Annotated in this window: 41 protein-coding genes (1 of these 41 cut by a window edge); 8 read left to right on the plus strand and 33 right to left on the minus strand. The window is 39.4% G+C overall.

Going from position 1 to position 46020, the window contains the following annotated elements; all coding sequences use genetic code 11:
- Positions 1-890 carry the 5' portion of a branched-chain amino acid transport system II carrier protein gene (gene brnQ, locus H7U01_RS03705; RefSeq protein WP_201041141.1) on the minus strand. The gene continues 439 nt to the left of window position 1, outside the view, so 890 of the gene's 1329 nt are visible here — the first part of the coding sequence; its start codon is at positions 888-890; the stop codon falls past the left edge of the window.
- A 216-nt stretch (positions 891-1106) separates the two neighbouring features.
- Positions 1107-2048 (minus strand): mannose-6-phosphate isomerase, class I, encoded by a 942-nt coding sequence (gene manA / locus H7U01_RS03710; RefSeq protein WP_201041142.1) that lies wholly within the window; start codon positions 2046-2048, stop codon positions 1107-1109.
- Positions 2049-2422: 374 nt separating this feature from the next.
- Here manA and H7U01_RS03715 point away from each other — a divergent pair, with 374 nt between their 5' ends.
- From H7U01_RS03715 to H7U01_RS03725, 3 genes are all read left to right on the plus strand, one after another.
- A complete protein-coding gene (locus tag H7U01_RS03715; RefSeq protein WP_201041143.1) occupies positions 2423-2875 on the plus strand; it encodes a DUF3290 family protein in 453 nt (150 codons plus the stop codon).
- The gene (locus H7U01_RS03720; protein ID WP_049546137.1) at positions 2872-3504 is read left to right on the plus strand and encodes a DUF421 domain-containing protein; all 633 of its coding nucleotides are present in this window, start codon (positions 2872-2874) and stop codon (positions 3502-3504) included. The genes H7U01_RS03715 and H7U01_RS03720 overlap by 4 nt, the downstream gene beginning before the upstream one ends.
- Positions 3505-3570: 66 nt before the next feature.
- Positions 3571-3765, plus strand: a complete 195-nt coding sequence (locus H7U01_RS03725) for a CsbD family protein (protein WP_201041144.1) — start codon at positions 3571-3573, stop codon at positions 3763-3765.
- Positions 3766-3836: 71 nt separating this feature from the next.
- Here the strand turns inward: H7U01_RS03725 and H7U01_RS03730 are convergent, their stop codons facing one another.
- The 3 genes from H7U01_RS03730 to H7U01_RS03740 all read right to left on the minus strand — a co-directional run bounded on the left by H7U01_RS03730 (position 3837) and on the right by H7U01_RS03740 (position 8470).
- On the minus strand, positions 3837-6446 hold the full coding sequence (locus H7U01_RS03730; RefSeq protein ID WP_201041145.1) for a carbohydrate-binding domain-containing protein: 2610 nt from the start codon (positions 6444-6446) through the stop codon (positions 3837-3839).
- 120 nt (positions 6447-6566) lie between these two features.
- Positions 6567-7010 carry an ASCH domain-containing protein gene (locus H7U01_RS03735; RefSeq protein WP_073686887.1) on the minus strand — a complete coding sequence of 148 codons (444 nt, stop codon included), beginning with the start codon at positions 7008-7010 and terminating at the stop codon, positions 6567-6569.
- Between the two features lie 74 nt (positions 7011-7084).
- Positions 7085-8470 (minus strand): amino acid permease, encoded by a 1386-nt coding sequence (locus H7U01_RS03740; protein WP_037601034.1) that lies wholly within the window; start codon positions 8468-8470, stop codon positions 7085-7087.
- 325 nt (positions 8471-8795) lie between these two features.
- Between H7U01_RS03740 and H7U01_RS03745 the strand changes: the two genes are divergently transcribed.
- Both H7U01_RS03745 and H7U01_RS03750 read left to right on the plus strand, forming a co-directional pair.
- Positions 8796-11945: a KxYKxGKxW signal peptide domain-containing protein gene (locus H7U01_RS03745; protein WP_125411807.1), complete on the plus strand. Its 3150-nt coding sequence runs from the start codon at positions 8796-8798 to the stop codon at positions 11943-11945.
- 129 nt (positions 11946-12074) lie between these two features.
- Positions 12075-12557: a glutathione peroxidase gene (locus H7U01_RS03750; protein ID WP_073687042.1), complete on the plus strand. Its 483-nt coding sequence runs from the start codon at positions 12075-12077 to the stop codon at positions 12555-12557.
- Positions 12558-12664: 107 nt separating this feature from the next.
- Here H7U01_RS03750 and H7U01_RS03755 read toward each other — a convergent pair whose 3' ends face one another.
- From H7U01_RS03755 to H7U01_RS03815, 13 genes are all read right to left on the minus strand, one after another.
- Positions 12665-12925, minus strand: coding sequence for a SemiSWEET family transporter (locus H7U01_RS03755; RefSeq protein WP_002885327.1), 261 nt, complete (start codon positions 12923-12925; stop codon positions 12665-12667).
- Positions 12926-13219: 294 nt separating this feature from the next.
- A complete protein-coding gene (locus H7U01_RS03760) occupies positions 13220-14365 on the minus strand; it encodes an FtsX-like permease family protein (protein ID WP_201041146.1) in 1146 nt (381 codons plus the stop codon).
- A gap of 3 nt (positions 14366-14368) precedes the next feature.
- A complete protein-coding gene (locus H7U01_RS03765) occupies positions 14369-15049 on the minus strand; it encodes an ABC transporter ATP-binding protein (RefSeq protein WP_140814144.1) in 681 nt (226 codons plus the stop codon).
- Positions 15046-15621 carry a TetR/AcrR family transcriptional regulator gene (locus H7U01_RS03770; protein WP_201041147.1) on the minus strand — a complete coding sequence of 192 codons (576 nt, stop codon included), beginning with the start codon at positions 15619-15621 and terminating at the stop codon, positions 15046-15048. The genes H7U01_RS03765 and H7U01_RS03770 overlap by 4 nt, the downstream gene beginning before the upstream one ends.
- A 148-nt stretch (positions 15622-15769) precedes the next feature.
- A complete protein-coding gene (locus H7U01_RS03775; RefSeq protein WP_201041148.1) occupies positions 15770-16693 on the minus strand; it encodes an aldo/keto reductase in 924 nt (307 codons plus the stop codon).
- A 256-nt stretch (positions 16694-16949) separates the two neighbouring features.
- Positions 16950-17753, minus strand: coding sequence for a DUF3169 family protein (locus H7U01_RS03780; RefSeq protein WP_171963566.1), 804 nt, complete (start codon positions 17751-17753; stop codon positions 16950-16952).
- A complete protein-coding gene (locus H7U01_RS03785) occupies positions 17750-17959 on the minus strand; it encodes a helix-turn-helix transcriptional regulator (protein WP_021143931.1) in 210 nt (69 codons plus the stop codon). The genes H7U01_RS03780 and H7U01_RS03785 overlap by 4 nt, the downstream gene beginning before the upstream one ends.
- 5 nt (positions 17960-17964) lie before the next feature.
- The gene (locus H7U01_RS03790; protein WP_064525273.1) at positions 17965-18276 is read right to left on the minus strand and encodes a hypothetical protein; all 312 of its coding nucleotides are present in this window, start codon (positions 18274-18276) and stop codon (positions 17965-17967) included.
- A 490-nt stretch (positions 18277-18766) separates the two neighbouring features.
- Positions 18767-19369: a nitroreductase family protein gene (locus H7U01_RS03795; protein WP_070838966.1), complete on the minus strand. Its 603-nt coding sequence runs from the start codon at positions 19367-19369 to the stop codon at positions 18767-18769.
- Positions 19370-19499: 130 nt separating this feature from the next.
- Positions 19500-20360, minus strand: a complete 861-nt coding sequence (locus tag H7U01_RS03800) for a VOC family protein (protein ID WP_201041149.1) — start codon at positions 20358-20360, stop codon at positions 19500-19502.
- 132 nt (positions 20361-20492) lie between these two features.
- Complete coding sequence (locus tag H7U01_RS03805) at positions 20493-20942, minus strand: Rrf2 family transcriptional regulator (protein ID WP_080611925.1); 450 nt, start codon at positions 20940-20942, stop codon at positions 20493-20495.
- 179 nt (positions 20943-21121) lie between these two features.
- On the minus strand, positions 21122-21985 hold the full coding sequence (locus H7U01_RS03810; protein ID WP_175062961.1) for an alpha/beta hydrolase: 864 nt from the start codon (positions 21983-21985) through the stop codon (positions 21122-21124).
- Complete coding sequence (locus tag H7U01_RS03815) at positions 21972-23264, minus strand: PTS sugar transporter subunit IIC (RefSeq protein ID WP_195435337.1); 1293 nt, start codon at positions 23262-23264, stop codon at positions 21972-21974. Before H7U01_RS03815 ends, H7U01_RS03810 begins: the two co-directional genes overlap by 14 nt.
- Positions 23265-23512: 248 nt before the next feature.
- Between H7U01_RS03815 and H7U01_RS03820 the strand changes: the two genes are divergently transcribed.
- Both H7U01_RS03820 and H7U01_RS03825 read left to right on the plus strand, forming a co-directional pair.
- Positions 23513-24433, plus strand: coding sequence for an ABC transporter ATP-binding protein (locus tag H7U01_RS03820; RefSeq protein ID WP_201041150.1), 921 nt, complete (start codon positions 23513-23515; stop codon positions 24431-24433).
- Between the two features lie 4 nt (positions 24434-24437).
- On the plus strand, positions 24438-25193 hold the full coding sequence (locus H7U01_RS03825) for a hypothetical protein (RefSeq protein ID WP_201041151.1): 756 nt from the start codon (positions 24438-24440) through the stop codon (positions 25191-25193).
- 49 nt (positions 25194-25242) lie between these two features.
- Here the strand turns inward: H7U01_RS03825 and H7U01_RS03830 are convergent, their stop codons facing one another.
- The 13 genes from H7U01_RS03830 to H7U01_RS03890 form a co-directional block, all read right to left on the minus strand.
- On the minus strand, positions 25243-25824 hold the full coding sequence (locus H7U01_RS03830) for a DUF4352 domain-containing protein (RefSeq protein ID WP_004182267.1): 582 nt from the start codon (positions 25822-25824) through the stop codon (positions 25243-25245).
- A gap of 146 nt (positions 25825-25970) precedes the next feature.
- Entirely contained in the window at positions 25971-26846 is an 876-nt protein-coding gene (locus H7U01_RS03835) for a sensor histidine kinase (RefSeq protein WP_201041152.1), read from the minus strand.
- Positions 26846-27529, minus strand: a complete 684-nt coding sequence (locus tag H7U01_RS03840) for a response regulator transcription factor (RefSeq protein ID WP_201041153.1) — start codon at positions 27527-27529, stop codon at positions 26846-26848. The genes H7U01_RS03835 and H7U01_RS03840 overlap by 1 nt, the downstream gene beginning before the upstream one ends.
- Before the next feature lie 165 nt (positions 27530-27694).
- The gene (locus H7U01_RS03845; RefSeq protein ID WP_201041154.1) at positions 27695-28327 is read right to left on the minus strand and encodes a nitroreductase family protein; all 633 of its coding nucleotides are present in this window, start codon (positions 28325-28327) and stop codon (positions 27695-27697) included.
- A 90-nt stretch (positions 28328-28417) separates the two neighbouring features.
- A complete protein-coding gene (locus H7U01_RS03850) occupies positions 28418-29104 on the minus strand; it encodes a YoaK family protein (RefSeq protein WP_037601064.1) in 687 nt (228 codons plus the stop codon).
- 104 nt (positions 29105-29208) lie between these two features.
- On the minus strand, positions 29209-30051 hold the full coding sequence (locus tag H7U01_RS03855) for an aldo/keto reductase (RefSeq protein ID WP_201041155.1): 843 nt from the start codon (positions 30049-30051) through the stop codon (positions 29209-29211).
- Between the two features lie 93 nt (positions 30052-30144).
- Positions 30145-31311: a hypothetical protein gene (locus tag H7U01_RS03860; RefSeq protein ID WP_260318074.1), complete on the minus strand. Its 1167-nt coding sequence runs from the start codon at positions 31309-31311 to the stop codon at positions 30145-30147.
- A 491-nt stretch (positions 31312-31802) separates the two neighbouring features.
- On the minus strand, positions 31803-34820 hold the full coding sequence (locus tag H7U01_RS03865) for a glycoside hydrolase family 2 TIM barrel-domain containing protein (protein WP_201041156.1): 3018 nt from the start codon (positions 34818-34820) through the stop codon (positions 31803-31805).
- Positions 34821-34823: 3 nt separating this feature from the next.
- Positions 34824-36728 carry a PTS sugar transporter subunit IIA gene (locus tag H7U01_RS03870; RefSeq protein WP_014632923.1) on the minus strand — a complete coding sequence of 635 codons (1905 nt, stop codon included), beginning with the start codon at positions 36726-36728 and terminating at the stop codon, positions 34824-34826.
- A gap of 110 nt (positions 36729-36838) precedes the next feature.
- Positions 36839-37885 carry a galactose mutarotase gene (locus H7U01_RS03875; protein WP_014632922.1) on the minus strand — a complete coding sequence of 349 codons (1047 nt, stop codon included), beginning with the start codon at positions 37883-37885 and terminating at the stop codon, positions 36839-36841.
- 69 nt (positions 37886-37954) lie between these two features.
- A complete protein-coding gene (gene galE / locus H7U01_RS03880) occupies positions 37955-38956 on the minus strand; it encodes a UDP-glucose 4-epimerase GalE (protein WP_049554065.1) in 1002 nt (333 codons plus the stop codon).
- 29 nt (positions 38957-38985) lie between these two features.
- Positions 38986-40467: a UDP-glucose--hexose-1-phosphate uridylyltransferase gene (galT, locus tag H7U01_RS03885; RefSeq protein WP_064525316.1), complete on the minus strand. Its 1482-nt coding sequence runs from the start codon at positions 40465-40467 to the stop codon at positions 38986-38988.
- Positions 40468-40486: 19 nt separating this feature from the next.
- On the minus strand, positions 40487-41653 hold the full coding sequence (locus H7U01_RS03890; RefSeq protein ID WP_201041157.1) for a galactokinase: 1167 nt from the start codon (positions 41651-41653) through the stop codon (positions 40487-40489).
- 140 nt (positions 41654-41793) lie between these two features.
- Here H7U01_RS03890 and H7U01_RS03895 point away from each other — a divergent pair, with 140 nt between their 5' ends.
- Complete coding sequence (locus H7U01_RS03895; RefSeq protein ID WP_201041158.1) at positions 41794-42789, plus strand: LacI family DNA-binding transcriptional regulator; 996 nt, start codon at positions 41794-41796, stop codon at positions 42787-42789.
- Between the two features lie 58 nt (positions 42790-42847).
- Here H7U01_RS03895 and dexB read toward each other — a convergent pair whose 3' ends face one another.
- Positions 42848-44458 (minus strand): glucan 1,6-alpha-glucosidase DexB, encoded by a 1611-nt coding sequence (gene dexB / locus H7U01_RS03900; protein WP_175062971.1) that lies wholly within the window; start codon positions 44456-44458, stop codon positions 42848-42850.
- Between the two features lie 233 nt (positions 44459-44691).
- The gene (locus H7U01_RS03905) at positions 44692-45972 is read right to left on the minus strand and encodes a sensor histidine kinase (protein WP_201041163.1); all 1281 of its coding nucleotides are present in this window, start codon (positions 45970-45972) and stop codon (positions 44692-44694) included.
- Positions 45973-46020: the final 48 nt, after the last annotated feature.

The following is a 46020-nucleotide window of genomic DNA, read 5'->3' on the forward strand; positions in this document are numbered from 1 at the left end:
GTCGTAAAGCACGTCACTGTTACCATAACTGCTAGGAAAATCTGTGAAATCGGACCAAAGATAGCCTGTGTTGCACTTGATAGAACTGCTGCTCCAAGGTTGGCACCTTCTCCCAAAGTTGATGTATCAAGTGGGAAATGGTTACCCAAGAATGCTAGACCTAAGTATAAACCTGAGAACATCAGTCCAACCAGAATACCTACAACCCAAATGGTTGAGATGTACTCTTTTTTAGATTTAAAACCTAATTGATTGAGGGTTACTACTGCCACCACACTAAAGGCTACCGAAGCCAAAGCATCTAAGGTATTATACCCTTCCAAGAAACCATTACCAAAGGCTGAGGCTTTATAAGCTTCTGTTGCTGTCTGTGTGCTATGACCACCATATTTAAAGGCACCAACTACAATCAAAATAACGATTAATAGAGCAAAAATAGGTGTCAGGATTCGACCAATACTATCTAAAATCTTAGAAGGATTCATTGCAATCCATAAAGCCAAGGCAAAATAAACCGCTGTGAAGGCAAGTAACCATAGACTAGTATGACTATTGCCGACCATTGGTGAAATACCAATTGAAAAAGCTGTCGCTGCTGTCCTTGGAATGGCAAAGAATGGTCCAATAGACAAGTAAAGCACTGCCAAGTATAACAAGGCAAACTTAGGCGAGATTTTTTGAGAAATCTCATGAATGTAACCCTTAGGATTTAAAGTCCCGATAACCAGTGTCAGGATGGCAATACCAACACCTGATAGGACAAAGCCGGCAATGGCTGGCCAAAAATGACCTCCAGATTCAAAGCCTAACTGAGGGGGAAAGGTCAGATTTCCCGCTCCAAAGAACATACCAAACAACAATAAAGCTGTAAGGCTTCCCTTTTTTAACATAAGTTTCTCCAATCTAAAACAAACAAGATCTTATGCCCCAAATAGACACAACTTGTTTATTAGAATTTTAGTCAACTTATTTAGTATGACATGATTAGTTTGGAACTTCAAGCTATTGAAACTTATTCACAAAGGTTTTTAAAATTTCAAATATTCTGTCTGATTTGATGAAAAAACTAGACAAGATTCTTATCCCGTCTAGTTTAAATACTTAAATTATGGATGACTAACAATCAGTTCAAGATTTCCCTGGATTTCCCAAGCATGGACATCACTAGGTAGAATAAAGTGGTTGCCTTTTGCAATGTCATAATCTTGTCCATCTACTTTAAGGCTTCCTTGACCGTCAAGTACACTAAGCAAACCGTAATCAGCAGTCTTTTCAAAATCAGCCTTACCTGAGATTTCCCATTTGTAAACAGCAAAGAAATCACTTGCTACTAAGAGCGTTGATTTGAGGTCATCTACTTTTGTTGTGACTGGTCGACTGTTGGCTGGCTCACCGATATTAAGGACATCGATAGATTTTTCAAGATGGAGTTCACGCAGGTTACCTTGATCATCTTTACGGTCAAAATCATAAACACGGTAGGTCGTATCACTAGATTGTTGCGTTTCAAGAACCATGATACCTGCACCAATAGCATGCATGGTACCACTTGGCACATAGAAGAAATCACCTGCTTTAACTGGAACCTTAGTCAAAAGATTTTCCCAATCCTTACTTTCAATTTGCTGACGCAGTTCTTCTTTTGATTTGGCATTGTGGCCATAAATAATTTCAGCACCTGGTTCAGCAGCAATGATATACCAACACTCTGTTTTACCAAGTTCACCTTCATGTTCAAGTCCATAAGCATCATCTGGATGGACCTGAACTGAAAGCCAATCATTGGCATCCAAAATCTTAGTTAAAAGTGGAAAAACAGGTTCCTGACGATTTCCAAACAATTCACGATGCTCTGCATAAAGAACATCTAAAGTTTGACCGGCATAGCGACCATTTTTAATAGTAGAAACACCATTTGGGTGTGCGGAAATAGCCCAGTACTCTCCTACATGGTCGCTTGGAATGTCGTAGCCAAAGACATCACGCAAATGCGTGCCACCCCAAATCTTCTCCTGCATAACAGATTGTAAAAATAATGGTTCAGACATAAAAACTCCTTATATAAGAATGAATAGACTCAAAATCTATGTCTTAACATAGATGATTACTCACATCATGATAAATGAATCAGTTCCACTTTAAAGCGGATGTTCCAAAAATCACCTATAGCCAGTAAGCTCCATCATCAGCAAATCACAAACAGACTTTGACGAGTAATTACTTCAATTATAAGCATAATTTGTGAAAATATCAACAAAGTCCTTAAAGAAATCATAAGATTTTGGCTTAATGGCTGCAAGTCATTTCAATAGCAAATTTCCTTTAAGAATCCTACTCATTCCTTCATTTTTCGGATAGATTGATTGAATTTAAAGACTTTTTAACTTATAATGTTAGTGATATTATGAAAGGAAATCTCTCAATGAAATTCTATTCCTATGACTATGTGCTAAGTCAGATTAGCCAACAAAACTGGGTTATGGTTGCCATTACTGCAGGACTTATTTTAGTGACCGGTGTATTTGCTTTTAAAGCCTTCAAAGAACGCCATGATACTAAGTTTCGTGAACTCTCTATTATTTCTATTTTAACCTTAGTTGCCGTGGTTCTAATTGCTATCAGTAATTTCCAAAGCAATCAATCTAACAACGACCAATTTAGAGCATCTCTTCACTTTATCGAGGTTGCGTCTAAAAATCTTGACGTTGATAAGAGCAAGGTTTATGTCAATACTTCTACTACTACAGATGGCGCTATCCTCAAAGTTGGAAACAAGTACTATCGTGCCATCTCAGGTTCAGAACCTGACAGCTACTTGCTAGAACAAATAAAACTTTACAAGTCTGATGTTGAACTCGTGGAGGTTAAAAAATGACATCTTTTTATCTTACTGTTGCAATTAAACTAGCTTTGGGGCTTATTTCACTCGTCTTTGTTATCAATTTAACAGGTAAAGGAAACCTAGCACCTAGCTCAGCTACTGACCAAGTACAGAACTATGTTCTTGGTGCAATCCTCGGTGGTACAATTTATAGTAGTACCGTTTCAATCCTCCAATATTTCGTGATTTTGATTATTTGGACGATTTTGATTTTACTTCTAAAATGGCTAATTACCAATATTCTCTTTATCAAACATTTGATTGACGGTAAACCAACTGTCATCATCAAACATGGTCAACTAGATCCTGAAGCTTGTCGCTCTAAAGGACTTTCAGCCTCTGATGTCGCTTTAAAATTACGTTCCCAAGGAATTTTTCAACTTAAAGAGGTTAAACTTGCAGTTATTGAACAGAACGGCCAATTGATTGTGGTTCGTGCGGGTGATGAAAATCCGAAATACCCAATCGTTACTGATGGGGTCATTCAAACAGAAATTCTTGATACTATTGGTAAAACGGAGGATTGGTTAAATGAAGAGCTTCAAAAAATGGGATATGACAACATTTCAGATATCTTCATCGCTGAATATGATAAAGGAAAGATTAATGTTGTCACTTATTAAACAAAATACTTGCATTACCGTTTAATATTGTCTACAATGGTCTCATCATAAAAAGGAGGTTCTATCATGGGAATCGAAGATAAATTGAATCAAGCTAAAGGTGCTCTTAAAGAGGGTGCTGGTAAACTGACTGACGACAAAAAGACTGAAATTGAAGGTGCTGTTGAAAAAGTTGTAGCAAAAGCAAAAGACGGTCTCGAAGATGTTAAAGAAGGCATTGAAGGTGCTGTTGAAGGCCTTAAAAATAACTTTAAAAAATAAGACAAAAAAGAAGTTTTCAAGCCATTTGGCAAGAGAACTTCTTTTTTTATTTGTTTTCTAAACTAAAATTACTAACGAGAATGCTTGCTTCCTTTAAGTGCAAATGATGTTGTCATAAGTACAGCTCCTAATGCACCTAATCCCAAGCTACTCACATCACCAGTATCTGGTAACGTTGATTGGTTTGCTTGGCTACTTTGTGAACTTTTAGCAGACTGATTAGCCTTAGAGCTTGTATGTTGTTTCTGAGCAAAATTAGTTTGTACAACTGAGCTAACATTTTCCTTTTGACTTAAGACTGACTGACCTTTTGATGCTTCAGAAGTTTGATTTTGAGTAGGAATCTTATTCAACTTCTCAGCAGTCTCTTGATTTTGTTGTTGGGTGCTACTTGTCTTATCTGTCCTTGCCTGTGCGGGCTGTACTTCTGCTGACTGATTTGCAACTGCTACTTCAGACATCAATGATGTTACTTCAGGGTCTGAAGCATTAGTCCTTGATGAGCCTTGAGCTGATGGGCTTGTGCTACTTGCAGTCGTAGAAGTTGTGGTACTCACATTTGGAGACGTTGAGTTACTTGTTTGACTAGCAAAGTTTGATGGGGTAGGACGTCCAGTATTAGCCGTCTGGCTTGTTGAACTTGTACTACTTGTGCTAGTTGTATTCTCAGAACTTGTCGAAGCAGATTGACCCCATGGGGTATTGACGGTACCCGTATTTGTAGAGCTGCCACCATAGCTAGTTGGTCCGCCGTAGCCTCCGAAGTTATCAGACATTGAACTATTACCAAAACCACCACCTGGGAAGCCGCCCATGCCACCAGCACCAGGACCGTTGTTTGTGCCTTCTTCAGTAGCTGTTGCAGTGGCACTTGAACCACTTGAGGTCGTGATGGTATAGGTTTCACCCGAAGTTAGACTCTCGGTACTAAAGACCACATTTCCAAATGAAGACGTTGCTGTCGTTGTGGCAACAACATTTCCAGAGCTATCAGTGACTGTAATGGTGTCCCCTGCACTACCTGAAATGTTAGCCATGATGTAAGATTGGCTTGAACCTGTTGTAAAGGCCTGAGCCATTCCTTGGTTACCAATGGCCCAAACGGTACCGCCCGAGATGATACCTGTTCCATCATAGTCGATAGCGGCATTATCTGCACTTGTCTGAGCGACATAGAGAGAACCACTTTTAACTGTCACATTCCCGTTACTGTCGATACCATCACCGTCTGCTAGAATTGTAACCGTTGCACCGTCAATATTGATGGCAACTTCATTTTCCAAATCAGAAGTCGAGTTGGTTAGACTTGAAGTGTCTGCACTGTCCTTGGTCGTCCATTCAGTGGCGTTAATACCGTCATCTCCAGCAGTGATGTCAACGGTTCCACCTGTCAAGTTGATGCAACGTCCTTCAAGACCTTCATCGCCTGCAACTACTGTTACACTTGAATCACCTTCAATAGTCAATTCATCTGTAACAGTGATACCTTTATCTGTCGCATTAATCGTCACCGTTGAGTCGGTAATCGTCAAATCTCCACTATTAACATCTGTTTCGTCTTCCACTTGGATACCGTCATCTGTTGCTGTAATATTGACTGTGGCATTTTTAATGGTTACAGCTGTCGTTGCATTGATGCCATCCTTGGCCTCAGAAGTCAAATCAAGTGTTACAGAGTCAATCGTTACACTGTCAGCCTTGATGGCATGCTTTTCAGTACTTGAAAGAGTCAGAGTACTTCCAGTACCACTTGTGATTGTCAAAGCCCCAGTCGCTTCAATTGCGTTATCAGAGGTTGATGAAATGGAACTATCTGAAAGAACATTCACTGTCAGCTCCGCAGAAGAATTTGAAGTGATTGATGAATCGGTTAAAGTCACACCATCCAAGTAGATAGTAACCGGATCAGTCACACTACCAGCTACGATGATTGTATAACTTGAACCATTACCGGAAAGTGTGTAGGTACCAGATTGGTTGATTGTAATTGTTGTTCCCTCAATCGTTACCGCTGTACTATCACTAGTCACAGCAGTTGTCCCTTCGAAAGTGATTGTGGTTGTTGAACTATCTGAATCAGTACTGCTAGACTCAGTTGTTGTTGTTTCCGTAGCTGCATCTGAAGCACTGTTAGTTAATACTGAAGCTGTTTCGGAAGCAGTGGTTTCAGTGGTGTTTGAGCTTGTATTAGTGCTAGTGTTTTCATCTGTATTGTTCGTTTCAGATTCTGACGTTTCACTAGTTGTGCTCTCAGCCGTTTCTGAAGAACTTGCTTCTGAGGTTGAGGGTGTGCTTGAATGATCAGAGGTTTCACTGCCTGTTGATGTAGCAGTCGTGTTCTCTGTTGTACTTGTTGTTGACGAATCAGTGTCCGAAGTTAAAGCCGTCGTTGAAGTTGCTGTTGAAGTACTTGTAGCTGTTTCCGTGCTTGTTTCAGTAGTAGCTGATGAATTGTCGGTCTGAGTACTTTCTTCAATTAAATCCGCAGTGGTTTCGCCTGTCGTAACGGTTGAGAGTGTTGATTCGGTGTTTGCCTCGTCAGCTGAAACCTTGCTGTCATTTAGGACGACTGAGCTACCAAAAATTAAGCTAGCTACTAGGACTGACCCCGCTGTTTTCCATTTTGATGATTTCTTAATGGCATAACGTTCTTGTGTTTGTTTGCTATGTTTGTATGTCATATGTTTTACCTCTTACTTACTTTTGTTATGACTCTATTAAACACGAGAAACCTAAGACAAGGCTTAAAGAAAAGTTAACCTTTCCTTAAAGTAAAAAAGTCTCCAAGATATTGGGAACTTTCAATTTCTAGGATAGACCACTCTAAATTCTTCTAAAACAACTAGACTTTCCTGACTAAAATGTAATCCAACCTCTTCCAACCAATTGCTAAAGAGATCCTCATGAAGCACTTGCCAATAGGTTAGCCCACGGTCTCCTTCACCTTCCTTGTAGGCATGGTCTTTAGAAACCTCTTTAAATGGGATGACCTCAACTTTCGTCGTTTCAATAATACAAATAGCATTCTCCTTACTATCAAGAATGACGCTCAGTTCATTTTCCTTGGGCAATGGTTCATTCCCCACTGCATACAAGTCAAAAGCTGAACTGGTTGCTGTCTTTTGCCCCATCAATACGAGTTCTGCCAAATAATCTGCTTCCACGCCAAAGGCCCAGGCATCAATCTTATCTCCGATTGTCTGATTTAAAATTTTATAGGCTTGCCACATCTGGTCTGATTTCATCAATCTACTCCTGCTTCTACTTTCCTTCCATTATATCAAAAAATGATAGGCCAGATGGCACTATCATTTTCATCTTAATACTTAGAATGTTTGTAACCGTAAAAGGCATAGATAACTGAACCGATTAGCACTGCCAAACCAAAGGCTAACCATGTCTGCCAACTGTACTGACTCATAAAGGAGAGGCAGACGATAATTGAAATAATAGGCAAGACCGGAACAAATGGAACCTTAAATTCATCCTTTTGTGGCAACCCCTTATCCTTACGAAGAATAATGAGAGCAATAGCCAAGAGGACCAAGTAAGCCAAGGTCGCAATGTTAACCAATGATGCCATATTGGCCAAGGAGAAGATACCTGCTGAGATAGCTGACAAAACTCCTGTTAAAAGTGTCGCATGATGTGGAACCTTATTAGTCTTTGAAACCTTTTGGAAGGTTTGAGGGAGGAAACCATCACGCGCCAAGCTATAAACCATACGGCTAAGGGCATAGGCCATTGAAATACATACCGTAATCAAGGTCATAATTGCAACCACAGAGACGTAGTTGGCGGCCCAAGAAATACCGATATAGCGAAGAGCATAAGCTACTGCATCATCAACATTCAACTTGGTATAGTGAACCACTCCAGTCAAGACCAGCGAAACCACTGCATAGAGTGAAGCCACGATAATCAAGGCAAGAACGATACCTCGAGGAACGTTCTTTTGCGGCTCTTTAATCTCGTCTACCGTCATAGAGATAGACTCGAAACCAAGGAATCCAAAGAACATAAGAGAGGCACCTGCCATAATCCCAGTTTTTCCTCCGTAAATCTGACCAAAGCCAAATGGTGCAAAATCTGCCCAGTTGCTAGGATTCAAATGGAAGAGCCCCACTAAGATGAAGACCGCCAAGGCTGAAAACTTGAGCACTACCAAGAGAGAGTTCAAACGTAAAGCCTGCTTAGAATTCATGAGAAGAAGAGCTGTCACCAAGACCAAGACCAAGACTGGCAAAAGATCAATGTAAGTACCTTGACTGGGATTGAAAGGTCCACTGATGGCTTGAGGCAACTTAAGACCAAAGCTAGCCAGTAGCCCCTTGAGGTAGGCACCCCAACCAGAAGCAACACTGGATACGGCATTCATAAAGACAATCATGGTCAACCAGCCACCCATCCAGGCAGGATACTCCCCCCAGACAGCATAGAGGTAACCATAGACACCACCGGCTGATGGGTAACGTGAGGCAAACTCAGCAAAGAAAATCGCTGACATCCCAACACACACGGCTGAAATCAAGACTGAAATAATCAGGGCAGGGCCAGCCAGAGTCGATGCCGCGGTACCAGTAATCGTAAAGATTCCTGTACCAACCATGGCACCGATTCCCAGCAGGACCACATCCCTAAGGGTCAGATGTCGTTTCATCTCAGTCTGAGCGAGACCGACATCCTTTTTACGAAAAATACTCATTTTTATACTCCATTTTTTGCGAAATACCGAACTATTATACCATATTTCTTGGTCTAAATGGCCCTTTTTCTGTATTTTTATACTTTTATTGGTGAATGCTATGTTGAAAATTGGGACTTCCAGTGCTTACTTTTTAATTTTCCATACATCTCTATCAAAAGAAACTTGCTAAAGTGGTTCTTTAGCATTCTTTTTTGTTTCTCAAATCCTTATCTAAAAAGAATTTTCAATTTTTAGAAAAAACATGAAAATCTTATGAATGCGTTTGATTCTTCTAATGAAAGATGTTAGAATGGGGTCATTAAAAAGGAAAAGGGGAACTTTTATGGAAAATAAAGTTCATTTTAAACTTCATAAAGTGAAAAAACAATGGGTTACCATTGCTGTGTCTGGTTTGGCACTTGGTGCCTCATTGGTTGGAGTTGGTGTCTCTGCCGACGAGCAAGCTGCCAATCAAGTTACCTCAGCTAGCACACCTGAAAGTGTCAGCCAGGATCCTGATCTTGTCGTCACAGAAACAACTGTAGCTACAGCAAAAGCTGATCAAGTCGCAACCAATAGTGCAACTGATACAACTGCTACTGTTACAGCTGATAAGCAGCCAGTCCTTAAAGAAGACCAAGCAAGCAGCACTTACAATTTGTCTAGTGGCGAAACGAGAACTGCTACTTCAACTTCAGAAACAACTAGCACAGTCACTGAAGTAAACAGTCAAGCACCAGAATCTGTTGAAACTACTGTCGTTTCTGGCGGTCAATTCAAGAGCGATGCTGAGGGCAACTGGTACTACCTTAAAGACGGCAAAAATCTGACAGGTGCCCAAAACGTTGACCATTTCGACCTTTATTTCCACGAGGATGGCAAGCAAGCCAAGGGTGAGATTATCACAGAAAATGGACAATCTTTCTACTATGACAAAGCCAATGGACGTAAGGTAACCAATACCTCTATCAACATCGATGGTCAAGCTTATACTGCTGATGCCCAAGGTCGTTTGACAGCAGTTCTGCCTGAAACGAACAAACGCAACCAGTTTATTGAAGACAACAACCACAACTGGTATTACCTCGGCAAAGATGGGAAACCCGTCACTGGTGCTCAGAATATCGATGGCTTTAACCTCTACTTCCACGAAGATGGTCGACAAGCTAAAAACGAAATCGTCACTATTAATGGTGATAGCTACTATTTCGATAAAGACAATGGACGTCGCGTAACAGGTCTCCAAGCTCTTAACAACGTCAACCATAAATACTTTGGCTTTTACTACTTCGACAAAGATGGCAAGATGGTCAAAGATGACTTCATCACTGAAAATGGAAATCTTTACTACTTTGATGCTACTGGTAATCAACCTAATTTTGTCTTTGTTTCGGATAAAGCTGGAAACTGGTATTACATCAATGACTTCAAGGCAACTAAAGGCTTCTCAGCCCCATTTGGTTTCCAAACCGAATTTCTAGACCGTAGCCAAGCTCACTACAAGACAAGTGTTCAAAACCTGAACGGACAACAGTATTACTTTGACCCTAAGACTGGTATTATGGTAACCAACCGTTATGTTTCTGACGATAAAGGGAATTGGTATTACTTTGGTAAAGATGGTAAAGCGCTTCATGGCTTTCAAACAGTAGACGGTAGCCTTCACTACTTCAATGACAATGGTCAACAAGTCAAAGGGGACTTCCTTTACTACGGTAACGATATCTACTATTTCGATAAAGATAATGGAAATCCAGTAACTAACCAATTTATCAATAGAGACAACTCTTGGTACTACTTCGGAGCTGATGGTAAAGCCGTGTCTGGTTTCCAAACCATTAACGGACAAAACCTTTATTTCCACGAATATGGTGTACAAGCCAAGGGACAACTGGTTACTGTTGGTGGCAAAACCTACTACTTCGATCCAAATACAGGTGACAAGTGGGTCAATCGCTCACTTACCTTAAACGGTACGGTCTATAACTTTGATAGCAATGGTGTGGCGACTACTAAAGCTGACCAAACCACAAATCGAAATCAATTTGTTAAAGGTACTGATCAAGAATGGTACTACTACGATGCTAATGGCAAAAAGGTCACTGGTTTCCAAACTATTAACAAGGACCTCTACTACTTCAACGATAAGGGCCAACAAATTCGAGGAAAGATTTTCAACCTAGGTGATAACCACTACTTCGCCAACAAAGACACTGGTGCTGTCCTTCGTAATGCCTTCTACCATGATAAATCTACTGGTCGTTATGGTGACTTCTCTGAAAACATCTACTACGCTGGCAATGATGGTGCCTTCAAGACAGGCTGGTTTGAAGTTGATGGCAACCGTTATTATGGTAGCGACTATTCTGATGACGACACACCTAAAGGAAACCTCTACACAGGAGTTATCAACTCTCAACTCTTTAGCCCAGATGGAAAACTCTTGACAAACGGTCTCTATCCTGAGTTCAAGCGTACTGGTGAGAATTCGTATGAACTTGAAGGTGTCTATGTTACAGATGCCGACGGTAATATCAAAGAAGGTCCTTATCAATATGATGGTAAGATTCTTGGATCTAAATATAGTTACGTCCGCCAATCACAATGGTCAACTTTTGACGAATGGGATATTCTTAATGGACACCTCTACCATTTCGACTCAACACCTATGACCTTCACAGCACCAAATGGTCAAAAAGTGACCACAAACGTTGCCATTGCAACAACTAACAAGGCCCTTACTTATCGTGGCGTAACCTTTAATTTTGATGCCAAGGGTATTGATGCGGCAAAAGAAAAAGCCATCCACTTTGACCAATTGCAGACGGATCGTAGCGGCACAAGTTATCTCTATGAAAATGGTCAAAAAGTCACTGGCTTGAAGACCTTTGATGGCGTCAGTTACTATTTCTATGAAGATGGCCGTCAAGCCAAAGGCACAGAGGTCACAATCAATGGTAAGACTTACCAATTTGACCAATTGACTGGTATCATGACACGCAACGCCTTTTCAAAATCATACAACTACGAAGGCTCTCCACGCTTCCCATACTACCCAATACGCTACTATGGCAACGACGGAGCTGCTCTTACCAGTTGGCAAACCATCGACGGCAAGGACTACTTCTTCCGAGATAGCGGAAACCTTGAAACAGGACGTTTTGTCATCGGAGACAGAGCCTATAATGCTGATGACAATGGTGTAGTCGCTGACCGCAAGGGTGAACCAGCTTATCGCAATCGCATTGTCTACGATAAGGGCGATAACTACTATTACAATGACAAAGGTGAGAAAGTGACCGGCTTCCAAGAAGTTGATGGTAAGGTCCTCTACTTCGACGCTGAAGGCAAACAAGTCCTAGGACGCTTTGTCACAGTCGATAACTACACCTACTATTTGGACCCTAAAACAGGTGAAAAATACACAAACCGCTCTGTCCTCATCGATGGTAAACTCTATACCTTCGACAAAGACGGACATGTCGTGTCATAAGATGAGATGAAACCGAGACGAAAGTCTTGGTTTTTTTGTGGGGAATGCTAAAAGCTATATTGTAAAAGTACAATTCTTATGTCTTTATTTTTGCTATAATAGTCTCAACTAAACCAAAGGAGATTTCTCATGACAACCTTATACGATTTTACAGTTTCAGATCAAGCTGACCAACCCGTATCCCTCCATGATTATAAGGGCAAGGTCGTCTTAATCGTCAATACAGCAACAGGTTGTGGTTTGACGCCACAGTATCAAGGCTTGCAGGAACTTTATGACAAATACAAAGACCAAGGTTTCGAGATTCTTGATTTTCCTTGTAATCAGTTTATGGGGCAGGCACCTGGTAGTGCTGAGGAAATCAACACCTTCTGTACCCTCAATTACCATACAACCTTCCCTCGCTTTGCCAAAATCAAGGTCAATGGTAAGGAAGCAGAACCACTTTTTGATTGGCTAAAACAAGAAAAATCTGGACCGCTTGGGGCTAGAATTGAATGGAACTTTGCTAAATTTTTGATTAACCGTGAAGGTCAAGTCGTCGAACGCTTTTCTTCCAAAACTGATCCACTAAAAATGGAAGATGCTATCAAGGCTCTTCTTAGTAACTAAAAACAAAAAACGAGAGTGAAACTAGAACGACAATCTTTGACTGTCGCTAGTTCTGCTCTCGTTTTCTGCGTTAAGAAAAATAGTATAGAAAGAAATTTTGCTTTATTTTAGAACAAAGCTGTCAATGCTGTAATTAAACCAAAGATAATACCTGGTGCATTGGCCGCAGCAAGGGGAAGGTCACGTTCTTTTTTAAAGAGACCATAGTAAACCCAAAGGCTACAGTTGACTGCAGCTACCAATGGTTGGATAAAGTTTCCTTTATGACCAGACAAATTGTCCATGATTTGTGGTACGTATGATACATACATCATAACTGACATGAAGGTTGCCACCCAACCAAGGGTTTTCATTTGTTTATCTGACATTCGAGACTCCTCTTTCATAAAATTCTATTTGCCTTGTACACCTAGAAATATTTCAAGACATGTTTTAATGCACAAAATTAAAACAGTGTCTATCTTACGCTTTAACAATAGAGAATGCAAGAATTTCGGGACAATGTTAAGAAGATGTAAACTATCACAAGATTGTGATAGTGCATTTAGTCTCTTATGTAGCGTTTTCATCAGAGAAAAAGACCTCTTTAAGAGGTCTAAAGTCAATGAATCTACTATTTTTTCTCATCAAAAAGCACTGATATTAAGGATTACTGTCATAAATCATTCAGCTAAGAGCACTTCTTTGATGGTTTGTTTTTGGAGTTTTCTGTTGGATAGATAAAAGAGGCTTTCATAAACTACAGCAAAACCGAGCAAGGTCCAGAAGCACACATTCCCATCAAAGTGATGCTCAATTTTACCAGGAACCGTATCTTTGATCACAGCGATTAAGATTTCCATGATGCCGTATTGGTAAGCCGTCCCTAAAACAAATCCTAGATAGGCCCAAAAACGATAGGGAGCGAGAATATGACTTTGGCATTCACGATCGGTGAAGCCAAAAGCCTTCATAAGAGCCAAGGTTTCGCGGCTTTCTGAGACCACAATCCCCAATGACAAAAAGAGAATCGAGAAAGAAAGGATCAAGCCAATCATAATCATCATGGTTTGGATGATGTCATCTGTATAATCTCTTAAGCCAAAGGACAATTGAACCATGGCCGCAAAACACATAGAGCCAAAGACCACAAAAAACAATATAGATTTTCTCCCCCAAATCAGAGATGAGGACAGCTCTTTTAGGAAGTCTTTCTCTTTCTTAGGAGCCTTCTTTCTCCTTTTGACCTTGATAGGACTTGGGGATTTTTTCAATAAGCGAAGTGCCGGCGTTTGGAGTTGTCTTCTAGCATAACCAATCGCGAGAAGCATAAAAAATGTCGTTGGCAGGATCACCAAAGCAAGCAAGAGCTGCCAATGAAAATGAATGGTGATTTCTGGCAGGATCCCCTTCTCATTACGAAAGTCATAAAAATGTCCCATCATGAGAAATGAAGCGAGATAGCCAAGAAGCGCTCCAGCTCCAAAACTGAGCCCAAAGGCCCAAAACCGTTTAGCCAACTGGCCATTGCTATAGCCCAAAGCCTTTAAAATCCCTAATTGTTCCTTGTGGTCATCGACAAATTGTTTGATATAAAAACACATGAGAAGGACCGACGTCAAAGACAAGACGACCCCACTGACCATGGCTACCATCCAGGAAAGCGAAACCTGGGCATCATAGTAGGTCTGAATCATGGGATTGGTTTTCGAAATCTCTAATTGCTCGATGTCCAAGTAAAAATTCAAGAAGAGATTGGCCACAAAGACCGCACAAGCCCCAATGATACTGACGACAACTAATTTTCGAATATCTTTTACTGAAAACATAGCTTACCATCCGATCTCATAGGCAGTCTGAGGTTGTTCATTGGTCACAACTTCTGTAATCTTGCCACTATTGACACGAATGATGGTTCTAGCCATATCCGCAATATTTTGGTTGTGTGTCACCATGATGAGGGTAAAGCCCAGCTTTTCCTTCAATTTCCAGATATAGTCGAGAATCTTGCGCCCTGTTTCTTCATCAAGGGCTCCCGTCGGCTCATCTAAGAAGAGTATCTCTGGCTTTTTGGCCAAAGCCCGAGCAATAGAGACTCTCTGCTGTTCCCCACCCGACAATTCACTCGGATACTTGTCTAGCTTATCGCCAAGTCCCAAATCTTCTATGATCTGCAAAAAATCATGATTGTTTGCCAGGTCAGCACCCATCTTTACATTCTGTCTGACCGTCAGATTCGGCAATAAATAATACTGCTGGAAGATAAAGGCAATCTTCTCACGTCTAAAGGCTGTCAATTGAGCATCCGTGAGTTGTGATAAATCTTGTCCTTGAATGAGGATATGCCCCTCGTCAACCTTTTCTAAGCCTGATAACACATTTAAGAGAGTTGATTTTCCCGATCCAGAAGGACCAAGGATAACCACATCATCCTGGTCTTGAATCTGCAAACCAATCCCCTTTAAAACCTTGGTTTGGCCGTAACTTTTGTGCACATTTTCTAGTTGAATCATTTCTTTCCTACCATTTCTTTGATGAGAGATTGACAAACCTCTGTCAGTAATCCAATCACTTCTTCCATGCTGAACTGGTAAATACCAGAAGCAACCATTGAGGCCATCCCGTGTGAGTAGATAAATAGATGCTGGTACAAGCGACCAGCCTCCTCAACAGTCAAAGGATAGTCTGCGACGATCGAATCCAGAACCAACTGGTAACTATGATCCTTCATGGGAAGAAAATCTTGAAAGCGACGAATCGGCTCTTTGCTAGGATTTTGGAAAAGCAACTGAAAAAGTTGGGGCTCTTTTGAGGCGAAAAGGATATAAGCAACCCCAACAGATCGAAAAGGCTTCTCATCTTCTAAGGCCTTGCGAATATACTCCACCACGACCATCTCCGCAGCACCAATAACCTCTGCTTGTAACTCGGACATATTAGCAAATTGCCCAAAAATGACTCTCGGTGTGGCTCCTAGTTTCTCTGCTAATGCTCGAGCAGTTAAACTAGCCATGCCCTCTTCTCTCACCAATTGTAAAGCTGTCCCAATGATAGCCTCTTTACTGAATTTAACCTTTGGTGGCATAAGACTCCTTTCACGCAACATTTGTTGCGCAACACTTGTTGCATAAAGAATACCATAAAAAAGAAAGACTTGTCAAGAAAAATCTGAAAACTACAAAACAAAAAACCAGTCCACCGATAAGAGTGGAATCTGGTTTACTAACAAGATTCTAAGGCAAATCATTTCCCGCCGCCAAGTAGATTTGGTACCATTCCTTGCGGGTCAAATTCACCTCTGCTGCTTTCCCTGCTTCAAGGACATGCTGGGGCTTGGTCGTTCCGATGACAGCCTGCATCTTACCCGGATAGCGAAGGACCCAAGCAAGGGCGATAGCTGTCGGTGTAACTTGATATTTCTTCGCCAAGTCAGTAAGGACATGATTGAGAGCCGCAAATTCTTCTTTGCCGACAAAATTCCCCTTGAAATAGCCATGCTGGAGGACAGACCAAGCTTGAATCACCGTATCAGTTAAGCGACAATACTCAAAGACACTGCCATCTCGCACGGCTGCTTTTGGGCCTTCCATGTTGACATGAAAACCAGCTTCAAAGCTCGGTGTAAAGGCTGCACTCAACTGCAACTGGTTGACCTTGAGAGGTTGTTTGACAGCCGTCTTAAGCAATTCCATCATCATGGGATTTTGATTGGATACCCCAAAATGACGGACCTTGCCCGCTTGCTCCAAGTGATCAAAAGCTTCCGCCACCTCTTCAGGCTCCATGAGGGCATCCGGTCGGTGAAGGAGGAGGCTATCCAAGCGCTCGATCTGCAGACGGTCGAGAATGCCATCAACTGAGTCCAAAATATAGTCCTTGGAAAAATCAAAATAGGTAAAGCCGTCCTTGCGAATCCCACACTTGGACTGGATCCACATCTGGTCCCGAAGATCCGGACGGCGCTTGAGAACCTTGCCCAGCAGGACCTCACACTGACCATCGCCATAGATATCCGCCAGATCAAAAGTGTTGATCCCAATTGACAAGCCTACCTCCACCAAGGCCTCCACCTCATCTTCACTCATCTGACTGATCCGCATCATCCCAAGGACAATCGTGGACAGACGCTCATTTTCAGCAAACTCAATATAGTTCATGTCCGCCTCCTTTTCTGTATCTCTATTGTAGTGAAAAGGGTTTCAAAAATCAATTGAGAAATAAAAGACCCTCAGCATCAACTGAGGGCTTAGATAATAAACGAAAGCTAAGGGAAAGTTTGATAATCTCCCATAATCCCTAAGATTCAAGACCGATAGTACACCCATTGATGGTAATGGAAGATAAGATATTCAATAAGAAGGGCTCTCTATCACTTCCAAAAGCTTTTACAGATTTCTAACATGGATGATACATTTACTCTTTATAATAACGTTTGGTAATCTTGTATTGTGAAATAAGGATATAAATATAGATGATGGATACAACAATCAAAGCTAAAAGGATATCCGTCTGGAAGGCAATTCCAATAATTAAGAGAACAAGGAGAAGGCTCGGCAAGATATAATTGCTTAACTTGACAACCACTTCGAAATTTTCCTCGTAGCTAATCTGCTTTTCTGCTTCATCCATCATACTCATCATGAATATACGCACTTCCTTGGCATTGGCATTGCGGGGAATTGGTTTTCCATAAAGCTGATGAAAGGTCTTTCGATAGAAGGAATCCACTAGGAAAAATAGGACAATCAAGGCAAGAAAAAGATAGAGCATGGTAAAGTCTCCAAAGATAAAAGCCAAGTTCCCTGTGCCAGGTCTATCCATAGACATCAATTGACAATAAAAGATGATGACTAAAAAATATGACAAGATCATGATGCCTTTAAAAATGGTCGCTAAACCATACAGTTTATTCTTTTGAATGTCATAGTGATAGGCCTCATCTTCGTCATCTATTTGGAGCATTTTTTGATGGACTTTTCTCGCATGAATCAACAAGGCCATCGTGAGTATAAATACGATCAGAAATAAAACTGCTGAGTCCAAAAAGAGTACTTCTTTACTAAAGAAGGTTTGGATTTCAAGTGGCTTTTCTGATCCAAACATGCCTGTCAAAACTCCGATGACTCCTCCGATCAAACCAGAAACTGTAATGATCCCTACATTTCTCCAAAAACGGTAACGTGGAGATCGTTCTTGTTGTTGCTTTTTCATAATCATTCCTCTTCCTCTACAAGACTAAAAACATTTTCCACAGGCTCTTTAAAAACCTGGGCGATGGTGATGGCAATAATTACAGAAGGGGTATATTCCCCTCGCTCCAAGAGACTGATGGACTGACGTGAGACCCCTGCTAACTTGGCTAGCTCAGATTGGTTGAGCCCATCACGCGCCCTCAGCTCTTTCAGTCGATTTTTTAAGATCATTATGGCTACCTCAATTGTTGAATTAATTCAACATCTTCAATACGAACTAATTTTGTCACTCTATGTTGCTTAATCACACGGCTTAATTTGACCCAATCTTCATCAAAATCAACAATTTTCCAATTACTTCCAAAACCATTTAGTCTAACACTGACCGTTTGCCCTTTCAATTCTTCTAAAAGTCGAGACATTTCTTTATTTCCTTTCAATTGTTTTTCCAACCCTTTGATACGTCTGTTCAATCCTTTTATCTTCTTTTCTGAGCTTGCATAAAATATAACTATAAAAGGGATAAAAAGAATCCATATGGCTCCCATAAGAATACCTCTCCTTCTTTCGTCTAAAACTATTGTAACGCTTCTTTTTATTTTTGACAAGCATCTTTGTCAAAAATAAAAAGAATATTATCAAAATAATTGGAAATATGATATAAATAACACAACTTTTCTAACATCTTATATCACTTCTTCTTCAAAAAAATGACTTAGAATAATTGATGTGCAAGATGCCGTTACGCAAGCGCCCGAAACCAAATAGTTTCAGATACTCGGAAGTTGGGAGAATTGTCTTAGCCCGAGCCTAAAAATTTAAAATCGAGGATTCAAACTTTACTCATAGAATTTCTTAGAAGGCCGCTGACATTTGCTATCACCTAAGGGAAGTTTTAAAATTCAAGCTATAACTTTCCTTGGGTATTACTATTTTTAAGATAAAAAAATAACAGGATTTCTCAACCCTGCTACTTTTTTGTCTTATCATTATGATTTTGTTCAGTCATTGCCAAGCCGACTGACTAAATTAAAGTGATTATTTGTCGCCAAAAACTTTGAAACGACCTTCTGTTTGGATGTCTTTATCTCCTGCTGGTGCAACGATTTGACCAAATGGTGCTTGAGCACGGAGTTTCCAGTTAGCTGGAATGTCGTATTTTTCAGCCAATTGGGCATCCACAAGTGGGTTGTAGTGTTGTACGTTCATGCCGATATTCTTCTCAGCCAAAGCCAACCACGTCGCATAAAGGGCGATTCCATGACCTTGCTCTGACCAAATTGGGAAGTTTTCAGCGTAAAGTGGGAATTGCTCTTGAAGGCCTTTCACTACATCTTGATCTTCATAGAAGAGGATTGTTCCCTTAGCTTGAGCAAAACCTGCCAAACGTTCTTTTGTTGCCTCAAAAGCTTCTGCTGGCGTTACTTTTTCAAGCTCTGAATAAGCAATTTCATTCCAGAAAGCATCTGATTCTTCATCCAGCAAGATCACCACACGTGATGTTTGTGAGTTAAAGGCTGTCGGTGTGTTAAGAACAGCCCCTTGAATGGTTTCAATCAATTCTTGGTTAGAGAGCTCAAGGTCTTTTCCCAAAGCATAAATTGAACGACGTTTTGTTTGTAAGTCTGTAAAGTAGGTCATAGTTATTCCCTCTTTCTTTGTGATGAATGTTAATTGTTAAAATTGTTAAGTTTATTTGTAATAACTTTGATTACAATAACCATTATAGACCTTTCAAATGTAATGTCAATAGTTACGACTCAAAAAATCACTAATTATTAATATTTTTTCTTACCCGTGTCAAAATACCATCATTATCCTCGAAGATTAACGCATTAGAAGATAACCATTTGACCTCTGCTCCACGATTCTTAGCACGTTCTGCTATGGTAATCAAATCTTCTTTGTCTTCTACTTCAAGGACGTAGTAGGCAAGACCAATCATCCCTTTTTCACGTTTGGCTAAGTTTTTGCCACCCCATTCATTGACAGCCAAGTGGTGATGGTAATCACCTGAAGCAATCCAACTAGCACTTGAAATGGTAAACTTATCTGCCAGCTCCAAAACATTCTGATAAAAAGCCGTTGCTAGCTGACTATCTTTGACCGATAAATGAATATGCCCCATACGAGTATCCTTAGCTATCACAAATGGCTCAACCTTGCGTCCCATCTCGTAAATTTCTTGAGCTGATAGTTCTTCTGTTACACCAACGATGCGACCATCCTCACGAATATCCCATTCAGCAACAGGCTTGTCTCTATAGAGCTCAATACCATTGCCTTCAAGGTCTTCCAAATAAAGGGCTTCACTATAACCGTGGTCAGCTGCACCGACAAATGGATAATCTAGCTCAGCAATATGTTTGAAAACATCTGCCAAATCCTCGCGAGATGGCAACAAAATTGCCATATGGTAGAGACCATAACTGGACTTGACCGCTTCCTCACGATTGGTTTCAATCAAGTGAACTAGCGGCTTGTTTCCAGCACCCAAAACAACTTCTGTTGCAGTTTGAGATAGGATTTCAAGTCCTATAACCTGTGTATAAAAGGCTGTCTGACGTGCCAAGTCATTCACATTGAGTACCGCTTCTGCGAGGTAAATCTTACTATTGTAGTCGTATGTCATATGTTTTTCTCCTTTGTTGTAATTATATGAATTACATTATAATTTTTTCTATTGTCACGTCAATCATTACAACTTGGAAATTAAAAAAGAAACCGAAAAACTTTCGATTTCTTATAGTTTAAAATCTAAAAATCAAGCTCCAGTTTCTTTCCAGTTGGCCTTAGCATCCTTTAAAATACCAGCTAAAGTTTTCTTTTCGAGTTCTTTTTCCATTGCCATTTGAACGTCTTCTAGGCTCTGATCCAAAATCCCATGGATATTACGTCCTACTGGACACGCTGGATTAGGATTATCATGAAAACTAAAGAGTTGGCCACTTGGACCGATGCTATCCACTGCACGATAAACCTGCAAAAGGTTAATCTCCTCTGGTGCCTTGGTTAATGTGGCTCCTCCACTTCCCCTTTGAACAGAAATCAAGTCTGCTTTCTTCAGTTGCGACAAGGTTTTACGGATAATAACTGGATTGACCCCCACACTACCTGCCATTAAATCACTGGTTAGCTTCGTTTCATTTCCCTTATTTTGTGCTATAAGGGTCAAAATATGAACAGCAATGGTAAAGCGACTTGGTATTTGCATATCAGAACCTCTCATTCATCTTTTTCTTTTCAATCAATTATAACAAAACCAACGTTGTAAAACAAGGAGTTACAACAACTTGAAGTGTTAGTCTTACACAAAAAAATAGAGCCATCGTATACTCTATTCTTTTGTATTTGATAATAACTAACTAGACCAATAATACATAGTATTCTAGCCTATTGAGGTTCTAGATTGGTCTTTTGCTTCTTACGAACACCTTGTCCTTCGATATGTTGTTTGATTAGTTCCACTACTTCATCATTGGTTGGTAAATCCGAGTGTTGGGCATCTTCACCTGTAACAGTGATTTCAGTATAACTTTTTGCCTGATTTTGATAGATATATTTCCCAGCGGACACACTAGCATCGGGAACCAATTCGTCCGAATCATAGGTGATAGTTCCCGCTACCGAATAGACATGTAGGGTAGCCGGAATATTCTCCTTAGCAGCTATAAAGTCTGCTAGCATGACCGATTTATTTTTAATATTGGTTTCAGTGAAATTATAGGGCGTTCCGATAGTCATCAAAGAATTTATCTTGACATCGTAGTCGCTAAGATATTTTTCAATAAAAGCCGTATAAATCAAGCCACCATTTGAATGCCCCAACCCTTTAAAATTATTGAAATTGTATTTATTCTGCAAGGCTTCAAATGCCTGATTCATCATCTTGGTTTGTTTCTTGATATTGTTATAGCCATCTTTGTTATTCTCAAATCCAATAACAATGACTGGCTCGTTATCCTTATCCTTGATTTTACCCTCAAAGGTGATACGCCCATTGTTCCAGACCTTGACTTTGAGAAGGCTATGCTTGACGCCAGGACGGTCTTGATTGAGCTTACGTACTAGGCCATCGAATCTATTTTCCGTAGCAGAGCTCCCTGGAATCATGATAATGGGAGACAATTTTGAATTATAGAAAGTCTCTATTTCCTTGACATTTTTCCTAGTCCAACTATAGGATGGGACGGCTAACCCAATGAGAAAGAAAGCAACAAGGATAAAGACCAACTTAGTTTTTTTATTTAGTTTCAATGCTCTCTCCTTCCTCTTTTAGACCGTGTTGTACTTTATTAGACAGACGCACAAATGGAATAAAGATAACAATGTCGACTGCAAAACAGAGCAGACTAACAGCAAGAGCTCGTAAACTACCCCCAGTTCCGATAAAGGCGAAAAGAAGACTTGGTGTACCATCTGGAACCGGATAAACCGCAGCTGGCATAAGATGAATAGTCAAGGCCACCGCAGCAATGCCCATATTGATCATAGGTGCCAGTAGGAAAGGAACCAGATAAACTAAATTAAGCAAGACTGGTATCCCCACCATAAATGGAGCCCCATTGTTAAAGAGACTAGGAAAGACACTTAGAAGACTCACCTTCTTATCCTTATAACTGGTTGATGCTAAAAGCAGAGCCACCAAGAGGGCTAGCCCTGAGCCAATGCCAGCAACCAAGCCATAACTATGATAAAGATTTGTTAGTGTGTAAAGGTGGGGAAGCCCAGTCGTCGTATGATGGGAAACAGCATAGGTCAAATTTTCCAAGGCAAAACTATCATCGGCAATTGAATTTAGGGCAAAAGCCTGACTATTTCCAATCCAAGCAGAAAAAGTGTTCAAAAGTCCCATCATAAAGGTTGAGAACAGGTGATTATCAGTTACAGTAAAGGTAGAGGTAACCTGCCTAATCGTCAGAAAAACATTATCTTGCTCTCCAATCACAAAGAGAATGTTAAGTCCAATAGCTAAAATGAGTGACAAAAAAATGGGACGGACGGTCTTTGGTTGATAAATATAGTCCTTGTCCACAATCTGATCATCACTAGCTCTTGAAAAGCGAAAAATCTGGCCAACCAGATAGCCCACAAAGATAGCCAACATAATGTTGATTGAAGCCGGTAAATTGATGCGAGTCAAAACACCATCGTTTAGCGGTGACAGCAACAGCTCCTGCGATCCTATAATTAAGCTAACCAAAAGGGAAGTCACACCAGCTGTACCAGTACTTCTACCATAGTGACCAGCTGTGTATTTTCCTGCAAAGTAAGTTGATAAGGGCCCGGCTAAGCCACCAAGAAAGTTGGAAAGATTAATGAGCACCTGCCCAGTTATCTTAAAGGCCGGTAACCAGTCAGAAACTGAAAACAATTGGTTAATATAACCAAGCTCCGAAAAGACAGATAGTGAAATCACCCGAATAATTCCTGAAAATAGGAAAAAGGGAAAGAGCGAAACCAAGGTTTTCTGCGTAATTTGGACGAAGCCTCGCTCACGAAACCAGAGAAACCTCTGGACCAAATAGTTTGTCATAAAAGACTCCTAGTAAAAGGCTAAATAAACTTTACATTCAACGTTTTTCTTCATTATAGCACAAAGGAAAAGGACTTACCTTAATCATGGGTTAAAGCACACACTATCAGAATTTAGTCACCACCATTTTCATGATTTCTTGAAAAATTTAAGAAATATTTGAGAATTTCTTGATGTTTATTTAATGACTTTATACTACAATAAAGATGAAAAGAAAGCGGTATCAAATAAGCGAAAGGAGGCTTATCATGAAAAAGGTACTTGAGGTCAGACATCTGACTAAACGTTACGGCCAACACCTAGCACTCGACAATGTAAACCTGACCTTAGAAAAGGGTGAGGTCTATGGCCTTATCGGAAGAAACGGAGCAGGTAAGACAACACTGATTAAAGTCATCACTAAACTCACCCACCCTAGCCAAGGCAGTGTTTCCCTCTTCCACTCTACCTCCAAATCAGAGTGGACTCACGCACTGAAACGTGTTGGTTCTGTGATTGAAACACCAGTTGCCCTGAATCATCTCAATGCACGTCAAAACCTACGTTACTACTGCAAGATTCATCACGTTCCAAATCCTGACAAGGTCATTGAAGAAATCCTTGATACGGTTGGACTTGGTCACACTGGCAAGAAGAAATTTCGCAGTTTCTCACTGGGTATGAAGCAACGTCTAGGTATCGCTATTGCACTGATTGCAAAACCAGACCTACTTATTTTAGATGAACCGATTAATGGTCTCGACCCGGTAGCTATCAAAGAATTCCGCCAAATGATTAAAAAATTGAGTGAAGAGCAAGGTATGACAGTTCTCATCTCTAGCCACATCTTGTCTGAACTCTATCAGGTTTCAACCCGCTTTGGCATTATTGACCACGGTCACATCATCCGTGAAATTACTAAGGACGAATTCGAACATCTCAGCGAAGACTATATCGTTCTCAAGACAAATCAATTAGCTCTAGCTAGTCGCATTCTCCAAGACCAACTCCATCAACACTTCAAAGTGGTTAACAGCGACAATGAAATTCATATTTTCGACAAATCTCATGTGATTAAAGCAATTGTCAAAGAGTTGGTTAAACAGGAAGTTGACATCGATGAAATTTACTACAAACGTCAAGACTTAGAAAACTACTTCACACAACTGGTTGATTCAGAAAGGAGGTAGAGCTATGTTACACACTATTCACGCCGATTTCTATCGACTCTTCCGTTCTAAAGGATTTTGGATTTCTGAAATTATCCTAGCCCTAAACATTATTTCTGGTGTCCTATTGGGAGGTACAGGGCATGTAGGCGTAGAAACTGGGGCAAAACAAGCCGTTCGAAGCGCCTCTTCATGGACTGGTGTCGGATCACTGATTAATTATTCTAGTAGTATCTCTATGACAGTGCTCTTCACTTTGATTGTTGTCTCTATTATTTTGGGCGTTGACCTAGCGCAAAAGTTATATAAGAATAATCTCACCTCTGGTATTTCACGGAGCGGGTTCTTCTTCGCCAAGGCAACAGTCATTGTAGCGATTACTTTAGGACAACTCCTCTTGTCTTACGGTCTTGCTTTTATTCTCGGTACACTTTGCCATGGTCTCGGAACTGTACCTGATCACTTTGTTAGAAACTTTGCCTTGACTTTTCTTCTCCAATTCTTGTGTAATTTGGCTTGGGTAAGTCTGACCACAGTTGCCCTCTACCTCACACATTCCATCGTGACAACCTTTGTGACTTACACCCTTGGTTTGGTAGCATTAACCGTACCAGCAGCAATCTTCCCTAAAGTAGAAATTTTGAAATACTTGTCACTCAACTTTAATTACGCCCTGACCGCAGATAAAACTATCATTCAAAATACTGCGATCGTGGCAGTAGCATTTATCCTAGCATTCACAGCTTTGGGCTTGATTACCTTTGAAAAACAAGATTTGTGAGAAGAAAAATAACATCGTGCGAAAGCGATGTTATTTTTATTTTTTGTTACTATTCGTTAATTGTTACAAATGCTTTATTTGAGTTTCCAAATCCAGCATCAACTTTTAATTTTAAATTAGTATCAGAGATTGTATCTGGATTCAAATCAAAAACAACATTACCAGTTACTTCATTTTCTGGATTAACACTGGTAAAGAAAAGATTTGCATCATCATTTGCATAGATTCCTGCTGTTGAATCAGTTTCATACTCTGTTTTATCTTTAACTAGCTTAAAGTCAGAATCAGATACAGTAATAGCCTTAGTACCGTTATTTTTTACTGTCACGTTTAGAATAAGATATGAACCTTTTGCATTCATACCAAATTCACCACCTACATTTTGTACGACTTCTTTAGAGTGAATCGTGTATTCTACATCTGCAATCTTGAAAGTTTCTGTCATCTTATAAGTAGGAATGTCCTTACTTTTCTTATTTTTCTTATTTTTAAATCCAAAAATAACATTGCTATATTGATAATCATTATCAGTTTTAGCCGAAGCACTTGTTTGGTTCATTAGAGAAATAACAACTGCACCGATTAAGAATCCAGATAGAACGATAAATTCTAAAAATTTTACTTTTTTCATTAATAATTACCTCCGTACATTAATTATATCAGATAAATTAAAGATTTTATAGTAAAAATTAAATTATCTTTATATTGTAATTCTCTAATTTTTATTTTTCCCTCAAAGTTACAAAAAAAGATTATAAAAACATCAACTTTATGCCTTTATAATCTCACTGTTAAATAAAACCATTCATTCTCATAGGCCAGATGGAGCTCACCTTCTAAGACTTGGACTAAGTGTTCGGTGATATAAAGCCCAAGTCCGGAGGAATCCTCGGTGTCTGACAGGTTTTCAGAATAAAAGCGGGTCGTTAGTTGGTCTAGATGCTGTATCGGCTGTTGTACCATATTACTTACTGACAAATAAATGCCATCTTCCACTTTCTCTAATGTCAGCCGAGCTTGAGTCTTACCATGTTTTAGAACGTTACTGATAATATTCTGAAATAGACGTTCAAAAATATCTGGATCCATTTCGCATTGGATATCAGGGGTTACTTGAATATCTAGTGTAATCCCTGTCTCCTGAAACATATCATAGTAAGGCAGGATAGACTTAACCACAAGTTGAGAAAAGTCCAGGTCTTGAAATTGTGGTTGGATGGCACCCTCTGTTAATCGTCGATATTCCAACAAGGCTTCCAAACGCTTTGAAACAGTCAGTAGATTTTTAGAAATCTTCTCCATAGCCATGTCATTTTCACTGCTACTTCGAAGACTTTGCTGAGCGTAGCCGCTGGCTACTGTCAGCGGTGTTCGTATATCATGGGCAATATTACTGATAGCCATGTCCATGGTTTTCTTTTCTTGGAGAGCGACAAGATTAGTCTTTTCAATTTGGGTAAAGAGAGACTCAACCTGATTGGTTAGGGTAACTAAAGATTTTGGTTGGTTTTTCAGAGTAATCCGTCTATGGCTTTCTTCAATTAGCTTTTCTTCAATCTGCTTTGAGAGAGATTTTACAGCCAAATAGTAACGGACGAGGTAGGTAGTCACTCCCAGAAGAAGTCCTACCAATACAATAAGTAGTCCTTCCATCAGTCGTCTCCTTTAAGTCGCACACCTAAGCCCCAAATCGTTTCGATATACTCCGTACTCCCATCCACTTGGGCTAGTTTCTTTCGTAAATTACTCAACTGTGCATTCAATGTATTATCACCTGATAGATAAGGGGCTTCCCAAACTGTCTCATAAAGGTCCTCTTTAGTAAAAATTTTCTTTGGATTTTGGAGGAGTGTGTGGAAAATTTGAAACTCTTTCTTACCTAAACGTATGGCTTTCCCATTACACGAGACTTCAAAACTGTCTGGATTTATCTTAATGTTTTTAACATGATAGATGTTCTCAGTCGTACTACTTCCTTTCATGTGTTCACGTAGTTGAACGGAGACACGCGCATAAACTTCTTCAAGATCAAAGGGCTTAACGATATAATCATTTGCACCATCAAGTAAGTACTGGCTAATCAAGTGCTTATCACCCAAGGCTGTCAACATAATGACAGGTACAGAGCTTCTTTGTCTGATAAACTTAAGCACCTCTTTGCCACCCTTACCTGGTAACATGATGTCTAGGAGAACTAAATCAATCTGTTGACTTTGAAACAAAAGCTCTCCTTCAGTCCCAGAGTAGGCTTGAATAATATCATGTTCTTCAGAAAACAAGTTGAAAAGAATACTCTGGATATCCTCATTGTCTTCAATTTGTAAAATACGTGCCATGTCTTAATCCTCCAATAATGCTACCAATTGTATATGCTCACTTTTTGTTTTATCTTAACAAAAAGCCAAATTAATGACAAGGTACATGACGACTTCTTGATAGCAAAAAAGACAATACAAAAAAACCGTAAGCCTCTACTTTCGAGACTTACGGTCAATTATTTATTAAGCAAAGGTGGTAACATCAGATGCGTCCAAACGAACAGACTCAAAGCCTTCTTCATTGGCTTTCCCAAGGGCAATAATCAAAATAGGCACGTGTCTTTCTTCATCAAGACCAAACGCTTTTGCGAGACCTTCTTTTTTATAGCCACCGATAGCATTAGTATCGTATCCATAAGAGCGAGCAACGAGCATTAACTGCATAGCGGCAAGGCTAGCATCGATGTGGACAATTTCATTCATCATTTCACGAGGAGCATTTTCATACATAGGGACAATACTTGACAGTTGTTTTTCTTTGACCTCTTCAGGCATTTTCCCTTGAGCAACTGCCTTACCGTAGATTTCTTCTGCTCTTTCTTGGCTCTTCAAATCGGCAAAAATGAGAACCATGGCTGATGACGTTTCATTTTGTAATCCATTGTAGCTGACAAAAGGTTCCAATTTTTCCTTGCCTTCCTTACTATCAACGACGACAAAACGCCAAGGCTGCATATTCACTGATGAAGGTGCTGTAACAGTCTTGTCCAAGATTTCCAACAATTCTTCTCGTGGAATATTGACAGAAGTATCAAAGTTACGAATGGAACGACGATTATAAACGATATCTGAAAAATCATTGCTTACTACAGGCATCTTATGTCTCCTTTTTTTGATTAAATGAAAATAATATAATCAAAATTATAACACAAGACAATTGTTATCAAAAATATTTGCTACAGACGACTAAAGATTCGTTTCCTTGAGCCCTAGCCGTTTCACTTCAGATGAATAGTAAACCATGATGGTAATAAGACTGAGTGTGATTACCCAGATTGACTTAAGGTGCACAAAATGCATCAGAACGGCTGAGACGATAGCACCAACTACAAAGCTCCCTACGATAAAGCTATAATTGACAGCCTGACGACGATATTCTCTCTGATCACCACTTCCCTGAATGGCATAATAGAGGGCCGTTAACATCCTTCGATAATTTCCTGAGGTCATAAATATCACGAAGGGATGATTCTCAATCTGACTGCCAGTAAAAGTCTTCATCATGATACCTGCGGAAAAAGCGATAATCGGGAGCTCAATCAAGGCATTTGAAGGTAGAAAAGGCAGGATAGCTGTCATCACACAAAGTGGAAGAAGACCATAAACTCGCCAATAGGCATTCTTACGCTGGTCTTTAAACCACATACCAAAAAGAAAGCCTAAAGAAAAGAATAAGATTGAAAAGCAACGCAACAAGTTATAGTACATACTACTGTTCTGCCAGTCAGAGACTAAGAGAAGGATATTCCCAGTCTGTGTAGCAACTAAACTATGATAGTACACATGACAAAAGACATCCAAAGCCCCTCCCGAGAAACTCAACAAATTAGCCATCAGACGCGTATTTTGAGGAAGAAGGTTCCGCGATTCCATAGCATAACTTCCCTTCTAATAGTAATTGATAGGATAGCCTTATTATAGCAAATTCGGGAACACACAGTAGAAAAAAACAACCCTCACGAGTTGCTTCTATCCTATTAAAAATTAACTGTATCAGGATCATCCTGAGTTTTAATGCCTTGAATCTTATCCAACACTGCCATATCTTCCTCTGACAAATCAAAGTCAAAGATATCCAAGTTGGCTTCGATATTTTTTGGTGTCACTGACTTAGGTAGTGGCAAGAAACCTTTTTGAAGGCTCCAACGTAAGGCAACTTGAGCAACAGATTTTCCGTTACGTTCAGCCACTGCTTCTACGTCTTCATTTCCAAAAATGCTACCAGTACCTAGTGGACTGTAGGCTTCAAGAAGAATGTCACGCTCTTGGCAATAGGCAACCAAATCTTCTTGGGCACAACCTGGAGCCAAAAGAATTTGATTGACATGTGGCACAATTTCAGCCGTTTCAAGGAGAGCATCAAGATGACGCTGCATAAAGTTAGACACACCGATAGCACGCACCTTACCATCTTTGTAGGCTTCTTCCATTGCCTTCCAAGCACCTGCATTGCCAACCTTCCAAGCATCATTCTCACGAAGAGACTTTGGATTAGGCCAGTGGATGAGCAAAAGATCCAAATAATCCACACCTAGTCTTTCAAGAGACTCGTCGATAGAGGCCTTAGCCAAATCGTAATCGTGCTTGTCATTCCAGAGTTTAGTCGTTAGGAAAATATCCTCACGCGCCACATCACTATCTGCAATCGCCTTACCTACAGAAACCTCGTTACCGTAGATTTGCGCCGTATCAATATGTGTGTAACCCGCCTTAAGTGCGAAACTAACGCTGTTATAAGCTTCTTCCCCTTCTGGAATCTGCCAAGTCCCAAAACCATTTTTAGGAATCGTAACGCCATTTGAAAGTGTATATGTTTCCATCCTGTTCTCCTTTTCAAGTTGTAACAGAATTATCTTAAAGGATATAAGATAAAATTGCAAAAATTTGCTACGGCTTGTTTGATGAATAGTTCCTTACTTCTTTTTCCGCTTCTTTTTAAAGACAACACCATTTTCTTTAAGGATTTCCATGCTCACCTTTCCAACTCCTCTAATCGCTGCTACTTCCTCTTCCGTTTTCTTTTTAAAATCTTTAAATTCTATTAAGCCATGTTGACGAAGTATACGCTCCACACTTATTGAAAGACCTTGGAGGGCTTTGCTTGGTTCTATACTTTTTTCCAATTCTCTAATTAGTTTGTGCAATTCTGGATTTTTCTTTTTCGCAACATGTCTTTGTGGACGTTTTGCACGATATTTTTCGATTAACCAAGTAAAATAATATTCTGACTGGGACAGATCAACGACTTGATTAAAAACCATCAAAAGACTTTGCATACTATTGGCTTCAAATAAGATAGGGTTGACTTTAAGCGTTTCGGCAACTAGACGCTCTTCATCACCTTGTTCAATCATTTTTAAATAATTTTCGAACTCTGGATTTTTTGCATAGAGAAGATCAAAATAGAAATCCGCATCCTCAATATGTCCCGTCATTAGAGAGACCGTCATCATTGGTACTATCATCAAATCTTCTTCGTGATATTCCATCTGCTCACATTCAAAAAAGCTTTTAGCCTTATCAAAGTCCTCCAGATTACAATAGGTAGCCATCAATTCGTAACGGACTCCCATGTGATCTTGAACATCTATCTCTAGAATCTCTTCAAATTCCTTAATAGCAAACCGCTTCATACTGTTGCTTAAATAAAATTTAGCAAGATTATACTTCAAAGACAAATAAGGACACTCGTCAAGATTAGCCCAGCCCATTTTTGGACCTTGATCCCACTTGGACCTTTGCTCTTTTTCTAAAGCAATTAAGCCTTTTAGATGTTCAAGTGGACTTTGAAAAGTTAAGAGCATCTGCTTAGCATCAAGATTTTCAGGATCTAGTTTTAAAGCTTCTGTCAAAAATTCCTGACTTCTCGAAGGATCTTCCTCGTGATAATGATAAGCCTCTTCAATGAGTTTCCAAGCTCTCTCCTGCTTTGAATCAGGGGAAGTGATCTCATCAAAAAGCCCTTGGTTGTATTGTCTTGCAAAATCTTCAAGAGCCATGTCCACACTGAGATACTCTGTAATATGTTCTTCTAAGAATGCTTCTGCTTTTTTTGTGAAGTCTTCAAAAGATGATGTCATCAATCTTCTCCAATCTATGTTTATTTCTCTAACTACTATTGTATACGTTTTCATAGAACATTACTATATTCTAAGTGAAATCAACAACCTCTTAAATTTTTATTGACAAAAATAGTCGCCAATCACAATACAGATAAGAATCCATAGAGTCTTATTTTGGGACATCTAAACTCAAAGTTGTATATTTATATTAGATAGAGTGCCATTGGACGATTAACGTCAAGGCATAATCTTCAAGTTTCATTTAAAGCTACAAAAAATCATTAACGTCTTGGGAGTGGTTTAGTCCCTTTTCTATATCAATAACTTTAACTCACTTTTTCATAATTTTACTTGACCACCCCCATTTTTAAGGGAATTGAAAACTGAGTTATATTTTAAAAGGAAACAGAGGTCTGTTTCCTTTTTTCTTACTTCAAACCATGACAAAAGGAAACCCTTTCGAGTTTCCTTTATCAAATATATCGTTGGAGGCAAAGTCCAATAATACTTTAGTTGAGTGGTTCAATCATGAAGCTCAATTGATAGCTATCTGCTGAGCTAACCAAGAATTCGTCATGAACTGGAGCACCCCATGAGTCGTCACCACCGACACCCATTTGAGCAGCAAGAACTTTAATCCATGTAGCATCAGATTGTTGCAATTCATATTGATGACGAGCATTTTCAATTTGTTCAGTACTGTTACGCAATGCACTGAATTCGAATGCCTTATTAAGTGCGGTGAATTTAAGACCATTATGGTTATCATCAGATACTGTAAATTCACGAGTACCATAGTGATTACCAGATTCTTGTGGCATTAGATATGGAGCAAATGTCTTTTCAACAGATGTTTCATATCGACCAAGATAGGCACCAGGAAGTTTATCAAGGTAGCTTTCTTCTGCACCGTATCCATAATAGCTTAGGTTTGTAAATTGTGAACCGATAGCAAATTCTAGACCAAATTCAGGGAAGTTTGGCAAACCTGCTTTACCTTCATAATCTGCAGTAACAAAGATTCTACCTTTGCTGTCAACTTGATAAGTTACCTTAACTTCGACATCAGACAAGCCAGGCAATTCATGAACATAAGTCACTTTAACAGAGTCATCTTCAATTTGAATTTGAGTATCTGTAACCTTACTATAGTTTCCAGCAACTTTCCAGCCTGCCATTTCGAATGGATATCCAGCACCACGATCGTTGTCGGTGTAAGCACGAGTAAAGTTAAGTTTAGGACCTTTCTCAATGAATTCAACACCGTTATACTTAGCAGATACTAGCGTATTTTGTGCACGTGAAAGCAAGATAGAGAAGTTTTGTCCTTGAATTCCGATGTTGAAGTCGCCTTCAACAACATTCAAAGGTGCTTTAACTGCTGTTTCAGTGCTAATCTTTTCAGCAACATATTGACCACGAACAATTTCATGTCCTTTTGGAGCCCATTCAGTTGCTTCATTCTGAACACAAACAACTTCATAAATTCGTTCAGCATTTGAAGTTCCAACAGCGAATTCTACTGTGAATGTTGCTTCTTCACCTGGTTTAACATCAAAGTGATATTCACTTTCGCTAACTTTTCTACCATCTTCGTAAACTCTAGCTAGGAAAGTATAAGCAGAAAGATCTTCAAAGACATTATCATTCTTGATAGTTACTGATTTTTCATCAACAGCAATCTTAATATTAGAGTAAAGATGTTTAACTGTTTGAAGTTTTGGAGTTAGGGTACGATCTGCGAAGACAATACCATTTCCACAAAATTCGTAGTCAGAAGGTCTATCATGCCAGTCACCACCATATGATAGGAATTCGCTACCATTTGGAAGTGGTTTGTAAATAGCTTGGTCAATGAAGTCCCAAATAAATCCACCTTGGTATTCTGGATATTTCTCTAAGTCAGTGTAGAGTTTCAATCCACCACCAGAATTACCCATTGTGTGCATGTATTCACATGAAATATAAGGTTTTTGAGGATTGTTAGTGAGGTATTCTTCAATATCAGCTGGTTTCGCATACATACGACTTTCGATGTCTGTAATGTAATCAAATTCACGACACCATGTAACACCTTCATAGTGAACTGGACGAGTATTGTCAACACTACGGAAGTAATCAGCCATGTCAGCAATATCTTTACCAGCATATGATTCATTACCACAAGACCAAATGATAACACTAGCATGGTTCTTATCACGTTGGAACATGTTATTGGCACGATCCAAACAAGCAGGCAACCATTCTGGTTCACTAGCTGGGATATTCCATGAAGGTTCGCTTAGACCAAGTTTTTGCCATGTACCGTGTGTTTCAAGGTTGGCTTCATCGATAACATAAAGTCCATATTCATCACACAATTCATACCAACGTGTTTGGTTAGGATAGTGAGAAGTACGAACAGCATTGATGTTATGTTGTTTCATCACTTTGATATCCCAAAGCATATCTTCTTCAGTGATACAACGTCCTGTTCTAGCGTTAAATTCGTGTCTGTTAACCCCTTTAAAGACAATTCTCTTACCATTCAAAAGCATGAGTGTATCTTTAATTTCAAAGTGTCTAAATCCAACTTTAACTGGAACGACTTCAACAACTTGGTCATCATCCAAAACATGAAGGGTCAAATTGTAAAGTTTAGGACTTTCAGCACTCCAAGGTTTGATTTTCAGATTTTCAAGACTTACAGATAGTTCACCGTCACCATTAACAGATGCATCACCTTCTGTAACGATGCCTTCATGATCTGAAAGAACATATTTAATTTTCTTATCTTCGTAATCTCCAACAGTCTTCAAATCAATATCCAATTGACCTGCTTTTGTTTGGTAATCATAATCTCCCTTAACAAAGAGATCTTGAACGTGAACTTTTGGAATAGCGTACAAGTAAACATCTCTGAAAATACCGTAAAGTCTCCAGAAGTCTTGGTCTTCCAACCAGCTTGCTGTAGAGTAACGATAAACAGCTACCGCCAACTTGTTATCACCTTCAACAAGGTAATCACTGATTTCAAATTCACTAGGTGTAAATGAATCTTCACTGTATCCTACGAAGTTACCATTGACCCATACAAAGATGGAAGTGGCAACCCCTTGGAATGAGATAAATACTTTTTTATCTTTTAAAGCATCATTCAAGGTAAAATGTTTAACGTATGATGCAACAGCATTTGATTCTTGAGGAACTTGAGGTGGACGAAGGAATTCTTTACCATCCCAAGGATATTGGGTATTCACATATTGTGGAGAACCAAAACCTTGAAGCTCTAAATGACCTGGTACATTGATGAAATTCAAATCAGTTTCATCAAATTCTGTTTTATAAAAGTCTTTTAAAACTTGATTTGTATTCTGAGCATAGTGAATTTTCCATTTTCCATTAAGAGATTGTCTTAACTTCATCTCCCCTTCAGAAAATTCTGCAAGAGATTCAAAATACTTATGATCTGAGTGAGCGTCAACAGTATTGACGCTAACAATCTTTGGATCGTTTAAGTAAGTTTGAATTTTTTCAGTCGTGTTCATAGATTATTCTCCTTTTTTGAAGGTAATAACTTCAGACAAAGCTTCTACCTTTTCTCCAACTTCTTGTTCAAGATGGAAAGCACTGAATTTTTCTGAATTGGTTACAGTGACAAGTACTGTGTCATCAAGACCGTTTTTCTCAATAATTGGTGACCAGAACTCAAGAAGTTTTTGTCCAACTTCAACACGATCACCTTGTTCTACGTAACTAATGAATCCTTCACCTTTAAGTTTAACTGTTCCGATACCAACGTGGATAAGAACAATGACACCATCTTCACTTTCAATACCAACTGCATGGCGAGTAGGAAGAACTTGACGAATGGTACCACTAATTGGTGCAAAGACAGCTCCATCAGTAGGTTTAATGGCGAAACCTTTACCCATGCTACCTGAAGCAAAGTGTTCATCATTAACACTTGAGAGGTCAACCAAATGGCCAGTTGTAGGGTTTACAAGAGATACGACGTTAGCTTTAACTTCATTTTCAGAAGTTGCTACGCTAAAGCGATGTTCCAATTCTTCAACAATTTCAGCGTGACGTGCTTCAGTCAAAGTGATTTTACGAGCAATAATGAAGGCTCCGATAAGCATTGCTGCTGCTGGGAAACCAAACATGCTAAGCTTAAAGATAGACTGTTGATGTGTTGTAATTGTTGATGCTGAGGCACCTGTTGTCATACCAGCAGCTACGGCAATTGTAGAAACAAGCCAGTTTGACATCGCACCACCAAGTTTATCAACAAGTGGACGAACTGACAAAGTAAGTGATTCATCACGGTGTCCCAATTTCCATTGACCATATTCTACTGAGTCAGAGATAATCATGAGGATAACAAGGAACACAAGAGGTTGTGGAATAAAGAAGAGTTCAGCAGCAGTCAAGATCATTGGAAGTGATGTTCCTGCAATACTAAAGATTCCGATACCACCGAGCATTACTGCAATACATCCATAGAACAAACGTTTACGGTTGAATTTACCAGCTAGGCTAGGGAAGAGTGAAACTGAAACCAAACCAACAACTGTATTCAATCCGTAAAGGATTGAATATTTCCCTGGATCACCAAGGATAAATGTGAAGTAAAAAAGTTGAAGAGCATTAAGTGTATTAATACCAAGACCATAGAACCAATATCCGAGAGACAACCACATCAATTGGTCGTTTTTACCAAGAACTTTAAAGACTTGTTTAAGGCTAGTTTTTTCTTTGTTATCACGAAGTTTTGACTCAACTTCACGTGTACCAATACCAACAGCAATTGATGTAATCACACCAATGAGAGCAACGATAAATGCAAACCAGAACCATCCAGATTTATCTCCAGAGCCACTACTGTTCGTCATAGAGAAGAACAAAACGATTGGCATGATGGCAACACCTACAATATTGGCACCAATAGTAGAACCAATACGGGCAAAAGTTGCCATTTTTTCACGTTCATGACTGTCAAGAGACAAGGCAGGAATCATTGACCAGAAACCGATATCTTTAATTGAGTAGAAGACATCCATTACAAGGTAGATAATTCCGAAAAGTACAAGGTACAAGAAAGGATTTGTTTTATTCAAACCACCTAAATCGGTGAAGAGAAGCAACAAGGCGATAGAACTGATGATACCACCACCAACTACCCATGGTTTGAATTTACCATACTTAGTATGAGTGTTATCAATCATGTTACCAATCAATGGATCGATAAATACTTCCAAGATACGCAAAATAGCGATGATGTTAGTAATTAATAGTACGTAGTGACTATTTTGCTTTGGATCACCTGTGTTAAACAAGTGAGTTGTCACAAACATGATAAAGTATGTTGACAACGTTGCATAGAAGACGTCGTTACCAAAAGCACCAGCTGAATAGGATAGACGAGACTTCATTTGACCTTTAGATTTTCCCATTACGAAAACCTCCTGTTAGTTGTTTTTTGAATACGCTTACATTATATAAGTATTAGTTTAAAGTGTCAATAGTTTTAGTGATTTTTTACTAAATTTTTACTAAAACATGATTATTTTGATGAATTAAAATATTGGAAACCGATTTCATAGCTTACACTATGACCCTCCTCCAAGATGATATCTCCAAAATCTGTATGATTAACGGCATCTGGGAGTGTTTGAGCTTCCATAGCTATAGCTTCTCGTCCTTTTGCAATTGTTCCTCGATCTCTCGCAAAGTAAATATTATCCTCTATAATATCCATAGTATAAATAACTAAACCATTTCTGTTAGAGAAGATTTCAATACCATCTCCGCTTTCTTTGTCATGCAAAATAGCTACTTTTTTCACATGATCACAAGTTTCCCCTCCAACTACAAAGGCATCATCAAAACCGTTATTTGCTTCAATTTGAGGTAGTAAGTCAGTTGTCTTTCTAAAGTCATAATTTGTTCCATCTACATTAATTTTTTGTCCTGTTGGAATTAACTCAGAATCCAACTCTAAACGATAGTCTGAATAGATTTGTAACTCATGACTTGATAAATCCTGTTTGTCACTAAGATTAAAGTAAACATGGTTTGTCGGATTAAAGACTGTTGACTCTGTAACATCGAAGGCTTCAAAGAGTATTGTTAAGCGGTTATTATTGTTAAGTCTATAACTAATAGAGACTGTAACATCACCAGGAAAGCCATCTACACTTGAATAAAGTCTTCTAACAAACTTTGTCTCAACATATTCATCATTCAGGTTTGTGACATAGTTCCAATTTTGAACCTGCATTCCTTTTGGACCACCATGTAAACAGTTTTCTCCCTCATTCTTAGGAAGACTATAAAGAACCATATTATGAGTATACGAAGCTTTCCCAATTCTTCCAGCAACCCTACCAATGGACTGGCAGGCACATAAGTTATTCTTATAGTAATCCTCGTAATCACTGAAGCCAAGTACTATATTTTTAAGAGCACCGGTTTCCGTTGGAACCAAAAACTCCTGAAGTGTAGCACCTGTTGTGAGTGTAGAAATGACAACACCATTATTATTTTCCATTGAAATTTTACTGACATCGCCTGAATCAACTTTTCCAATAATTTCGCAGCTTATTTTCATATTTTTTCCTCAAAAAACAAAGAGTACAATAATTATATATACTCTTTGACCCTTTGTTTATTATTTTAATTATCCTCGATCATCGTACCCTTTTGGATGGCTAGAATGCCATGCCCAAGCACTTGCGATGATTTTTTCGATGTTATCAAATTGTGGTTTCCATCCAAGAACTGTACGTGCTTTTTCAGATGAAGCAATCAATGTATCAGGATCACCAGGACGACGATCAGCCTTCTCAGCTGGAATTTCTTTACCAGTTACCTTACGAGCGGCTTCAAGAATTTGAAGGTTTGAGAAACCTGTTGATGAACCTAAGTTAAAGGCTGTAGATTCATTACCTTTACGAAGATATTCAACAGCAAGGAGGTGAGCATCAGCCAAGTCAAATGGGTGAACGTAGTCACGAACATTTGTACCATCAGGAGTATTGTAGTCATCCCCAAAGATCATGATTTTTTCACGAACACCTTGAGCTACTTGAAGAATAATCGGTAGAAGGTGAGTTTCTGGACCGTGATCTTCACCAATAGAACCATCAGGTTTTGCACCAGCAACGTTGAAGTAACGAAGGGGGACATATTTAATACCATAAGCTTTATCAGACCACTTCATGATAGTTTCCATCATCAACTTACTTTCACCGTATGGGTTGATAGGTTTTTGTGGTGTTGTTTCAAGAATTGGAATTTCTTCTGGAATTCCGTAAGTTGCTGCTGTTGATGAGAAGACAATGTATTTAACACCGCATTCGTTCATAACTTCAAGCAATTTAACCATTCCAGCTGTATTGTTATCAAAATATTTGAGTGGTTTTTCCATTGATTCACCAACCAATGAATAGGCCGCAAAGTGAATAACGGCATCAACATCAGGATTTTCTTTGAAGACCTTTCTCATAAAATCTTGATCAGAGAGATCGCCTTGGTAGAAAATAGCATCTGGATGTACGGCAGCACGGTGACCGGTTACCAAACTATCTACTACTACTACTTTTTCTTGACCTTTTTCAACTAAGCGATCAACCATGTGAGAACCGATATAACCAGCTCCACCTAATACTAAAATTGCCATTTCTTATCTCCTTTCTTCAGAAAAAACAATTAATCAGCTAAATTTACAAAATCTACAAATGCTTTAAACTGATCTAAGCCTTCACTATTAGTCTTATAAACACCTGCATCTTCTAGTACACGAGCAAAGATATCTGCAACAGATTGTCGAACAACTTCTGTCACTTCCTCAGCCGTAACATTCGGATTTTGAGCTTTGAGTTCATCTGCCCATTCTTGGTGAATTGGAGCAACTTGGTTACCTTGACCTAATAGATAATCTTCAACATCTTTAAGTTCTGTTTTCAAACGAGGAGGAAGAATGGCCAATCCCATAACTTCAATCAAACCAATGTTTTCTTTCTTAATATGTTGAACATCTTTATGTGGGTGGTAGATACCGTCTGGATGTTCTTCAGAAGTTTGATTGTCACGAAGAACCAAATCCAATTCAAATTTGCCGTCTTTTCTACGAGCAATTGGGGTAATGGTGTGGTGAGGTTGTCCATCAGACTCAGCCAAGACACCAGCTTTTTCGTCTGAATAACCACGCCAACAATTTAAAATTTTGGTTGCAAGAGCAATAAGTCTTTCCTTATCTTCACTTCTTAAACGAAGAACTGACATAGGCCAATTAACGATACCAGCCTCAACATCAGAGTAACCATCAAAACTAACTTTTTCTTTAATGCCTGCTACTTCCATTGGGAAGGTATGGCGACCACCTTGATAGTGTTCATGTGTAAGAATCGAACCACCTACAATTGGAAGATCGGCATTTGAACCTGCGAAGTAACCAGGAAATGCTTCAACAATTGATAGGAGACGACCAAACGTCAATGGACTGATGTGCATTGGTTCGTGCTTACTATAAAAGAAGATAGAATGTTCATTAAAGTAAGCATATGGTGAATATTGGAAGCCCCAGTCATTTCCTTCCATTTGGAAACGAATAACACGATGATTACTACGTGCTGGGTGATTGATGCGACCAAGATAACCTTCATTTTCCATACAAAGTTGGCATTTTGGATAATCAGAAGCTACCGCATTTTTAGCAGCAGCGATGGCTTTTGGATCTTTTTCCGGTTTCGAAAGGTTAATCGTAATTTCCAAGTCACCGTATTTAGTAGGTGCTTTATAAGCAATATTTTGTGCAATGGCTTTGACTTTCACATAATCATTTCGTTTACTTTGTGCATAAAAGTCAGCAATTGCTTGCTCTGGGTCAGATTTATAAGTATCCCAGAAGTTACGATTGACAAGGCTAGGGCTTGGTGTAATCAAGTCCATGAGTTGAGCACCGATGATATCTTGTTCTTCATTAAGTTCACCTACAGAACCAGCTTTAACACCTGCTTGAAGCAACTGGTCTTTAAGGTCAATCAACTCAGAGCTATCTGTTTCAACATCAGCAACTCCTTCTCCAACCAAAGCAAAAACTTTGTTTGTCAAATAGATACGGTCCAATTCCTCATAATCACTATTTTCAATAACCAGAGTTACAAAAGTGTTTACTAAATTTTCAGCCATAATCTCTACTTCTTTCTCATTAATCAAGTACTCGTGAACCGCCAGCTACTTCAGCAATATAGAAGCTTGGTGCATAACCAACGACTTCTTCATAACGTTGACCAACTGCTTTTTTGAAATCTTCAACTTTATCTTTGTTTACAAGTGCGATGGCACATCCACCAAAGCCCGCTCCTGTCATACGAGCTCCAAGAACACCTTCTTGTTCCCATGCTGTGTGTGCCAAAGTATCAAGTTCAAGACCTGTAACTTCGTAATCATGTTCCAATGACACGTGAGAAGCATTCATAAGACGACCAAAGCCTTCCAAATCTCCTGATTCAAGAGCTTTACGGGCTTGAAGTGTACGTTGATTTTCAAGAACTGCGTGACGGGCACGTTTGATACGGTTTTCGTCTTTAATCAAGTAGCTGTATGCATCGAATGTCCAGAGGTCCAATTCACCAAGTGTTTGGATATCAAGTTTTTCTTGGAGTTCAGATACTGCTGTTTCACATTCAGCACGACGTTCATTGTATTTAGAATCAGCCAATTCACGACGTTTGTTAGTGTTCATGATAACAACAACATTGTCTTTTAGGTCAAGTGGTACCAAGTCATACTCTAAAGTATTTGTATCCAAGTAAATCGCACGTTGATCAGCTCCCATACCAATAGCGAATTGGTCCATGATACCAGAGTTAACGCCGATAAAGTCATTTTCAGTTTGCTTACCGATTTTAACCAAGTCAAGGCGTTCCAATTTAAGGTCATAAAGTTTTTCAGCAATAACACCAATCAATAATTCCAAAGATGATGATGATGACAAGCCTGATCCATTTGGAATGTTACCATAGATGTAAATATCCATACCTGAATCAATCGTATGACCAGCTTCTTGCAAGAAATGAAGAACACCTTTTGGATAGTTTGTCCAGTTGTGTTCTTTTTCAAAACGAAGATTTTCAAGTGGAACTTCGATGATTCCCTTATCTTCAAAGTTACCTGAGAAGAAACGCAAAACTTTGTCATCACGTTTACGGGCCGCTCCGTAAGTACCTAAGGTAATAGCTGCTGGGAACACATGTCCACCGTTGTAGTCAGTGTGTTCACCAATCAAATTAATACGACCTGGAGAAAAGAAAGTATGTTCTGCTTCTACACCAAAAACTTCTTTAAACTTTCCTCTTAACTGTGATGTCTTCATAGGATGTACCTCACTTATTCTTTTTTACACTAACAGTGTAACCCCTTTCACAAGGAAAATCAATATTTTTACTGTTTTTTTAGTAAAAAATAGGTAAAATTTTAGAAATTATGATATACTTTGGATGAAAGGAGAACAATATGGCTACATTAAAAGATATCGCAAAATTGGCTGATGTATCAATCGCAACTGTTTCACGTGTTCTCAACCAAGATGAAAACCTCTCCGTTACTGAAGAAACCAGGCACCGTATTTTAACTGCGGCAGATGAAATCGGATATACCAAACATAAGAAAATCGGAAACTTGAAAAAAGAAAAACATCAAGTGGCAATTATCCAATGGGTAAGTGAGGAAGATGAGTTAGACGATCTCTACTACTACAACATTCGGCTTGGAATTGAAACAAGAGCCCATGAGCTAGACTACGAGATGCTTCGTTATTTCAATGACATTCCTTTTAGTCTCGCTGAAGAAGTCATAGGTATACTTTGTATCGGAAAGTTTAGTCGTGAACAGATTACTGAATTGGAATCATTGGGTAGATTACTGGTCTTTGTAGATAGTGATACCCTACTTCAGGGACATCCTTGTGTGACAACTGACTTTGAAAATGCTGTTCAAACGGCACTAAGTTATCTCACTGAGCAAGGGTGTAAGAGCATCGGTCTTTTAACAGGGCAAGAAAAAACAACGGATTCAACTGAAATCGTTCCGGAGCCTCGTTTACGTTCTTATCGTAACTACTGTATTGAAAAGAGCATCTATGACCCTCTTTTGATTCTTTCAGGTAATTTTACAGTTCAATCTGGCTATGACCTTTTAGCCTCTAAAATAGTAAGTGGTACACCCCTACCAGATGCCTACTTTGCTGCTAGTGATAGTCTGGCTATCGGTGCTCTTAGAGCCCTTCAGGAAAATGGCATTAATGTCCCAGAAGATATCCAGATTATCTCCTTTAATGACACCAGTCTAGCCAAACAAGTTTATCCGCCACTTTCTAGTGTCACTGTCTACACCGAAGAAATGGGACGAACTGCCATGGATGTCCTCAATAAACAAGTCTTGGCTCCAAGAGAAATCCCGACACTTACTATGTTGGGCACTAAACTGACTCTGAGAGAAAGTACGAAATAACAACTATTTAATAGATAAAAAGTGGTCGCCAACAGTTAGTTGACAACCACTTTTCTTTTTATTTCACTTTCACACAAATAGCATCCCAGGCTTGGAGTTTGCCTTGGTCTTTAATTGGCTCTAATTCGGTATTTGCAATGACAACTTCTGCTCTTTCGAAATCATAACAGAAGTCTTGTTCTTGGTCTGATAGGTTGACTACAACCAGATAACTGCTATCTTTGGTTTTCCGAATATAAGCAAAGACTTTGTCAGCAGTCTCTAAAAGTTCAAAGTCAGCATCAATTAGCCAATCCTGTGTTTTACGAAGCTCAACCAGTTTCTGATAGGTATAGAAAATCGAATCTGGATTGGCCAGGGCTGATTCAACATTTATGTCCTTATAGTTTGGATTAACAGGTAACCAAGTCTTATCCGATCTGCTAAATCCAGCATTTTTAGACGTATCCCATTGCATTGGTGTTCGAGCATTGTCACGACCCACCTGGCGGATTTGGTCCATGATAACTTCTATCGATGCCCCTTTTTCGAGAGCTTCTTTGGCATAGTTGAGAGATTCAATGTCATTCAATTCTTCCAAAGTTCTAAAAGGATAATTGGTCATGCCGATTTCTTCACCTTGATAAATGTAAGGTGTTCCTCTCATCAGATGAAGGAGGATAGCCAAGGCCTTGGCTGACTTCTCACGATAGACACCAGTATCTCCCCACATTGAGAGAATACGAGGCAGATCATGGTTATTCCAAAAAAGTGAGTTCCACCCTTGTCCCAACTCTAACTCGGTTTGCCATTTATTAAAAATAGCCTTAAGTGCTGAAACATCCAACTCCTTCTCATACTCCCATTTAGGGCTATCTGGCTTATGCTGAAGTCCAATATGTTCAAACTGGAAAACCATGGAAAGTTCTTGATTATCTGGATTTGAATACTGTTTAGCAATTTCAGGTGTTGCTCCCCAGGTTTCACCAACGGTTAGAAGGTCGTGCTTTCCAAAGCTTGCCTGGTTCATCTCCTTGATATAATCGTGAAGTTTTGGACCGTTTGTATCAATCAGTTGATCTGGGATCTTACCAATCATATCAATCACATCCATGCGGAAACCACCGATTCCCTTATCAATCCAGAAATTCATCATGTCATAAACTTTCTGGCGCAACTGTGGATTTTCCCAGTTGAGGTCTGGCTGTTTCTTACTAAAGAAATGCAGATAATATTGCCCTGAGGTCTCATCATATTCCCAAGCGGAGCCACTAAAGATAGACACTAACTCATTAGGTTTGTCTCGCCAGATGTAGAAATCTCGTTCAAGACTTTCTGGATTTTCACGCGCTTCGATGAACCATGCATGCTCATCAGACGTATGGTTAACCACCAAGTCCATAACAATTTGAATATCACGCTTCTTGGCTTCCGCCAAAAGCTCATCCATGTCACTCATATCCCCAAAAATATCCGCAATAGCCTCATAGTTAGCAATATCATAACCATTGTCGTCCATTGGACTGTCATAGACAGGCGAAAGCCATAGGGCTGTTATTCCAAGCTTTTGCAAGTAGTCTAACTTACTGGTAATCCCCTTGAGGTCACCGATGCCATCACCGTTGGAATCCATGAACGACTTGGGGTAAATTTGATAAATCGTAGCTTTATGCCACCAATGTTTTTGCATGATTCTACTCCTCGTAGTTATTATTATCGTGAGTCTGATAGTTCTATTTTACGTTTTTCTAGAAGTTATGCAAGCGTTTTCTTTTTGTTGTTTAAAACATTTCAATGACCTATACTCCAGACTCCTTAAACTTTTGGTAATATTGAAAAATAATAGAGTTGAAATGTAAGGTTAGCCTTTGCTTATTTTAACAATACAAAAAAAACGATGGTTAATACCTTAACCATCGCTTTTTACTTTTTGGGCAAGACCATAACAAAGCGCCTCCCCGTAGAACTTTCTTCAAATCTATAGCTAAGTTCCTCATGCTCTAAAAGGTATTTGACCACAAAAAGGCCTAATCCTCCTTCTTTCTTAGACTGAGCTTTAGTTGAAATATTTTCTTTAGATACACTCGTATTTTCAATGACAAAATCAGTTCCTTCATTTTCTAAACCTATTCGAATCACTCCACCCTTATCAGAATGCTTGACTGTATTACTGATGATATTTGAGAGAACCAATTTCAAAATAGGTAAATTCATGAAAATACTAGTTGCCGGAAGATAATTGTCAATTGATAGGGAGCGATTCTCAACCAACACTTGATTTTGAGTGAGTATCCGATTTACCACATCATCTAACTGAATCCACTCCTTATCACCACCTAATTCTTGAACAGAAGATAAAGACAGGATCTCTAGGACAATCTGGTTCATCTCATCGACGATGTCAAGAGAAACTAATAGGTAGCGGTCCCGATCCTTGTAGCGACCAATTTTATCTCGCATATTTTCTAGGATAATCTTCAAGCTGGCCAGAGGCGTCTTGAGCTCATGCGAAGCTCCCCGTAGGAATTCGACCTTCATCTGCTCCAACTTCAGATTTTCCTGTTTCTGCTGCTCTAGATTGTCGATCACCTCTAAAAGATGGTGATAGAGATCGTTAATCTGTTGCTTGAGGACGCCGATCTCATCCTGCGAATGGATGGGAAGACTGGCTGTCCGATCCAGCCGCTTCATCCGCTTGGTCATCTGCTTGATTTCAAGGATCGGAGCGGAAATCAAGCGGGCATAGAGATAGGAGGCAATTAGCGATAGAACAAAGGAAGCAAGGAGACTATAGGGAAGAAAGCCCAGACTGATGTCCCGCGCTTCCTTTTGCGAATCGACGGTCGCTAAGAATTGCAAGGTTAAGTCTTTCCCTTCCTTGGTCTGAATCTTTCGCTCTTCAATAACCACCGAATTATTTTGGCTTTCAGGGTTCACGAGCAGGTCATCCTTTACCTCTATGGCATTTTGTTTTTGCTTTCCTTTGATAGACACCTTGATATCATTGGTCTTGGAATAAAGGTCGATGACCGACTCAATGGTCCCTTCTTCCTGACCCTGGAAACTCTTGGCCAGTGCTTGCGATTTCTTCAAAATCGTCTGGCGCTGGGACTCGATATAGCTCGATGGAAAAATAAAGTAAACCGAAGCATGGAGAAGGATAACTAAGCTACTAAAACATACTAAGATTAGTAGTGAGGAAATCTCCGACGGGAGAAAGTACTCACTACTTTTTTCGTTATGTTAAAGTAG

Origin of the sequence: Streptococcus sp. 21.1, assembly GCF_016648635.1 — a bacterium.
Classification (GTDB): Bacteria; Bacillota; Bacilli; order Lactobacillales; family Streptococcaceae; genus Streptococcus.

Bases quoted from the DNA above. Each gene is read 5' to 3' on its own strand.
- manA (WP_201041142.1), bottom strand. From the start codon at position 2,048: ATGTCTGAACCATTATTTTTACAATCTGTTATGCAGGAGAAGATTTGG.
- H7U01_RS03715 (WP_201041143.1), top strand. From the start codon at position 2,423: ATGAAATTCTATTCCTATGACTATGTGCTAAGTCAGATTAGCCAACAA.
- H7U01_RS03720 (WP_049546137.1), top strand. From the start codon at position 2,872: ATGACATCTTTTTATCTTACTGTTGCAATTAAACTAGCTTTGGGGCTT.
- H7U01_RS03725 (WP_201041144.1), top strand. From the start codon at position 3,571: ATGGGAATCGAAGATAAATTGAATCAAGCTAAAGGTGCTCTTAAAGAG.
- H7U01_RS03730 (WP_201041145.1), bottom strand. From the start codon at position 6,446: ATGACATACAAACATAGCAAACAAACACAAGAACGTTATGCCATTAAG.
- H7U01_RS03735 (WP_073686887.1), bottom strand. From the start codon at position 7,010: ATGAAATCAGACCAGATGTGGCAAGCCTATAAAATTTTAAATCAGACA.
- H7U01_RS03740 (WP_037601034.1), bottom strand. From the start codon at position 8,470: ATGAGTATTTTTCGTAAAAAGGATGTCGGTCTCGCTCAGACTGAGATG.
- H7U01_RS03745 (WP_125411807.1), top strand. From the start codon at position 8,796: ATGGAAAATAAAGTTCATTTTAAACTTCATAAAGTGAAAAAACAATGG.
- H7U01_RS03750 (WP_073687042.1), top strand. From the start codon at position 12,075: ATGACAACCTTATACGATTTTACAGTTTCAGATCAAGCTGACCAACCC.
- H7U01_RS03755 (WP_002885327.1), bottom strand. From the start codon at position 12,925: ATGTCAGATAAACAAATGAAAACCCTTGGTTGGGTGGCAACCTTCATG.
- H7U01_RS03760 (WP_201041146.1), bottom strand. From the start codon at position 14,365: ATGTTTTCAGTAAAAGATATTCGAAAATTAGTTGTCGTCAGTATCATT.
- H7U01_RS03765 (WP_140814144.1), bottom strand. From the start codon at position 15,049: ATGATTCAACTAGAAAATGTGCACAAAAGTTACGGCCAAACCAAGGTT.
- H7U01_RS03770 (WP_201041147.1), bottom strand. From the start codon at position 15,621: ATGCCACCAAAGGTTAAATTCAGTAAAGAGGCTATCATTGGGACAGCT.
- H7U01_RS03775 (WP_201041148.1), bottom strand. From the start codon at position 16,693: ATGAACTATATTGAGTTTGCTGAAAATGAGCGTCTGTCCACGATTGTC.
- H7U01_RS03780 (WP_171963566.1), bottom strand. From the start codon at position 17,753: ATGATTATGAAAAAGCAACAACAAGAACGATCTCCACGTTACCGTTTT.
- H7U01_RS03785 (WP_021143931.1), bottom strand. From the start codon at position 17,959: ATGATCTTAAAAAATCGACTGAAAGAGCTGAGGGCGCGTGATGGGCTC.
- H7U01_RS03790 (WP_064525273.1), bottom strand. From the start codon at position 18,276: ATGGGAGCCATATGGATTCTTTTTATCCCTTTTATAGTTATATTTTAT.
- H7U01_RS03795 (WP_070838966.1), bottom strand. From the start codon at position 19,369: ATGACCTACTTTACAGACTTACAAACAAAACGTCGTTCAATTTATGCT.
- H7U01_RS03800 (WP_201041149.1), bottom strand. From the start codon at position 20,360: ATGACATACGACTACAATAGTAAGATTTACCTCGCAGAAGCGGTACTC.
- H7U01_RS03805 (WP_080611925.1), bottom strand. From the start codon at position 20,942: ATGCAAATACCAAGTCGCTTTACCATTGCTGTTCATATTTTGACCCTT.
- H7U01_RS03815 (WP_195435337.1), bottom strand. From the start codon at position 23,264: ATGACAAACTATTTGGTCCAGAGGTTTCTCTGGTTTCGTGAGCGAGGC.
- H7U01_RS03820 (WP_201041150.1), top strand. From the start codon at position 23,513: ATGAAAAAGGTACTTGAGGTCAGACATCTGACTAAACGTTACGGCCAA.
- H7U01_RS03825 (WP_201041151.1), top strand. From the start codon at position 24,438: ATGTTACACACTATTCACGCCGATTTCTATCGACTCTTCCGTTCTAAA.
- H7U01_RS03830 (WP_004182267.1), bottom strand. From the start codon at position 25,824: ATGAAAAAAGTAAAATTTTTAGAATTTATCGTTCTATCTGGATTCTTA.
- H7U01_RS03835 (WP_201041152.1), bottom strand. From the start codon at position 26,846: ATGGAAGGACTACTTATTGTATTGGTAGGACTTCTTCTGGGAGTGACT.
- H7U01_RS03840 (WP_201041153.1), bottom strand. From the start codon at position 27,529: ATGGCACGTATTTTACAAATTGAAGACAATGAGGATATCCAGAGTATT.
- H7U01_RS03845 (WP_201041154.1), bottom strand. From the start codon at position 28,327: ATGCCTGTAGTAAGCAATGATTTTTCAGATATCGTTTATAATCGTCGT.
- H7U01_RS03850 (WP_037601064.1), bottom strand. From the start codon at position 29,104: ATGGAATCGCGGAACCTTCTTCCTCAAAATACGCGTCTGATGGCTAAT.
- H7U01_RS03855 (WP_201041155.1), bottom strand. From the start codon at position 30,051: ATGGAAACATATACACTTTCAAATGGCGTTACGATTCCTAAAAATGGT.
- H7U01_RS03860 (WP_260318074.1), bottom strand. From the start codon at position 31,311: ATGACATCATCTTTTGAAGACTTCACAAAAAAAGCAGAAGCATTCTTA.
- H7U01_RS03865 (WP_201041156.1), bottom strand. From the start codon at position 34,820: ATGAACACGACTGAAAAAATTCAAACTTACTTAAACGATCCAAAGATT.
- H7U01_RS03870 (WP_014632923.1), bottom strand. From the start codon at position 36,728: ATGGGAAAATCTAAAGGTCAAATGAAGTCTCGTCTATCCTATTCAGCT.
- H7U01_RS03875 (WP_014632922.1), bottom strand. From the start codon at position 37,885: ATGAAAATAAGCTGCGAAATTATTGGAAAAGTTGATTCAGGCGATGTC.
- galE (WP_049554065.1), bottom strand. From the start codon at position 38,956: ATGGCAATTTTAGTATTAGGTGGAGCTGGTTATATCGGTTCTCACATG.
- galT (WP_064525316.1), bottom strand. From the start codon at position 40,467: ATGGCTGAAAATTTAGTAAACACTTTTGTAACTCTGGTTATTGAAAAT.
- H7U01_RS03890 (WP_201041157.1), bottom strand. From the start codon at position 41,653: ATGAAGACATCACAGTTAAGAGGAAAGTTTAAAGAAGTTTTTGGTGTA.
- H7U01_RS03895 (WP_201041158.1), top strand. From the start codon at position 41,794: ATGGCTACATTAAAAGATATCGCAAAATTGGCTGATGTATCAATCGCA.
- dexB (WP_175062971.1), bottom strand. From the start codon at position 44,458: ATGCAAAAACATTGGTGGCATAAAGCTACGATTTATCAAATTTACCCC.